The sequence below is a fragment of the Yokenella regensburgei genome, assembly GCF_003634235.1.
Classification (GTDB): domain Bacteria; phylum Pseudomonadota; class Gammaproteobacteria; order Enterobacterales; family Enterobacteriaceae; genus Yokenella; species Yokenella regensburgei.
Window position 1 is genome coordinate 745428 of record NZ_RBIZ01000003.1, and the last position, 57671, is coordinate 803098.

General features: G+C 55.2%; 53 protein-coding genes (2 of these 53 cut by a window edge). 36 read left to right on the plus strand and 17 right to left on the minus strand.

The annotated features are described in order from the left end of the window. Positions 1–2091, minus strand: partial view of an HD domain-containing phosphohydrolase gene (locus C7387_RS03780; protein WP_006820464.1) — the 5' portion only. It extends 51 nt beyond the left edge of the window; only the first 2091 of its 2142 coding nucleotides appear in the window; its start codon is at positions 2089–2091; the stop codon falls past the left edge of the window. Between the two features lie 236 nt (positions 2092–2327). On the opposite strand from C7387_RS03780, the gene C7387_RS03785 reads away from it, so the two are divergent. Both C7387_RS03785 and C7387_RS03790 read left to right on the plus strand, forming a co-directional pair. Further along, entirely contained in the window at positions 2328–2966 is a 639-nt protein-coding gene (locus C7387_RS03785; RefSeq protein WP_006820462.1) for an RpiB/LacA/LacB family sugar-phosphate isomerase, read from the plus strand. Positions 2967–3076: 110 nt separating this feature from the next. After that, positions 3077–3328, plus strand: coding sequence for a DUF2766 family protein (locus tag C7387_RS03790; RefSeq protein ID WP_038256798.1), 252 nt, complete (start codon positions 3077–3079; stop codon positions 3326–3328). A 44-nt stretch (positions 3329–3372) separates the two neighbouring features. Here the strand turns inward: C7387_RS03790 and C7387_RS03795 are convergent, their stop codons facing one another. Beyond that, entirely contained in the window at positions 3373–4716 is a 1344-nt protein-coding gene (locus C7387_RS03795; protein ID WP_006820460.1) for an anaerobic C4-dicarboxylate transporter, read from the minus strand. 170 nt (positions 4717–4886) lie between these two features. Continuing rightward, on the minus strand, positions 4887–5390 hold the full coding sequence (locus C7387_RS03800) for a non-heme ferritin-like protein (protein WP_120816113.1): 504 nt from the start codon (positions 5388–5390) through the stop codon (positions 4887–4889). A 470-nt stretch (positions 5391–5860) separates the two neighbouring features. Between C7387_RS03800 and C7387_RS03805 the strand changes: the two genes are divergently transcribed. The 5 genes from C7387_RS03805 to otsA all read left to right on the plus strand — a co-directional run bounded on the left by C7387_RS03805 (position 5861) and on the right by otsA (position 11761). Beyond that, the gene (locus C7387_RS03805) at positions 5861–6841 is read left to right on the plus strand and encodes an arabinose ABC transporter substrate-binding protein (RefSeq protein WP_006820458.1); all 981 of its coding nucleotides are present in this window, start codon (positions 5861–5863) and stop codon (positions 6839–6841) included. Positions 6842–6913: 72 nt separating this feature from the next. Next, positions 6914–8428, plus strand: a complete 1515-nt coding sequence (gene araG / locus C7387_RS03810) for an L-arabinose ABC transporter ATP-binding protein AraG (protein WP_120816114.1) — start codon at positions 6914–6916, stop codon at positions 8426–8428. A gap of 14 nt (positions 8429–8442) precedes the next feature. After that, entirely contained in the window at positions 8443–9423 is a 981-nt protein-coding gene (araH, locus tag C7387_RS03815; protein WP_038256802.1) for an L-arabinose ABC transporter permease AraH, read from the plus strand. A gap of 161 nt (positions 9424–9584) precedes the next feature. Beyond that, positions 9585–10346: a trehalose-phosphatase gene (gene otsB, locus C7387_RS03820; protein ID WP_120816115.1), complete on the plus strand. Its 762-nt coding sequence runs from the start codon at positions 9585–9587 to the stop codon at positions 10344–10346. Beyond that, positions 10343–11761, plus strand: a complete 1419-nt coding sequence (gene otsA, locus C7387_RS03825; RefSeq protein WP_006820454.1) for an alpha,alpha-trehalose-phosphate synthase — start codon at positions 10343–10345, stop codon at positions 11759–11761. Before otsB ends, otsA begins: the two co-directional genes overlap by 4 nt. A gap of 38 nt (positions 11762–11799) precedes the next feature. Here the strand turns inward: otsA and uspC are convergent, their stop codons facing one another. Next, entirely contained in the window at positions 11800–12228 is a 429-nt protein-coding gene (gene uspC, locus C7387_RS03830) for a universal stress protein UspC (protein WP_006820453.1), read from the minus strand. Between the two features lie 792 nt (positions 12229–13020). Between uspC and flhD the strand changes: the two genes are divergently transcribed. The 12 genes from flhD to cheZ all read left to right on the plus strand — a co-directional run bounded on the left by flhD (position 13021) and on the right by cheZ (position 24884). Beyond that, complete coding sequence (flhD, locus tag C7387_RS03835; RefSeq protein WP_038256816.1) at positions 13021–13371, plus strand: flagellar transcriptional regulator FlhD; 351 nt, start codon at positions 13021–13023, stop codon at positions 13369–13371. 2 nt (positions 13372–13373) lie between these two features. Beyond that, the gene (flhC, locus tag C7387_RS03840) at positions 13374–13952 is read left to right on the plus strand and encodes a flagellar transcriptional regulator FlhC (protein ID WP_006820451.1); all 579 of its coding nucleotides are present in this window, start codon (positions 13374–13376) and stop codon (positions 13950–13952) included. Positions 13953–14076: 124 nt separating this feature from the next. Then, positions 14077–14970 carry a flagellar motor stator protein MotA gene (motA, locus tag C7387_RS03845; RefSeq protein ID WP_006820450.1) on the plus strand — a complete coding sequence of 298 codons (894 nt, stop codon included), beginning with the start codon at positions 14077–14079 and terminating at the stop codon, positions 14968–14970. Then, on the plus strand, positions 14967–15896 hold the full coding sequence (gene motB, locus C7387_RS03850) for a flagellar motor protein MotB (RefSeq protein WP_006820449.1): 930 nt from the start codon (positions 14967–14969) through the stop codon (positions 15894–15896). Before motA ends, motB begins: the two co-directional genes overlap by 4 nt. A gap of 4 nt (positions 15897–15900) precedes the next feature. After that, a complete protein-coding gene (gene cheA, locus C7387_RS03855; RefSeq protein WP_120816116.1) occupies positions 15901–17934 on the plus strand; it encodes a chemotaxis protein CheA in 2034 nt (677 codons plus the stop codon). Positions 17935–17954: 20 nt separating this feature from the next. Further along, complete coding sequence (gene cheW, locus C7387_RS03860) at positions 17955–18455, plus strand: chemotaxis protein CheW (RefSeq protein WP_006820447.1); 501 nt, start codon at positions 17955–17957, stop codon at positions 18453–18455. A 134-nt stretch (positions 18456–18589) separates the two neighbouring features. Beyond that, positions 18590–20254 (plus strand): methyl-accepting chemotaxis protein II, encoded by a 1665-nt coding sequence (gene tar / locus C7387_RS03865; RefSeq protein WP_006820446.1) that lies wholly within the window; start codon positions 18590–18592, stop codon positions 20252–20254. A 36-nt stretch (positions 20255–20290) separates the two neighbouring features. Further along, positions 20291–21889 carry a methyl-accepting chemotaxis protein IV gene (gene tap / locus C7387_RS03870; RefSeq protein WP_038256823.1) on the plus strand — a complete coding sequence of 533 codons (1599 nt, stop codon included), beginning with the start codon at positions 20291–20293 and terminating at the stop codon, positions 21887–21889. A gap of 19 nt (positions 21890–21908) precedes the next feature. Then, positions 21909–22778 carry a protein-glutamate O-methyltransferase CheR gene (gene cheR / locus C7387_RS03875; RefSeq protein ID WP_038256825.1) on the plus strand — a complete coding sequence of 290 codons (870 nt, stop codon included), beginning with the start codon at positions 21909–21911 and terminating at the stop codon, positions 22776–22778. Then, complete coding sequence (locus C7387_RS03880; protein WP_006820443.1) at positions 22775–23824, plus strand: protein-glutamate methylesterase/protein-glutamine glutaminase; 1050 nt, start codon at positions 22775–22777, stop codon at positions 23822–23824. Before cheR ends, C7387_RS03880 begins: the two co-directional genes overlap by 4 nt. A gap of 15 nt (positions 23825–23839) precedes the next feature. Continuing rightward, on the plus strand, positions 23840–24229 hold the full coding sequence (gene cheY / locus C7387_RS03885; protein WP_006820442.1) for a chemotaxis response regulator CheY: 390 nt from the start codon (positions 23840–23842) through the stop codon (positions 24227–24229). Positions 24230–24239: 10 nt separating this feature from the next. Continuing rightward, positions 24240–24884, plus strand: a complete 645-nt coding sequence (gene cheZ, locus C7387_RS03890; RefSeq protein WP_006820441.1) for a protein phosphatase CheZ — start codon at positions 24240–24242, stop codon at positions 24882–24884. A 32-nt stretch (positions 24885–24916) separates the two neighbouring features. On the opposite strand, the gene C7387_RS03895 is transcribed toward cheZ, so the two are convergent. The 4 genes from C7387_RS03895 to C7387_RS03910 form a co-directional block, all read right to left on the minus strand. Next, positions 24917–26059, minus strand: a complete 1143-nt coding sequence (locus C7387_RS03895; RefSeq protein ID WP_120816117.1) for a fimbrial protein — start codon at positions 26057–26059, stop codon at positions 24917–24919. Next, positions 26049–28595: a fimbria/pilus outer membrane usher protein gene (locus C7387_RS03900; protein WP_120816118.1), complete on the minus strand. Its 2547-nt coding sequence runs from the start codon at positions 28593–28595 to the stop codon at positions 26049–26051. The genes C7387_RS03895 and C7387_RS03900 overlap by 11 nt, the downstream gene beginning before the upstream one ends. After that, positions 28595–29263, minus strand: coding sequence for a fimbrial biogenesis chaperone (locus tag C7387_RS03905; RefSeq protein ID WP_006820438.1), 669 nt, complete (start codon positions 29261–29263; stop codon positions 28595–28597). The genes C7387_RS03900 and C7387_RS03905 overlap by 1 nt, the downstream gene beginning before the upstream one ends. Before the next feature lie 127 nt (positions 29264–29390). Beyond that, positions 29391–29966 carry a fimbrial protein gene (locus tag C7387_RS03910; protein ID WP_120816119.1) on the minus strand — a complete coding sequence of 192 codons (576 nt, stop codon included), beginning with the start codon at positions 29964–29966 and terminating at the stop codon, positions 29391–29393. A 342-nt stretch (positions 29967–30308) separates the two neighbouring features. Here C7387_RS03910 and flhB point away from each other — a divergent pair, with 342 nt between their 5' ends. The 6 genes from flhB (at position 30309) to C7387_RS03940 (ending at position 38839) form a co-directional block, all read left to right on the plus strand. Continuing rightward, positions 30309–31457: a flagellar biosynthesis protein FlhB gene (gene flhB, locus C7387_RS03915; RefSeq protein WP_006820435.1), complete on the plus strand. Its 1149-nt coding sequence runs from the start codon at positions 30309–30311 to the stop codon at positions 31455–31457. Continuing rightward, entirely contained in the window at positions 31450–33528 is a 2079-nt protein-coding gene (gene flhA, locus C7387_RS03920) for a flagellar biosynthesis protein FlhA (RefSeq protein ID WP_006820434.1), read from the plus strand. The genes flhB and flhA overlap by 8 nt, the downstream gene beginning before the upstream one ends. Next, complete coding sequence (flhE, locus tag C7387_RS03925) at positions 33528–33920, plus strand: flagellar protein FlhE (RefSeq protein WP_120816120.1); 393 nt, start codon at positions 33528–33530, stop codon at positions 33918–33920. Before flhA ends, flhE begins: the two co-directional genes overlap by 1 nt. 259 nt (positions 33921–34179) lie before the next feature. Further along, the gene (locus C7387_RS03930; RefSeq protein ID WP_120816121.1) at positions 34180–35763 is read left to right on the plus strand and encodes an MFS transporter; all 1584 of its coding nucleotides are present in this window, start codon (positions 34180–34182) and stop codon (positions 35761–35763) included. Between the two features lie 4 nt (positions 35764–35767). Next, positions 35768–36907, plus strand: a complete 1140-nt coding sequence (gene bglB, locus C7387_RS03935; protein ID WP_120816122.1) for a beta-galactosidase BglB — start codon at positions 35768–35770, stop codon at positions 36905–36907. Between the two features lie 282 nt (positions 36908–37189). Continuing rightward, entirely contained in the window at positions 37190–38839 is a 1650-nt protein-coding gene (locus C7387_RS03940) for an OFA family MFS transporter (RefSeq protein WP_120816717.1), read from the plus strand. A 69-nt stretch (positions 38840–38908) separates the two neighbouring features. Here C7387_RS03940 and argS read toward each other — a convergent pair whose 3' ends face one another. Further along, positions 38909–40642 carry an arginine--tRNA ligase gene (gene argS / locus C7387_RS03945; RefSeq protein ID WP_120816123.1) on the minus strand — a complete coding sequence of 578 codons (1734 nt, stop codon included), beginning with the start codon at positions 40640–40642 and terminating at the stop codon, positions 38909–38911. Between the two features lie 243 nt (positions 40643–40885). Here argS and C7387_RS03950 point away from each other — a divergent pair, with 243 nt between their 5' ends. Next, positions 40886–41452: a VOC family protein gene (locus C7387_RS03950; protein ID WP_006820426.1), complete on the plus strand. Its 567-nt coding sequence runs from the start codon at positions 40886–40888 to the stop codon at positions 41450–41452. Positions 41453–41543: 91 nt separating this feature from the next. Beyond that, complete coding sequence (gene cutC / locus C7387_RS03955) at positions 41544–42287, plus strand: copper homeostasis protein CutC (RefSeq protein ID WP_006820425.1); 744 nt, start codon at positions 41544–41546, stop codon at positions 42285–42287. Positions 42288–42372: 85 nt separating this feature from the next. On the opposite strand, the gene cmoB is transcribed toward cutC, so the two are convergent. Genes cmoB through C7387_RS03980 form a run of 5 tightly spaced genes read right to left on the minus strand, consistent with a single transcriptional unit; the run spans position 42373 to position 45945 of the window. After that, positions 42373–43344 (minus strand): tRNA 5-methoxyuridine(34)/uridine 5-oxyacetic acid(34) synthase CmoB, encoded by a 972-nt coding sequence (gene cmoB, locus C7387_RS03960; protein ID WP_006820424.1) that lies wholly within the window; start codon positions 43342–43344, stop codon positions 42373–42375. Continuing rightward, positions 43341–44084: a carboxy-S-adenosyl-L-methionine synthase CmoA gene (gene cmoA / locus C7387_RS03965; RefSeq protein ID WP_120816124.1), complete on the minus strand. Its 744-nt coding sequence runs from the start codon at positions 44082–44084 to the stop codon at positions 43341–43343. Before cmoA ends, cmoB begins: the two co-directional genes overlap by 4 nt. A 39-nt stretch (positions 44085–44123) precedes the next feature. Next, complete coding sequence (locus C7387_RS03970) at positions 44124–44519, minus strand: MAPEG family protein (protein WP_038256855.1); 396 nt, start codon at positions 44517–44519, stop codon at positions 44124–44126. Positions 44520–44563: 44 nt separating this feature from the next. Further along, entirely contained in the window at positions 44564–45382 is an 819-nt protein-coding gene (locus C7387_RS03975) for a DUF72 domain-containing protein (protein WP_120816125.1), read from the minus strand. Next, the gene (locus C7387_RS03980) at positions 45379–45945 is read right to left on the minus strand and encodes a hydrolase (protein ID WP_006820420.1); all 567 of its coding nucleotides are present in this window, start codon (positions 45943–45945) and stop codon (positions 45379–45381) included. Before C7387_RS03980 ends, C7387_RS03975 begins: the two co-directional genes overlap by 4 nt. A gap of 245 nt (positions 45946–46190) precedes the next feature. Between C7387_RS03980 and aspS the strand changes: the two genes are divergently transcribed. The 6 genes from aspS (at position 46191) to ruvB (ending at position 51442) form a co-directional block, all read left to right on the plus strand. Then, positions 46191–47963: an aspartate--tRNA ligase gene (gene aspS, locus C7387_RS03985; RefSeq protein ID WP_006820419.1), complete on the plus strand. Its 1773-nt coding sequence runs from the start codon at positions 46191–46193 to the stop codon at positions 47961–47963. A 1-nt stretch (position 47964) separates the two neighbouring features. Then, a complete protein-coding gene (gene nudB, locus C7387_RS03990) occupies positions 47965–48408 on the plus strand; it encodes a dihydroneopterin triphosphate diphosphatase (RefSeq protein ID WP_006820418.1) in 444 nt (147 codons plus the stop codon). Between the two features lie 27 nt (positions 48409–48435). Then, positions 48436–49176: a YebC/PmpR family DNA-binding transcriptional regulator gene (locus C7387_RS03995; protein ID WP_006820417.1), complete on the plus strand. Its 741-nt coding sequence runs from the start codon at positions 48436–48438 to the stop codon at positions 49174–49176. Positions 49177–49210: 34 nt separating this feature from the next. Continuing rightward, positions 49211–49732 (plus strand): crossover junction endodeoxyribonuclease RuvC, encoded by a 522-nt coding sequence (ruvC, locus tag C7387_RS04000; protein ID WP_006820416.1) that lies wholly within the window; start codon positions 49211–49213, stop codon positions 49730–49732. A gap of 79 nt (positions 49733–49811) precedes the next feature. Continuing rightward, complete coding sequence (gene ruvA / locus C7387_RS04005; RefSeq protein ID WP_120816126.1) at positions 49812–50423, plus strand: Holliday junction branch migration protein RuvA; 612 nt, start codon at positions 49812–49814, stop codon at positions 50421–50423. A gap of 8 nt (positions 50424–50431) precedes the next feature. Next, entirely contained in the window at positions 50432–51442 is a 1011-nt protein-coding gene (ruvB, locus tag C7387_RS04010) for a Holliday junction branch migration DNA helicase RuvB (RefSeq protein WP_006820414.1), read from the plus strand. Between the two features lie 30 nt (positions 51443–51472). Here the strand turns inward: ruvB and znuB are convergent, their stop codons facing one another. Both znuB and znuC read right to left on the minus strand, forming a co-directional pair. Continuing rightward, positions 51473–52261 carry a zinc ABC transporter permease subunit ZnuB gene (znuB, locus tag C7387_RS04015; protein ID WP_112471388.1) on the minus strand — a complete coding sequence of 263 codons (789 nt, stop codon included), beginning with the start codon at positions 52259–52261 and terminating at the stop codon, positions 51473–51475. After that, the gene (znuC, locus tag C7387_RS04020; protein ID WP_038256867.1) at positions 52258–53013 is read right to left on the minus strand and encodes a zinc ABC transporter ATP-binding protein ZnuC; all 756 of its coding nucleotides are present in this window, start codon (positions 53011–53013) and stop codon (positions 52258–52260) included. Before znuC ends, znuB begins: the two co-directional genes overlap by 4 nt. Before the next feature lie 78 nt (positions 53014–53091). Here znuC and znuA point away from each other — a divergent pair, with 78 nt between their 5' ends. From znuA to lpxM, 3 genes are all read left to right on the plus strand, one after another. Continuing rightward, positions 53092–54036, plus strand: coding sequence for a zinc ABC transporter substrate-binding protein ZnuA (gene znuA, locus C7387_RS04025; protein ID WP_006820411.1), 945 nt, complete (start codon positions 53092–53094; stop codon positions 54034–54036). A gap of 15 nt (positions 54037–54051) precedes the next feature. Beyond that, positions 54052–55371: a murein DD-endopeptidase MepM gene (mepM, locus tag C7387_RS04030; protein WP_040903642.1), complete on the plus strand. Its 1320-nt coding sequence runs from the start codon at positions 54052–54054 to the stop codon at positions 55369–55371. A gap of 118 nt (positions 55372–55489) precedes the next feature. Next, positions 55490–56464, plus strand: a complete 975-nt coding sequence (gene lpxM / locus C7387_RS04035; RefSeq protein WP_006820407.1) for a lauroyl-Kdo(2)-lipid IV(A) myristoyltransferase — start codon at positions 55490–55492, stop codon at positions 56462–56464. A gap of 43 nt (positions 56465–56507) precedes the next feature. On the opposite strand, the gene pyk is transcribed toward lpxM, so the two are convergent. Further along, positions 56508–57671: the 3' portion of a pyruvate kinase gene (gene pyk / locus C7387_RS04040; RefSeq protein WP_006820406.1), read on the minus strand. It continues 279 nt past the right edge of the window; the window shows 1164 of its 1443 coding nt (coding positions 280–1443); the start codon falls outside the window, past its right edge; it ends in the stop codon at positions 56508–56510.

Consider the following 57671-nt stretch of genomic DNA (forward strand, 5'->3'; position numbering starts at 1 on the left):
GAATAGGGCAATCAGCTGCGGATCAAAATGCTTACCGCCACCGGCGAGAATGACCTCACAGGCATGTTCATGCGTGTAGCCTGGTTTATAAACGCGTTTTTGCCGCAGCGCATCATAGACGTCCGCCAGCGCCAGGATCCGCGCCTCAATGGGGATCTGGTTCCCCTTCAATCCTTCCGGGTAGCCGCTACCGTCCCATTTTTCGTGGTGGTAATGAATAATATTTTCCGCCACCGGGCCCAGGCTCAGCCCCTGGATAATGCGCCAGCCTTTCAGCGTGTGGAGTTTCATCTCTTTAAACTCCTCCTCCGTGAGCGGCCCATTCTTACGCAGGATCTGCTCGGGCACGGCAATTTTGCCGACGTCATGCAGTGAGGCGAAGTGTTCAATATCGCGGGTGACCTTGTGCGGGAGTTTCAGCGCTCTCGCCAGCAAACCACAATATTCAGAGACCCGCTGGATGTGGCTGCCCGTTTCATCGTCATGGGCGCGATTCACCTTTTCCATGGCTTCGACAATGCTGCGGTTGACCATGCGGTTCTGTTTCATCTGCCGCCGCATCAACAGCACCAGGAAGAGGCTAAAGAGGGCGGTGATGAACAGCACTACGCTAATTACCTTCAGGGTATTCTTGCTGAATTCCATCATCGAGGGCACCTCGCGGTGGCGCTCCATCTGACTGCGGAAGCTCGAAACCCGATGAATTTCGGTGAGTACGGCGTGGAGCGGATGATCCGGTGCCACCCAGGCGCCTATCTGATCGTTGGAGCGGGTGAAACCCGCCACTTTCAGCACGCCGCGAAACAGTTCGTTGCCACGTAAAGACAGCTCGAGCGTGCTCAAATCGCCGAGAATAAAATCGACGCGATGGCTGTCGATGGCGCTCAGCAGGTCATCTACCGACGAGGCCTGAACCAGAGTAATGTCGTTACCAAAACGCTCGCGTAAATACAGTGCGGCATAGGAGTTGCGTAGTACGCCAATACGCTGGAAGCGAACCTGTTCTTCATCGCGAATAAAAGGGGCATCGATACGGTTGTACCAGGCGTTATGCCACGCCAGCAGAGGGCCAATCATACCGTTAACGTGCTGGGGATTCTGGTCGTTTAACACATCCACCAGGCGAACGGGCCAGTTTTCCGTGCGCATGCGCTGGACGTAGTTGTCCACATAACGAACATCAACCTGCATATTCAGCAGCTCGCGCATGTCTTTGATCATGTTAATGGCGCTGCCGTGATAGCCGTTCTTGTCGCGCCAGATAAGCGGGGCGAAGTTTTCATTCTTTGGCAGCCAGACCACCAGCGTATTGTGCTTGATCCACTCGCGCTCCTGCGGGGTAAGCTGGATGCGGCTAACCAGATAATCGCGTTGATTTTGCTCCTGAAGTTGAAACAGGCGGCCTTCCTGCTGCCACTGGCTCAGCAGCAGGTTAATGTTATTGCGCATTCCCGCCAGGTCCGGGCTGAAGCCGATGGTGGCAGGGATACGCAGATCGGTGAAGGGACGAGAAATGGTGTAGTAATGCTGAGTGTCATCCATCTCAGCATCGTCGTTGATGTAAAAGTCCGCTTTATTATCGCGCAGCATCTGGAACGCCTCTGCACTGGATTCAGCCAGCAGAAGCTCGCGAAACTTAATCCCCGGGTAGCGCTGTTTGATTTGCTCGCGGGTGGCGTCGTTTCTGCGAAAGATGACCCGGGTCTGGTTAAAGTCTTCCGGGGCGGTGGCCGTTCGGGTGAGGCTTGCGGCGACCACTTCATTATCGAAGATACGAACCGAGAGAATGTTATGCCTGGCACGATCCTCTGTGCGGAGTACCCCGGCATACAAACCATGCTGGTTTTCCTGAAAGCGCTGGTTAATCTCAGCACCGCTGACGGGATGAAGCTCAAGCTGGTAGCCGTACTTTTCGTTAATCGCCTTTATCAGGTCCTGATAAAACCCCTGATAATGGCCGTTAGCATCGCGCCAGAACTCAAAGTTGTCAGCATCATAAAGCCATACCGGAACGGGTGCAGATGCTGCATTCAGCGGTACCGTGAATAAAAGTATGACAAGTTGAAGGGCGTAAAGTGACAACCTCGTCAATGACCGCCAGCGTTGTTTCACAAAAAAGATCCCTGCTTTTCATTGTCATAATGTTTCAGTCTAACTAACCGCCCCAGGCGCGGATAGATTTTTTTTATCCAGGCTGAAGCACCAGAATGCAAAGTGAAAGTGTGAGTTGACTTTAATTTTATAAAACACTTTTTCATTTAATTTGAAAGTTGGTTTAATGAATAGTATGGTGAGCCGCAGATTGCGTGATAACCAGGAGTGGAAACATGAAAATTGCACTGATGATGGAAAACAGCCAGGCGAGCAAAAATGCCGTCATTCTCAATGAACTGACTACGGTTGCGGATGAGAAAGGCTTCCCGGTCTTCAACGTCGGGATGAGCGACGAAAACGATCATCATCTGACCTACATCCATCTGGGCATCATGGCCAGTATTCTTCTGAACGCAAAAGCGGTCGACTTTGTGGTCACCGGCTGCGGTACCGGACAGGGCGCACTGATGTCGCTGAACATTCATCCGGGCGTGGTCTGCGGCTACTGCATCGATCCGGCAGATGCCTTCCTGTTTGCTCAAATCAATAACGGTAACGCGCTCTCACTGCCGTTTGCCAAAGGTTTTGGTTGGGGCGCCGAGCTTAACGTCCGTTTCATCTTTGAGAAAGCTTTCACCGGCCGTAACGGCGAGGGTTACCCACCGGAGCGTAAAGAGCCACAGGTGCGCAATGCGGGCATTCTGAACCAGGTGAAAGCGGCGGTGGTCAAAGAGAATTATCTTGATACGCTGCGCGCCATTGATCCGCAACTGGTGAAAACCGCCGTTTCAGGCCAGCGTTTCCAGCAGTGTTTCTTCGAGAACTGCCAGGACAAGGCTATCGAAGCGTTTGTACGTAATATTCTGCAGTAATCTGTCGTCAGCAGAAAACCGGTGCCCGTGGTGCCGGTTTTTTTATACCTGCAAAAGCGCAGCGCGGCCTTTTGCGGTACTATGGCGCATCGAAAATAATGGAGTTTATTATGTCGCAAAACCTGAACACCACCGATGAGCTGGTTTCTGATGTTGTCGCTTGTCAGCTGGTCATCAAACAGATCCTAGACGTGATCGATGTTATCGCCCCGGTTGAAGTGCGCGAGAAAATGGCCACTCAGTTGAAGACTATCGATTTCGCTACCCATCCGGCAGCGGTCGATCCGGTAACACGTCGCGCTATCCAGAAAGCTATCGCGCTTATCGAGCTCAAGTTTACTCCGCAGGGTGAAGCCCACTGATTTTTCCGGAACCCTGCGCGGTGCAGGGTTCCGTCTCGTTATCCTCAGAAGAACGTTTGCACCAGCAGATAGCTGGCCGCGCAGGCGCAGGCCACACCAATCAGGCCCGGCAGAATAAAGCTGTGGTTGATGATGAACTTCCCGATACGCGTGGTGCCGGAGCGATCGAAGCCAATACAGGCAAGGTCACTTGGGTAGGTTGGCAGCACAAAGTAGCCATAGGAAGCCGGGAAGAAGGCGACCAGCATTTTCGGCTCTACGCCGAGCATCAATCCCATTGGTGCAACCGCCGTCAGCGCCGCAGCCTGACTGTTTACCAGTTTTGATACCAGGAACAGGACAATGGCGTAGGTCCACGGGTGGCTCTTGACGACCCCCTCAAGCGCCAGTTTCAGCTCGGAGAGATGCGCCTGGAAAAACGTGTCGCTCATCCACGCCACGCCGAATACTGAGAAAATGGCGACCATTCCAGCCTTAAAGACCGCACCGTTGGAAATGGTGGACGCATTCACCTTGCAGGCGACCAGCATGACCGCACCGGCGATGAGCATCATCATCTGAATGACGAGGTTCATCGAGAGCGGAGCGAGCTTACCTTTTACCTCAAATGAAGGACGCAGCTCAGGGATGGCCCCCAGAAGCACCACCACCAGAATACCGGCGAAGAAAATCCACGTTGACCAGTAGGCCTCACGAGGAAAACGCTGGTTCATCAGCGTTTCGCTGCTGCCATAGATAAATTCACGCTGCTTCGGATCACGCAGTTTTTCCTGAAACTCTTCGTCATCCGCCAGGTCTTTGCCGCGACGCAGGCTCCACAGCGCAGCAATCGCTACGCCAAACAGAGAGGCCGGTACGGAAATGGCGAGGATTTCCAGGATCCCCCATGCCTGGCCAATGCCGTGCTGCGCGCCGAGAATAGAAACCAGCGACACGACCGCCACCGAAACCGGTGATGCGGTGATCGCCATTTGCGATGCCACAGAGGCGACGGCCATCGGGCGTTCCGGACGAATACCTTTTTTTAGTGCGATATCGGCGATGATTGGAAACATGGTGTAGACCACGTGGCCGGTACCGCACAGAAAGGTCAGCGTCCAGGTGGTGAAGGGAGCCAGCAGAGTAATATGCTGGGGATGTTTACGCAGTAGCCGCTCGGCAAACTGCATCATCACGTTCAGGCCACCTGCCGTTTGCAGCGTTGCCGCACAGCCGATGACCGCGAGGATCGTCAGCATCACGTCAACCGGCGGTTTGCCGGGCTCAAGACCAAAGATAAAGCACAGAACAAACAAACCTATGCCACTGATTAACCCCAGCCCCATTCCGCCAAACCGGGTCCCTACCAGCAAACAAACAATAATGACAACGAACTCAAGAGTAATCATGCGATACCTGCACATTTTGTAAGGGGAATTGGGCAGATAATTACATGATGTGATAATAATCAGTGAGACATAGGTCAGATTTATAAAAAAGAGGAAAAACAGATGCTTGTGTACATTATTTTAACATTTCTCCCCGCGGGCGTCAGGCACCCGGCGGGAAGTCTCGGGGATTAGTGCTGCTGGTGATTGACCACGTTCAACAGATGTTGATCGGTTTGTTCCGGGCAGAGGCCAGCTTTGCGGGCGCTACGCACCTCATCAAGGATGGTTTGTAATAAAATACCGTCCTGCTGTTGTTCCTTTTCCAGCATGTGCAGGAAACTCAGCGTGCGCGAGTCTTCGGCGGCAACGGCTTCCGCCGTTAATGCCGACAGGGTATGACAACGCTGGTGGTGATCTTCAAGTGATTTAAGGAAAAGATCTTCCAGAGTGGAGCACTCTTCACAGGGAGCGTCGACGGCTTTGATGATGGGCCATGCGCCAGATTTCTTCATAAAATCGAACATTCTCATCATCTGAGTCACGTTCGCCTGGGCCTGGGTACGGAGAAAGGTTGCGGTTCCATTCAGGTGGTGCTTGTTGCACCAGTCGCTAAAATGCAGATACAGATTAGACGCGTAAAACTCGAGATTCATCTGTGCATTGAGTTTTTGTGCAATTCCAGTGACAGCCATAAAAATATCCTTATTTAATTGCGTATCAGCAGACCTCAGAATAGCGCGCAAATGGTGCTAAGAAAACTCTCAAATTGGTGTATTTACCTTTCGTTACAACAACCCGAAATATATATCATACACCGGCTGTTTTTTTAGGATTTTATAACTACCGATAAGACAAATGTATTATTTCTAAAACAGGTTGATGTCATTATTCAGCTATCGAGATGGACAATCATGCTACGCGAGCCGCGGCCTGTCTGCCAGGTGCTGGCCTTGTTATGTCATTTTTTGCTAAATCCATGTACGAACTTACGGTAATTCTGCGGTGTGATGGCGCTCTCTTATGGATAATTAATTTCCCGCTATTAATGTTTTCACATCAGCACTGAGTTTCTCGTTCATTGCTAATGCGTTGTTTTATGTCTGAATAAAATTTAAAGCCTGAATTTTCCCTACATAAAAGAGCATTACAGCTGGAGTATACCATGCACAAATTTACTAAAGCCCTGGCGGCGATCGGTCTTGCCGCGGTTATGTCACAATCGGCTATCGCAGAGAATTTAAAACTTGGTTTTCTGGTGAAACAACCGGAAGAGCCCTGGTTCCAGACCGAGTGGCGCTTCGCCGATAAAGCCGGGAAGGATCTGGGATTCGATGTCATCAAAATTGCCGTGCCTGACGGTGAGAAAACCCTTAATGCTATCGACAGCCTGGCCGCCAGCGGCGCAAAAGGATTTGTGATTTGTACCCCCGATCCGAAACTGGGGCCTGCGATTGTGGCGAAGGCCCGCAGTTACGATATGAAGGTGATAACGGTAGATGATCAGTTCGTCAACGCCAAGGGCAAGCCGATGGAGGAGGTGCCTCTGGTGATGATGGCGGCGAGTGAGATCGGCGCCCGTCAGGGGCAGGAACTGTATAAAGAGATGCAAAAACGCGGCTGGGATGTGAAAACCACCGGCGCGATGGTGATTACCGCCAACGAACTCGATACCGCTCGCCGCCGCACCACCGGCTCCATGGATGCGCTGAAGGCTGCGGGCTTCCCGGAAAAACAGATTTATCAGGTTCCGACAAAATCTAACGATATCCCGGGTGCCTTCGACGCCGGTAACTCGCTTCTGGTCCAGCATCCGGAAGTCAAACACTGGCTGATTATCGGCATGAACGATAACACCGTGCTGGGTGGCGTGCGGGCGACGGAAGGTCAGAGCTTTAAAGCCGCGGACGTGATTGGCATTGGCATTAACGGCGTGGATGCAGTGAACGAACTGTCGAAGGCGCAGGCCACCGGTTTCTACGGTTCTCTGCTGCCGAGCCCGGACGTGCATGGCTATAAAACCAGTGAACAGCTGTACAACTGGGTAGAGAAAAACGTCGAGCCACCAAAATTCACGGCGGTCACCGATGTGGTGCTGATTACCCGCGACAACTTCAAAGAAGAGCTGGCGAAGAAAGGGTTGTAACCGACGTACGCAGTGCCCCGAGGTACCTGTGCCTCGGGGTATTACTCGTGTGAATCTACTGGCGGAGTCGTTATGCAACAGTCTACACCGTACCTCTCTTTCCATGGCATCAGCAAAACCTTCCCGGGCGTCAAAGCACTCTCTGACATCAGCTTCGACTGCTATGCCGGACAGGTGCATGCGTTGATGGGCGAAAATGGCGCCGGAAAATCCACGCTGTTGAAAATTCTCAGCGGTAACTATACGCCGACCGCAGGCCATATCAGCATCCGCGGGCAGGAGATGACGTTCCCTGATACCACAGCGGCGCTGAATGCCGGGGTAGCCATCATTTATCAGGAACTTCATCTGGTGCCGGAAATGACGGTCGCTGAGAACATTTATCTCGGGCAACTGCCGCATAAGGGCGGCATTGTGAACCGCTCGCTGCTGAACTATGAAGCCTCCCTGCAGCTGCAGCACCTTGGGCTGGATATCGACCCGCAGACACCGCTCAAGTACCTCTCTATCGGACAGTGGCAGATGGTGGAAATCGCTAAGGCGCTGGCGCGGAACGCCAAAATCATTGCCTTTGATGAGCCGACCAGTTCGCTGTCGGCGCGGGAAATAGACAACCTGTTCCGGGTTATCCGCGAGCTGCGCAACGAAGGGCGCGTCATTCTTTATGTCTCTCATCGTATGGAGGAGATCTTTGCGCTGAGCGATGCGGTGACGGTGTTTAAAGACGGGCGCTATGTCCGCACCTTTACCAATATGCAGGAAGTGAGCCACGACAGCCTGGTGCAGGCGATGGTGGGACGAAACATCGGCGATATCTACGGCTGGCAGCCGCGTGAATTCGGCGTCGAGCGCCTGCGGCTTGAACAGGTTAAAGCCCCGGGGGTACGGGTGCCGGTTGATTTAACCGTACGCAGCGGTGAGATCGTCGGGCTGTTTGGCCTGGTAGGGGCTGGCCGTAGCGAACTGATGAAGGGGCTGTTTGGTGGTACCTGCATTACCGGCGGACAGGTGTGGATCGACGGCCAGCCGGTGCAGATAAACAAACCGGCGCAGGCCATCCGCGCCGGCATGATGCTCTGCCCGGAGGATCGTAAAGCCGAAGGCATTATCCCGGTGCATTCGGTGCGCGATAACATCAATATCAGCGCCCGACGAAAACACATCACCGCCGGATTTGTTATCAATAATCGCTGGGAAGCCAGCAACGCGGCTCATCATATTGATTCCCTGAATATAAAAACCCCGGGTGCGGAACAATTGATTATGAATCTCTCCGGTGGAAATCAGCAGAAAGCGATCCTTGGTCGCTGGTTGTCGGAGGAGATGAAGGTCATTTTGCTCGACGAACCCACGCGCGGTATCGACGTGGGAGCGAAGCACGAGATTTACAACGTCATCTACGCGCTGGCGAAGTCGGGAGTTGCGGTGCTTTTTGCTTCGAGCGACCTGCCGGAAGTACTGGGCGTTGCCGATCGCATTGTCGTGATGCGTGAAGGGGAAATTGCCGGAGAACTACTGCACACAAGCGCCAATGAACAGCAGGCGCTCAGCCTTGCCATGCCTAAAGTCAGCCAGGCTATCGCCTGATTAAGGAGTTTATGATGTCTTCAGTTACTACACCTGGCACGGCTCGTCCGGCACTCAGCTTCGCCCGCGTCTGGGATCAATACGGCATGCTGGTGGTGTTTGCGGTGCTGTTTATCGGCTGTGCGATCTTTGTGCCTAACTTTGCCAGTTTCATCAACATGAAAGGGCTGGGCCTGGCTATCTCAATGTCCGGCATGGTGGCCTGCGGAATGCTGTTTTGCCTTGCCTCCGGCGATTTTGATCTCTCTGTGGCTTCGGTTATCGCCTGTGCCGGGGTGACGACGGCGGTGGTCATTAACCTCTCAGAAAGCCTGTGGCTCGGCGTATTTGCCGGTCTGCTGCTTGGGGCGTTATGCGGGTTGGTCAATGGTTTTGTGATTGCGCGCCTCAAAATCAACGCGCTGATAACGACCCTGGCAACCATGCAGATTGTCCGTGGGCTGGCGTATATCATTTCTGACGGCAAAGCCGTCGGTATTGAGGATGAGCGCTTCTTTACGCTCGGCTATGCCAACTGGTTTGGGCTACCGGCACCTATCTGGCTGACGGTCGGGTGCCTGATTATCTTCGGGCTGTTGCTCAATAAAACCACTTTTGGCCGCAACACGCTGGCGATTGGGGGTAACGAAGAGGCGGCGCGCCTGGCCGGGGTGCCGGTAGTGCGTACCAAGATTATTATCTTTGTGCTTTCTGGTCTGGTTTCCGCTGCCGCCGGGATAATCCTTGCCTCGCGGATGACCAGCGGCCAACCGATGACCTCGATTGGCTATGAGCTGATTGTCATCTCGGCCTGCGTGCTGGGTGGGGTGTCGCTGAAAGGGGGTATTGGCAAGATTTCCTACGTCGTCGCCGGGGTACTGATTCTGGGTACCGTTGAGAATGCGATGAACCTGCTGAATATCTCGCCGTTTTCGCAATATGTGGTGCGCGGCTTGATTCTGCTCGCGGCGGTTATCTTCGACAGATATAAGCAAAAATCCCGCCGTGCGGTCTGATTTTTCCCGCAACCTTTAAGTCTAATGCTTACTTTCCGCCAGTGGCTAATGCCGCTGGCGTTTTCATTTGAAAATGGCGAGGAAGGTCACACTGTCTATACTTATTGTTGATAACTTTTTATTAACAAGCGGTCCCGGGCCGCGCAAAAAGGAGGGACAGAGTGGCTGAGACACTCACCATACCACCTCATTTAACGGGTAATTTGGCTTTATTCTTTGACCTTGATGGAACGCTTGCTGAGATAAAACCCCATCCCGATCAGGTCCTGCTTCCCCCCGATGTGCTGCTGATGCTAACCCTGCTCAGCGACCGTCATCGTGGCGCAGTGGCATTGATATCAGGGCGCTCAATGGACGAGCTTGACGCGCTCGCTAACCCCTGGCGGTTTCCTCTCGCCGGTGTCCATGGGGCTGAACGCCGTGACATCAATGGTCAACGCCATGCGGTAACGCTGCAGGCATCGCTGGTCCGTGAGGTGCAGACCACGCTACAGCGGGCGATGGCATCTTTACCCGGCAGTGAGGTGGAGAACAAAGGGATGGCCTTTGCGCTGCACTACCGTCAGGCGCCGCAGCACGAAGCGGCTATCAGGAAACTGGCGCAGGGCATCGTCGAACGCTTTCCGCAGCTGGCGCTGCAGCCGGGGAAGTGTGTGATTGAGCTGAAGCCGAAAGGCATCAATAAAGGTGAGGCGATCGCCGCATTCATGCAGGAGCCACCGTTTTCCGGGCGTCGACCGCTATTTGTCGGTGACGATCTGACCGATGAAAGCGGCTTTGCAGTGGTTAACCGCCTTGGCGGGGTGTCGGTGAAAGTGGGCGAGGGCGAGACTCAGGCGCAGTATCGTGTGGCTAACGTTCGGGCAGTGCACGAGTGGCTGAAAGCACTGACCGATGACAGCGGTAAGGAGGAAGCGCGATGAGTCGTTTAGTCGTGGTATCGAATCGTGTGGCGCCTCCTGACGACAAAACCGCCAGCGCCGGTGGCCTGGCGGTGGGCGTTCTGGGGGCACTGAAGTCTACGGGCGGGCTGTGGTTCGGCTGGAGTGGAGAAACAGGGGATGAAAATGCGCCGCTACAGACGACCTCCCGGGGCAATATCAGTTGGGCGACGTTCAACCTGAGCGAAGCCGACCATGAGCTTTACTACAATCAATTCTCCAACGCCGTGTTATGGCCAGCGTTTCACTATCGGCTCGACCTGGTTAACTATCAGCGCGAAGCCTGGGAAGGCTATCAGCGCGTGAATGCTCTGATAGCGGACAAGCTCGTTCCGCTCCTGGAGGCGGATGATATTCTCTGGATCCACGATTATCACCTGTTGCCGCTGGCGGCAGAGCTCCGTCGGCGCGGTGTTAAGCACCGCATCGGTTTTTTCCTGCATATCCCGTTCCCAACCCCGGAGATTTTTACCGCACTACCTCCCCACGCTGAACTGCTGGAACAGATGGCTGACTACGATCTGCTGGGCTTTCAGACCGGGAGCGACTGCCAGGCGTTTCTTGATTGTGTTGCCGGGAAGACGCAGGTCATCACTCAGGGCGATATGCACACGGCCTGGGGTAAAATCTTCCGCACGGCGGTGTATCCGATAGGGATTGAACCGCAAGAGATTGCGCGCCAGGCTCAGGGCCCGCTGCCGCCAAAACTGGCGCAGCTGAAAGCCGAACTGAAGAACCTGAAAAACATTTTTTCGGTGGAGCGCCTGGATTATTCGAAAGGATTGCCAGAGCGTTTTCAGGCCTATGAGACGTTGCTTGAAAAGTATCCCCAGCACCACGGTAAAATTCGCTACACGCAGATTGCACCGACCTCCCGCGGGGATGTGCAGGCCTACCAGGATATTCGCCATCAGCTGGAAACGGCGGCGGGCAGGATCAACGGGCAGTACGGGCAACTGGGGTGGACGCCGCTCTTTTATCTCAATCAGCATTTTGACCGTAAACTTCTGATGAAGGTGTATCGTTATTCCGACGTCGGGCTGGTGACACCGCTGCGCGACGGCATGAATCTGGTCGCGAAAGAGTTTGTGGCAGCGCAGGATCCTGAAAACCCTGGCGTGCTGGTGCTATCTCAGTTTGCCGGGGCGGCGAATGAACTCACCGCAGCGCTGATTGTGAATCCTTACGATCGCGATGATGTCGCCGCCGCACTCGACAGGGCGCTCAGCATGCCGCTTGCAGAGCGGCTTGCCCGGCATCATGAGATGCTGGCGGTCATTAAAAATAATGATATTCACCAGTGGCAGAAACGATTTATCAGTGACCTGAGTAGTATTGTGCGGGCGGGTAATGAACGTCAGCGGCAAAAAATAGCGACCTTTCCTAAACTGGCATAACCGTTGTGCTTCGCGCCCGCAAAGGGCGCGTTGAGCCACTATTCAGCCTCAAGTGAAACCAACAACACATCCACACAGCTGGTTCCGACAACCGTTTTCGCGGAGCAGGTAGCGCGCGAGAAAAAGCTCTGATTGTGGTTACCGCAGACCACCAAATCCACCTGATTTTGTTGGCAAAAATGCTTCACGTGGCAGCCCAGTTCGCCAGAGGCGATAAGGGTTTGCGTAATGGGGTAATCGGCAAAATCGATCAGCTGTTGCAAAAACTGCTGGCGCTCCTCCTGAATCAACTCACGAAGGTTTTCCATCATTGGTGCGGCGAACTGGTTGTACATTTCAGGATCGGCAAGAAAAGTGATGATGCTGACACGCGCCTGAAGCGGACGTGCGATAGAGACGGCTTTATTGATCAGTATCCTGCTCTCGGGTGTGGGTGCTACGGCGACGAGCAAATGTGCGTAAGACATTGTACCTCCCTGGGTTAGCGAACCGGCCCTCTTTCTCTCTTTACTCTGTTTACCACGCCCACGCAAGCAGTGGATCACCCGGAAGTGTGAGCGCTCTCTTATTATTCATTAATTATTCTTATAGAAAGAATAGGGCTATGTAGCACTTCGTTAAGATAAATGATCGTCTTATCTAAAATTTACGAAATTAATAATAATTTTTTAACTGGTTGCTTAAGTAAATTAACAAAGACTAAATGGTTTCTTAAGGCAATCATCGCAAAAACCTAAAACGATAACGTTATGTTTTTACTGTAGATATCGATTAACCCTTATTCGACGCGGGGGTAAACGTTTACATCAGGATGCGTTCCGCTATCGTTTTGTACGAATGTTATACAGATGCAGTGTAACAAAATGAGTATTCATCATTAAGGAATAGATTTTGATATCAAATGATTAATTAATCATCAATTGAGAACCTCATCTGATGGATTTACGACGGATAATCACCTACATTATGTGACATGGATCACATTTTTTTCAAAAGTTTCACAAGGCCACATTGTATGTGTCAGAACTGACGAGTAGAGTTGCGTCGAATTAGGAAAAATCTTAGTTATTTGTAAGAAATGTTTAAAATTGTCAGGTTATCTTCCCTACATGAGGAAGGCTGACAAAAAGGCAAGGACGCATTGCCTAAGTCAACTATGCATTTTGGCCGTTTCTTTTTTTTACCGGGTTTTTTCCGGCGACATCACGGGGTGCGGTCACACCGCATAAAATAATGGTTGGTCATTCGGGATGGGAAAAATGCATACATCCGAGTTGCTAAAACATATTTATGACATCAATTTGTCATACTTACTTCTTGCACAGCGTCTTATCAGTCAGGATAAAGCTTCCGCCATGTTCCGTCTCGGCATCAACGAGGAGATGGCAACAACACTGGGTGAGCTTACACTCCCGCAAATGGTCAAGCTAGCAGAAACAAACCAGTTGGTTTGCCAGTTCCGCTTCGACAGTCATCAAACAATTACTCAGTTGACACAAGAGTCTCGTGTTGACGACCTGCAGCAAATTCACACCGGGATCCTGCTCTCGACCCGCCTGCTGAAAGAAGCCAGCCAGTCTGACGAATCAGCACGTAAGAAAAGGGCCTGACGATGAGTGAAAAAAGCATTGTCCAGGAAGCCCGCGATATTCAGTTGGCTATGGAACTGATTACGCTCGGCGCTCGCTTGCAGATGCTGGAAAGTGAAACTCAGCTGAGCCGTGGTCGTCTGATTCGCCTGTACAAAGAGCTTCGTGGTAGCCCGCCGCCGAAAGGTATGCTGCCGTTCTCCACCGACTGGTTCATGACCTGGGAACAAAACATACATTCATCAATGTTTTGTAATGCCTGGCAGTACCTGTTGAAAACCGGGTTGTGCAGCGGTGTTGACGCCGTTATCAAAGCCTATCGTCTCTATCTGGAACAGTGCCCGCAAGAGGAACAGGGGCCTTTACTGGCTCTGACTCGTGCCTGGACACTGGTGCGTTTTGTTGAGAGCGGCATGTTAGAACTGTCGCATTGCAACTCCTGTGGGGGGAATTTTATCACCCACGCACACCAGCCGGTCGGTAGCTTTGTCTGCAGTCTGTGCCAGCCGCCATCCCGCGCCGTAAAAAGACGTAAACTTTCTGCCAGTCTTGCCGATATTACTCCACAACTGCTGGATGAACAGATAGGTCAGGCTGTTTGACCTTGACGGCGTGGACAACACTCCAGCAGCGGTAAGCAATTACCGCTGCTTTTTTTTGCCCCTCTGTCAGGTTTTCTCTGACGCTGTTCATTCTTGCCTTAGTCAACACTGGAAGGATGATGTCGTGCTTATCTTATTAGGTTACCTGGTTGTTATCGGTACAGTTTTCGGTGGTTATGCCATGACCGGCGGGCACCTTGGGGCACTTTATCAACCAGCGGAGCTCATTATCATCGGCGGTGCGGGGATCGGGGCGTTTATCGTTGGTAACAACGGTAAAGCTATCAAGGGTACCGTGAAGGCGCTGCCGCTGCTGTTTCGCCGTTCAAAGTACACCAAGTCCATGTACATGGATCTGCTGGCGCTGCTCTATCGCCTGATGGCCAAGTCTCGCCAGCAGGGGATGTTCTCGCTGGAGCGGGATATTGAAAACCCGAAAGAGAGCGAGATTTTTGCAAGCTACCCGCGCATTCTCGCCGACAGCATTATGCTCGATTTTATCGTCGACTATCTGCGTCTCATCATCAGCGGCAACATGAACACCTTCGAAATTGAAGCGCTGATGGATGAAGAAATTGAAACCCATGAAAGCGAAGCCGAAGTGCCGGCGAACAGCCTGGCGCTGGTGGGGGACTCTCTCCCGGCGTTTGGTATCGTTGCGGCGGTCATGGGGGTGGTTCATGCGCTGGCGTCTGCCGACCGTCCGGCCGCAGAGCTGGGTTCGCTGATTGCCCATGCGATGGTGGGGACGTTCCTCGGTATTTTGCTGGCATATGGTTTTATCTCCCCGCTGGCAAGCGTTCTGCGTCAAAAAAGCGCGGAAACCACTAAGATGATGCAGTGCGTCAAAATCACGTTGCTGTCGAATCTTAACGGCTATGCGCCGCCAATTGCCGTCGAGTTTGGGCGTAAAACCCTGTACTCCAGCGAGCGTCCGTCCTTCATCGAACTGGAAGAGCACGTGCGTGCAGTACGTAACCCGACGGCGCAGCAACAGACTACGACCGAGGACGCATGAAAAATCAGGCGCATCCTATCGTCGTTGTTAAACGGCGCAAACACAAAGGGCATGCGAATCATGCCCACGGATCCTGGAAAATTGCTTATGCCGACTTTATGACGGCGATGATGGCGTTCTTCCTCGTGATGTGGCTCATCTCTATTTCAAGCCCGAAAGAGCTGATTCAGATTGCTGAGTATTTTCGTACCCCGCTGGCGACGGCGATCACCGGCGGGCCTCGGGTATCCAACAGTGAAAGCCCGATCCCTGGCGGCGGTGATGACTTCACCCAGCAGCAGGGGGAAGTGAATAAACAGCCGAATATCGATGACCTGAAAAAACGCATGGAGCAGAGCCGCCTGCAGAAAATTCGTGGCGAACTCGATCAATTGATTGAATCCGATCCGAAGCTGAAAGCGCTGCGTCCACACCTGAAGATCGATCTGGTGCAGGAAGGTCTGCGTATTCAGATTATCGATAGCCAGAACCGGCCCATGTTTAAAACCGGCAGCGCAGAAGTTGAGCCCTATATGCGCGATATTCTGCGTGCCATTGCGCCGGTTCTGAACGAAATACCAAACAAAATTAGCCTCTCGGGTCATACCGATGACTTCCCGTACGCCAACGGCGATCGGGGTTACAGCAACTGGGAACTGTCCGCAGAACGTGCCAATGCGTCACGTCGCGAGCTGGTCGCCGGGGGGCTTGATGATGGCAAAGTGCTGCGCGTAGTCGGGATGGCGAACACCATGCGTCTTAGCGATCGCGGCGGCGATGATGCTATCAACCGTCGTATTAGTTTGTTGGTGCTTAACCAGCAGGCCGAACAGGCGATTTTGCATGAAAATGCGGAAAGCCAGAACGAACCTTTAAGCGTATTACAGCAGCCAGCGGCGGTCCCGCCGGCAGCCGGTCCCACATCGCCACAAGCCATTCAGAGGTGATAGCGTGAGCATGGATATCAGCGATTTTTACCAGACGTTTTTTGATGAAGCCGACGAGCTGTTGGCGGATATGGAGCAACACCTGCTGGATCTGGTTCCAGAAGCACCTGACTCGGAGCAGATGAACGCGATTTTCCGCGCGGCACACTCCATTAAAGGAGGGGCTGGCACCTTCGGATTCACCGTCCTGCAGGAGACCACGCACCTGATGGAAAACCTGCTGGATGACGCGCGGCGCGGTGAGATGCAGCTCAACACCGACATTATCAACCTGTTTTTGGAAACGAAAGATATTATGCAGGAACAGCTCGACGCCTATAAAAGCTCCCAGGAGCCGGATGCTGCCAGCTTTGAATACATCTGCAATGCCCTGCGCCAGCTGGCGCTCGAGGCCAAAGGAGAAAGCGCTGCGCCGGCAGTCAGCGGCGCAAAACTGACCGTGGTCGACGCCGATGACGATGCAGCGGTTAATGCGGATGCCGGAGAAGGCAAACTGCGCATTATCCTGTCACGCCTGAAGCCCGGTGAGCCGGATATGCTGCAGGAAGAACTCAGTAACCTTGCACAGCTGAGCCAGGTGGAAAAAACCGACGATACGCTGGCAGCAACGCTCGACGGCAGCGTCGACCAGGACGATATCGTCGCGGTGCTGTGCTTTGTTATTGAAGCCGATCAGATTGCTTTCGAAACCGCCTCGACGGCCGTTGCCGTTGTTGACGAGCCGGTTGAAGAGAAAGCCGCCGAAACCGCGGTTGTGGTTGCGGAGCCTGCGGCTACAGCCCCGATGCTGAAGCCTGCGGCAAAAGAGCAGGCGCCAGCAGCACGTGAAAAACCGGCGGCCCGCGCCAGTGAATCCACCAGTATCCGCGTGGCGGTAGAAAAAGTGGACCAGCTGATCAACCTCGTCGGCGAACTGGTTATTACTCAGTCGATGCTGGCCCAGCGTTCAAACGAGCTGGATCCGGTACAACACGGCGACCTCATCACCAGCATGGGCCAGCTGCAACGTAACGCCCGGGATCTGCAGGAATCGGTGATGTCGATTCGTATGATGCCGATGGAATATGTCTTCAGCCGCTTCCCGCGCCTGGTGCGAGACCTGGCCAGCAAGCTGGGTAAACAGGTAGAACTCACCCAGATGGGCAGCTCGACGGAACTTGATAAGAGCCTTATCGAACGCATTATCGATCCGTTAACGCACCTGGTACGTAACAGTCTTGACCACGGCATCGAACTGCCGGAGGCGCGTATGGCTGCCGGGAAATCTGCGGTGGGCAATCTGGTGCTGTCGGCGGAACACCAGGGCGGCAACATCTGTATTGAAGTGACCGACGATGGCGCGGGCCTCAACCGCGAACGTATTCTGGCGAAAGCAATTTCTCAGGGCATGGCGGTTAACGAAAACATGACCGATGACGAGGTCGGGATGCTGATTTTCGCCCCGGGCTTCTCCACCGCCGAGCAGGTGACCGACGTTTCTGGCCGCGGCGTTGGTATGGACGTGGTGAAACGAAACATCCAGGAGATGGGCGGACACGTCGAAATTCAGTCAAGACAGGGGCAGGGGACGACGATTCGCATTCTGCTGCCGCTGACGCTGGCTATTCTCGACGGTATGTCGGTGAAGGTCAGCGGCGAAGTCTTTATTCTGCCGCTCAATGCGGTAATGGAATCTCTGCAGCCGCGTGAAGAAGATCTGCATCCGCTGGCCGGCGGCGAGCGCGTGCTGGAAGTGCGCGGTGAATATCTGCCGCTGGTGGAACTGTGGAAAGTATTCGACGTCGACGGCGCCAATACTGAACCGACGCAGGGGATTGTGGTTATCCTGCAAAGCGCCGGTCGTCGCTACGCGCTGCTGGTGGATCAGCTGATTGGTCAGCACCAGGTGGTAGTGAAAAACCTCGAAAGCAACTACCGCAAAGTGCCGGGTATCTCCGCGGCGACCATCCTGGGTGACGGTAGCGTTGCGCTTATCGTCGATGTCTCCGCGCTGCAGAGCATTAATCGTGAACAACGTGTGGCGTACACAGCCGCCTGAATGAGTTAGAAGGTAATAACATGACCGGTATGAGCACTGTAACAAAACTGGCAGGCGAGCCATCGGGCCAGGAGTTTTTGGTCTTCACGCTTGGCGATGAAGAGTACGGTATCGATATCCTGAAAGTGCAGGAAATTCGTGGCTACGATCAGGTAACGCGTATTGCCAATACCCCGAGCTTTATCAAAGGGGTCACCAACCTGCGCGGCGTTATCGTGCCAATCGTCGACCTGCGCGTGAAGTTCTGCCAGGAAGAGGTGGATTACGATGAGAACACGGTCGTTATCGTGTTGAATCTGAGCCAGCGCGTGGTGGGTATCGTGGTTGACGGCGTTTCTGACGTGCTGTCGCTCGCCGCCGACCAGATCCGTCCGGCGCCGGAGTTTGCCGTCACCCTTTCCACCGAGTACCTGACCGGCCTCGGAGCGCTCGGTGAACGTATGCTGATTCTGGTTAACATCGAGAAGCTGTTGAACAGCGATGAGATGGCCCTGATTGACGCTGCGGCCCACGTTGCCTGACCCAACGCCCCGCTTCGGCGGGGCTTTTTGTCTCTGCCTCAATGTACCAAAGTGCAATTTTCCTTGCTCCCGCCTTTAAAGTTCTTTCCCGGTATGCCGATAACACCGTTAATAAATAATAGAAAAGGTGTTGTATGTTGAACCGTATCCGAGTTGTCACATTGTTGATGTTGGTGCTGGTTGTCTTCGCACTCCTTCAACTGCTATCTGGTGGTTTTTTATTTTCTTCCCTACAACAAAACCAGCAAAGCTTTGTGCTTTCTAACGAACTGCGCACCCAGCAAACTGAATTAAGTAAAACCTGGGAGCTGATGCTGCAAACCCGAATTAACCTGAGCCGCTCGTCCGCCCGCATGATGATGGATGCTGCGAATCAGCAGAGCAGCGCTAAAACAGAACTGCTGAAAAACGCCCGACTGACGCTTGCCGAAGCCGAAAAACATTACGATGCGTTCAGCAAAGCGGCGCAGCCGGAATCGATGAATGAAGTCACCCAGGTAGTGAATTCGCGTTATCAGCAATACCACGCGGCGTTGAGCGAACTGATTGCCTTCCTCGACGGCGGCAACATGGATGCCTATTTTGCCCAACCGACGCAGGGAATGCAGAACGCACTGGGTGAAGCGATGACCCAGTTCGCAGCCCGCAGCGAAGCGCTGTATCAGCAAAACTATACTGCCAGCGGCCAGGACTACCGCTTTGCTCAATGGCAACTGGCGATTCTTGCCGTGGTGCTGGTGGTGGTGCTGATCGCCGTATGGGCCGGAGTACGGCATATCCTGCTGAATCCGCTCGCGAAAGTGATGCATCAGCTGCGCCAGATCGCCAGCGGTGATCTGACCACCTCGCTGTCGCTCCCGGGACGCAACGAAATTGCTGAACTGGCGGGCACCGTGAACCATATGCAGCATTCGCTTATCGATACCGTGACCCGGGTGCGTGAAGGTACCGACGCTATTTATACCGGGACCAGCGAAATTGCGCTCGGTAACACCGACCTCTCTTCCCGCACCGAACAGCAGGCGTCGGCGCTCGAGGAGACTGCCGCCAGCATGGAGCAGCTTACCGCCACCGTGAAGCAGAACGCCGATAACGCGCGTCAGGCGTCACAGTTGGCGAAGAGCGCCTCGGAAACCGCCGACCGCGGTGGCCGGGTGGTCGATGGCGTGGTGAAAACAATGCACGAGATTGCCGGCAGTTCACAAAAAATCGCCGACATTATCAGCGTTATCGACGGTATTGCATTCCAGACCAACATCCTGGCGCTGAACGCCGCCGTTGAAGCCGCCCGCGCCGGCGAGCAGGGGCGTGGTTTTGCGGTCGTTGCCGGGGAAGTCCGTAATCTGGCGAGCCGTAGCGCCCAGGCGGCCAAAGAGATCAAAACCCTGATTGAGGATTCAGTGTCGCGTGTCGATACCGGCTCGACGCTGGTAGAAAGCGCCGGGGAAACCATGCGCGAGATCGTGAATGCGGTAACGCGCGTGACCGATATTATGGGCGAGATTTCGTCCGCCTCTGATGAGCAGAGTCGCGGTATCGATCAGGTCGCGCTGGCGGTGTCGGAAATGGATCGCGTCACCCAGCAGAACGCCGCGCTGGTGCAGGAATCTGCCGCCGCTGCGGCAGCGCTGGAGGAGCAGGCGAGCCGTCTCACTCAGGCCGTGGCCGCTTTCCAGCTGAATCATGCGAAAAGCAAAAAAAATAGTACTTATAAGGTGCAGCAACCGGAAGCCGCGCCGATAACGTTACGTTCGCCTGGTGCTACATCGGGCAGCGACGCTAATTGGGAAACATTTTAATAATTTTGGCATTGTGCCGTGAACCGGGGAATGGGGATGTTTAATCGAATTCGAATCTCGACCACATTATTTGTGATTTTGATTATCTGCGGTCTGTTGCAGGTGGGTAGCAACGGGCTGTCGTTCTGGGCATTCCGCGATGGGTTCCATAGTCTGCAGCAGGTTGAGCACAGTAATGAACAGCGCACACAGCTGGCTCAGATGCGCTCGGTACTGCTGCAGGCAAGCGTGGCGCTGAATAAGGCGGGCACGCTGACGGCACTGAGTTACCCGGCTGATGATGTTAAGTCATTGATTGCTAATGCGCGCGCTGCGCTGCATGAATCAGAAAGTCTGCTGAAGACGTTTGTCGCGGTTCCGGCGATGAATCCGGAAGGCCAGCGCCTGATGGACGAGACGCAAAAAACCTACAGCGCCTGGCACGATGATCTGACGCACCAGCTGACCTGGCTTGAGAATAATCAGCTGTCGGACTTTATGTCGGCGCCGGTGGAGAAATCACAACAGCAGTTTGATGACAACTTCAGCGCCTGGCAGCAGCACATTAATTTGTTCGTCGATAACGCCGGACGGGAAGGGCAGAGCAACTACCATCGCTCGGCGGTCATATTTGTCACTGTACTCATCCTCGCGGCGCTTATCACCAGTGCATCGCTGTGGTGGTCACGCAAAATGATCGTCCAGCCACTGGCTATCGTCAGCAGCCACTTTGCAAGCATTGCTCAGGGGAATCTGGCGCGTCCGATAGCGGTTTTCGGACGTAATGAGATCTCTGCCATCTTTGCCGGGCTGAAGGCGATGCAGACTGCGCTGCGCGATACGGTAAGCCAGGTGCGTACCGGCAGCTATGCGATGCATACCGGGATTTCGGAGATTGTGGCCGGTAACAACGACCTTTCTTCGCGTACCGAGCAGCAGGCGTCGTCGCTTGCGGAAACGGCCGCCAGTATGGAACAGCTTACCGCAACCGTTGGACAGAACGCCGATAACGCGCGTCAGGCATCAAAACTTGCCAGCAACGCCGCCGAAACCGCCCGCCGTGGTGGCGATCAGGCGTCGCACGTGGCGGAGACGATGCAGGGGATCGCGACCAGCTCGCAGAAGATTGGCGACATTATCAGCGTGATAGACGGCATCGCTTTCCAGACCAACATTCTGGCACTGAACGCGGCGGTAGAAGCGGCGCGTGCTGGTGAACAGGGTCGCGGTTTCGCGGTTGTCGCCGGAGAAGTTCGAAACCTGGCAAGCCGCAGTGCCCAGGCGGCCAAAGAGATCAAAACCCTGATTGAAGAATCCGTGGCCCGCGTGCAGGAAGGCTCCGCCCGCGTCGACATGGCGGCGAACACCATGCAGGACATCGTGCAGTCGGTGACCCAGGTGAACGACATCATGGGCGAAATTGCCTCAGCCTCTGACGAACAGCGTCGCGGTATTGAGCAGGTGGCGCTGGCGGTAAGCCAGATGGATCAGGTAACCCAACAAAACGCCTCGCTGGTGGAAGAAGGGGCTGCGGCCACCGACCAGCTGGCAGGTCAGGCCGACAGGCTGACCGCACTGGTGTCTGTCTTCGAAATTGAAGAAAAAAATGTGACTCAGCATGACGTAACGGCTGGGCCTGTACCTGTTGTTTCCTGAGTGGAATTAAGAAGGCGCTATGACATCATCTCTGCCCACAGGGCAATCGTCGTTACTTATGCAGATGACGCAGCGCCTGGCGCTGTCCGACGCGCAGTTTCGTCGGATATGCCAACTGATTTACCAGCGCGCGGGCATCGTGCTGGCCGATCATAAGCGCGATATGGTTTACAACCGCCTGGTGCGTCGCTTGCGGACGCTGGGGCTGGAGGATTTTGGTCACTATCTGGGCATGCTGGAATCGAATCAGGACAATGCGGAGTGGCAGGCGTTTATTAACTCCCTGACCACCAACCTGACGTCCTTTTTCCGTGAAGCCCACCACTTCCCGGTGCTGGCGGAGCACGCCCGTCGTCATCGTGGCGGTGAGTTCCGGGTGTGGAGCGCGGCGGCCTCGACCGGCGAAGAACCGTATTCGATTGCCCTGACGCTTGCCGACACGCTGGGTACGGCGCCGGGACGCTGGAAGGTCTTCGCGAGCGATATCGACACCGAGGTGCTGCAGAAAGCGCAAAGTGGCATCTACCGCCAGGAAGAGCTGAAAACGCTGTCGCAGCAGCAGCTTCAGCACTATTTCATGCGTGGGACCGGCCCACACAGCGGGCTGGTGCGCGTTCGACAGGAGCTCGCCAATTACGTTGAGTTCTCTTCGTTAAACCTGCTTGACCGTCACTACAACGTGCCGGGGCCGTTTGACGCCATCTTCTGCCGTAACGTAATGATTTATTTTGATAAAACGACTCAGCAAGAGATTCTGCGCCGTTTTGTTCCTCTGCTGAAGCCGGACGGTTTGCTGTTTGCCGGCCACTCAGAGAATTTCAGCAATCTCGTGCGTGAGTTTAGCCTGCGTGGCCAGACGGTTTATGCGCTGAGTAAGGAAAGAGCATGAGTAAAATCAGGGTGTTGTCTGTTGATGACTCAGCGCTGATGCGCCAGATCATGACGGAAATTATCAATAGTCATAGTGACATGGAGATGGTTGCGACAGCGCCGGACCCTCTGGTCGCCCGGGATCTTATCAAAAAATACAATCCGGACGTGCTGACGCTGGACGTTGAAATGCCGCGAATGGACGGTCTGGACTTTCTCGAAAAATTGATGCGTTTGCGCCCGATGCCGGTAGTGATGGTTTCTTCGCTCACCGGGAAAGGCTCCGAAGTGACGCTGCGCGCGCTGGAACTGGGGGCGGTGGACTTCGTGACCAAACCGCAGTTGGGGATCCGTGAAGGCATGCTCGCCTACAGCGAAATGATCGCCGAGAAGGTACGCGCAGCCTCAAGAGCGCGGGTGAATGCGCATAAACCGGCAGTAGCGCCAACCACGCTGAAGGCGGGGCCGCTGCTGAGTTCGGAGAAGCTGATTGCGATTGGCGCCTCCACCGGAGGGACCGAAGCCATTCGCCATGTGCTGCAGCCAATGCCGCTCACCAGCCCGGCGATCCTTATTACCCAGCATATGCCACCGGGCTTCACCCGTTCTTTTGCCGAGCGTCTGAACAAGCTGTGTCAGATTACGGTGAAAGAGGCGGAAGACGGCGAGCGTGTGCTGCCGGGGCACGCCTACATTGCGCCAGGCGACAAGCATATGGAGCTGTCGCGCAGCGGGGCAAACTATCAAATCAAAATTCACGACGGGCCGCCGGTAAACCGGCATCGCCCGGCGGTTGATGTGCTGTTTCATTCGGTCGCTAAGTTTGCGGGGCGCAACGCGGTGGGGGTCATTCTCACCGGGATGGGCAACGACGGCGCGGCCGGGATGCTGGCAATGCACCAGGCGGGAGCCTGGACGATTGCGCAGAATGAAGCAAGTTGTGTGGTGTTCGGCATGCCGCGTGAGGCCATCAATATGGGTGGCGTCAGCGAAGTGGTCGATCTTAGCCAGGTAAGCCAGCAGATGCTGGCGAAAATCAGTGCCGGACAGGCAATACGTATTTAAGAGGAGTGGAGTTTTATGGCGGATAAAGAGCTTAGATTTCTGGTTGTGGATGACTTTTCCACCATGCGTCGCATCGTGCGTAACCTGCTAAAAGAGCTGGGATTTAACAACGTTGAAGAAGCAGAAGACGGCGTTGACGCGCTGAACAAACTTCAGGCGGGTGGATTTGGTTTTGTTATCTCTGACTGGAACATGCCGAACATGGACGGCCTTGAGCTGCTGAAAACCATTCGTGCCGACGGCGGAATGGCCTCTATGCCGGTACTGATGGTGACCGCAGAAGCCAAGAAGGAAAATATCATTGCTGCAGCGCAGGCCGGCGCCAGCGGCTATGTCGTTAAACCGTTTACCGCAGCAACTCTCGAAGAGAAACTGAACAAAATCTTCGAGAAACTTGGCATGTGAGGGCAGGACGATGATGCAACCCATGATTAAACCTGGAGATGAACATTCCGCTGCGGATATCATCGTCCGCATTGGTAGCCTGACCCGTATGCTGCGTGACAGTCTGCGCGAGCTGGGGCTGGATCAGGCGATTGCAGAAGCGGCAGAAGCGATCCCGGATGCCCGTGACCGCCTGGACTATGTGGTGCAGATGACCGCACAGGCCGCCGAGCGTGCGCTGAACTGCGTGGAGCTGTCGCAGCCGCACCAGAACCAGATGGAGAAGCAGGCAAAAGCGCTGTCTGGCCGTTGGGACGAGTGGTTCGAAAACCCGATTGAGCTTGCCGACGCGCGTGATCTGGTGACGGATACCCGCAGCTATCTGGCAGAAGTGCCGCAGCACACCAGCTTCACCAACGCCCAGCTGCTGGAGATCATGATGGCGCAGGATTTCCAGGACCTTACCGGTCAGGTTATCAAGCGCATGATGGACGTTATCCAGGAGATTGAACGTCAGCTGCTGATGGTGCTGCTGGAGAACATGCCGGAACAGCCAGCAAAGTCGAAGCGTGAAAATGACAGCCTGTTGAATGGCCCGCAGATGGATGCCACCAAAGCTGGCGTGGTCGCAAGCCAGGACCAGGTTGACGACCTGCTCGACAGCCTCGGATTCTGATCCTTCTTAATGGCCCTGACGGGCCATTATTTTTATCGCAGATCCATCTTAAGCGTCACATTACCTTCAAACTTACCCGGCTCGGGGCGCTTTTCCGTCGTCGCAACCGGTGCTGCCTGCAGATGCAGTGCGCCATTCCCCTGGTCATCAACGTCGATGGGTAACGAGACCTGTCCATCAAGACTGATATTACTGCTGTTGGCATCATACATTCGGACACCAACGTCATCACGGTTAAGCATTTTCGCAATATAGCCGCTACCGCTGTCGGCAACGCCCTGGTCGGCCGTTAGCGTCATTTTGATTTTATCGCTATTACCGATGGCCGGGTTGTCGCAGTGCCAGGTGATGTCGACATCCTTTAACGTATAGCCAGCTGGCGGCTGGCCCTGAGCGATAAACTGGCTGCTGACAATATTGCCAAGTTCAACCTCAATGGTGCTGCCGGCGTTGATGGTACAGCTGAGCGGGACCGTGATAGTGCCGGTGAGCCAGATATTTGAAACCAGCGTCGCATCGGCGGTGGTACAACTGCTGCTTTCCACAGAGAGGCAGCTATAGTTTTGTGCCACTATGGTCGGTGGAATGGTTTCAACGCCGAGTAACGGCTTTTTGATATAGAACGTGGCGCGAATAACGTTCCACTTGAATTGGCGTTTAGTGGCTTGTGAGCTGCCCGGGTGGGTTTCTTTACTGCATACGCTGGCGGTGCCTTCGTCCACGTTTAAGCTTACTTCTTGCACGCTAGACATTGAAGATAAAGCTGTCGGGTAATCATTTATGCTTAAGGAGAGTAGGTAATTGCCATCAGGAGCTTTGACACTGTCGCTGTAGCCCGTGATATCGATATCAAGACTGTCAGTCAATTGTCCGTAACCTGCTACTCCGGTTGCAAGCGGACTGCCCGCCCAGGTGGTTTCATAAACCGTAGAGCCGGTTGTCATGTCGGAGGGACAATTACAGTTGGCCTCGGCGAAGGAGCCGCTACCCAGCAGATGATTGTTATCACCATAGGTTTTTCCGGCCACGTCGTCGCTGGCCGTCCAGTCAGCGGCATAATTTACCGTGTAGTCCGCAGGGCCGGAAAAGCAGCCACTCAGGGCGCTGGCTTGCGTCGCGCCCGCTACTAGCAGAAGCAGGACACCCGACAGGGGTCGATAGATATTACTGATCATTGATTTTCTCCGGGAAACACACGGCGTGAAGAAGATGGATACCTGCAGGGTTAGGCGTTTCCTGTGGGTCATCCTTTAACGTCAGGGAAGCGTGACACTGTTGATTCTGATGAGTGCCCCATTTAACGCTGAGGGCGGCCTTCTCCCCAAGTCCTGCCAGGTACAGGGTACCGGTATCGTCAACAATGCCGCTCAGGCTGCTGTTGTCGATGGTGGCAAAAGCGCCAAAGGGTACAGGACTACCATTCGCAAGATGCAGGCTAATTAATGTCCGATAGCCCACGTGGGCATTGATAGTGGCGCTGACCGCAGCATCGTGAGAGGGAATGACCACGATGGCGGTTTCATCGGTATCAACGTCCAGGGGCAGCGAGGTGGTATCGATACGTACGCTGTTTTCCTGATACGCGGTCAGCGATGGGATAATAGCGTTGCCGGCATAGTCGGTACGAATGCCGCGCTGGTTCTGGAAACGGATACCTTCAGCCCCTTCCGCGTGGACAACGGCAAACTGATCACCGAGCGGTTGTGACAGTGTCACACCATGCGGGTGAGCCACGATAGCCCCGCTGGCGCCGTAGCTGTACTGCTGTGAATTGTCCGTGGCGTAGTAATAGCCTGCGTTCAGATTGGCGTACTGTGAGCGGTAGCTGCCGTAGACGCTGCTGCTATCCGCGCCACCGTGGTTGCTTCTGCTTTGCTGCAACGAATAACTGAGTCTGTCGTCATCAAGTAACGTGCCGTTTAGCGCCAGGTTCTGGTTAGTGCTGCCACCTTTGGTGTTGCTGATGTTGTAGCTTGCCCAGCTTTTCGGTAGCCAGCGGCTGAGCGGGATGCTGATGCCAACGGAAAGCATCTGATCGCTGCCGTCATCGCTGTTTTTGCTGTAGGTATACGCAAGGTGAGTGCCAATGCCATCAAAAGTGCGGCTGATCCCGGCCGACAGGCTACGTTCGGTACGTGAGGTCTGCCAGTAGTTTTGCTGGTAGCCGTTGAGGTAGATGCTGCTGCCGGCAATCACCTGGCTCAGGCTGAGCTGAATGCGGTTGCGCTTGTTGTACTGAAATTGCCATTCGTCGTCTTCGTTCTGGTGCCCGCGCAGGGTGGCGTCGGCAAAGCTGTAATACCCTTGCGTCGAATAACGGTAGCTGGCAAGCGTAAAGCTGGTATTGGTCGGTTCAATTTTCCCGGAGTAAAGCACGCGCCAGGACTGACCGCGCCTGGTATCCAGCGATTCAGGTGAACTTTGCGCCCAGGTGACGTCGGTGGAAAGCGCACCGAACTGACCCAGCATCAGACCTACGCCGGTATTCAGCGCGAGATAATGTTCAGCAACGGTACTGCCGCCGAACAGCGTCAGTGCGTTATTGAGGCCATAAATAGCGCTACCCTGAGTAAACAGCGGATCGTCAGCGCTTTGTCCGCTGTCCGGCCGATAGCGACCGGCAGTGACCTCGAAACGCAGATGCTGCGGGCGCTGCATCACGGCGACGCTTGAATAGGGCTGGATAAACTGGTGTTCGCTGCCGTCGGCTTCTTTTACGGTCACTTCCAGATCGCCGCTGTTGGTGGTGGCGTAGAGGTCGTTGATTTCAAACGCACCTGGGGCAACGTTAGCCTGATAAATGACGTAGCCGTTCTGGCGGACGGAGACTTCCGCATTGCTGCTGGCAATGCCGCGGATCACGGGGGCAAACCCGCGCTGGCTCCAGGGCAGCATTTCATCATCAGATGCGAGATTGACCCCTTTGTAGCGGATACTGTCGAAGACGTCGCCGCGGGTGCTGCTTTCCCCGGCGGTAAACTGGGCCTTGAGCGTATCGATATCGTGCTGCAGCCAGGTGTTGATGTTCTGCCATGACGAGCCGCTGTCGGTGTGATTCCAGGTGGCGTAATGGCGCAGCCGCCATCCGCCAAGATTGACGCCGTTGCGCAGGCTCAGGTACTGGTTGCTGGTGGAGTCGCCGCCACCACGCTGCTGCATCCCTGAAAGGGAGTAGTCGCTGAACAGCACCGGTACGCCGTCATCCCAGCGCGAAGGGTCTATCTCTCCCCGGTTTTGCGTACCGAGCGCGGCCTGCGGAATACTCAGGTTCAGCGCCATCTGGTTGAAGTCAAAGCTCGCCACCGCGGCGGGAATATAGTCACCAATGGCGCTTTTTAATGGACCGTTTTCTGCAAGTTCACTAAAGGCAGGGTAGCGGTCAATGCGAATATTCCAGCCGCGCAGTATGGCAGGGGTCAGCTGCGGCTGCAGTGAGCCATCAGCGCCATTGATATAGCTGAGTGTGACGTCGGTGACTTTACGATGGTTAATGAACACCGAAGTGGGGTAATTGCCAGGTAGCTGCGCATTAGGGTTCGAAAACAGCGACAGGTTAATATCCTGAGATGAGAGCTGGTCGCCTTCCAGCGCCGAAGGCGGGAAAACATAATCCCGGGCAGTAGCTGTCATCGTCGCCATGAAAAAGATGGCGCTCAGGGCGTGAACGGCAGAGCGAGCAGGGCGCAGTCGATGCTGCTTTGATTTCCCCATCAGCCACGCTCCACTGGAGCGCTATAGCGGGCGGAGGCGTTCCCATAATCGGTAATGCAGTGCCAGACCACCTGGCTGTTGCCCGCGGCCATCGGGAGCGGATGAGAGACCTGCCCCAGCGGTGGAACCATCTCAATATCATCCAGCGCGGTGCTGCCGACCTTGAGCGAATCAAAAATAATGAAATAGCGGCTGTTATTCAGCACGCTGAAGGTGCCGGCATCGCTTTTAAAGTGCAGATTTTTGCACCCTTCGCCAGGCGTTCCGTCCAGCCCCTGCGGGCGCCAGAAGAGCTTCATCCGCATTTTGTAGATAAGGTGCAACACGTTTTTATCCTCTTCATCTTTACCGACGGCGGGGATACTGCGTACGTTGAGATAGAACAGCGACTCTCGGTCTGCAGGCAGCGGTGTACCGTTCCAGGCGATGCGCAGGCTCTGCTCTTTTTGTGGATCTAACCGGAATAACGGCGGGGTGATGATGAAAGGACCGCGGGTTTTTCCATCTCCCGTATCTACCCACGACTGAATTAACCACGGGGACTGGCTGTCTTTATTCGTCAGCGGAAGTGCGACTTCCTTTTTATTTGCTTCATAAATAACACGAGTCCTACCGATCTGTATTCCTGATGAATAACAGTACTGGCTAAATAAAACAGTGACTATCATTAGTAGTATGCGGTTGCACATTTTTAAAACTCGCGCGCTGATAGATGAAAAAACAAAACCAGCGCAGGCTGGTTTTGTATAGCAGTGATGAATTAAATAAATGAACTAATTATTCATTGATGATGTATTAGCGATAAAGAATATTGACGACCAGATCACCGTCTGCGGCACCGGCGGTAACGTCTTTAGCAAAAGATTTATAACGCGCGTTAAAGTCGGCAATTATGGCATCATCAGCTTCAGGCAAGTCGATCGAGACCTGTCCCTCGCTACCGTCGAGCTTAAGTAAATTGGTGTCGTTACCGTTCGGACTGATAGCAATACCAACACCAGTAGCGGCGGTGTCTCCGGTGGTGGTGATCTGTGAGACATCCAACAAACTTGTGCTACCGGTCAGGTTTGTATCTCCGGTAAACGTGAGCTGCACAGCAGGAAGCCCGGTGCTCTTTAAAGGACAGTTGATCAGTGTAATTCTAAAAGGTTTGAGCGTTGACTCATTACCTACGTTATCAAATAAAGAGGTAGGATAAGTCCCCAGCGGGACGTTCATATCATGGGTACCGCCATCACCAGAAATTTCGCAGCTGGGTTCAATGATTTCACCAGTGAAATGAATTGTGCCTGCATTCATTTCTGCAGAATATATATTGCCGCTCATTATACCCAGTAATGCCGCGATGACGATCTTTTTTGTTCTCAGCATAACGCAGTCTCCTTGACAGATAAATCGATAAGATTTTTTTATATAATAACAATCATGGGGAGTATACACGGATAATAAGGAGTGAAAAGACTCGCTGCAGGGTAATTATTAGCAAAAAATGGCAATTCTCTTCTGTTTAATATGATAAGGCGTTTATATATCCCTAATGCAAATATTTAATCGGAGAAACATTCTGGAAATATATTAAATCGGTAAAAAGTGTTTCAGCAGTGGGATTCAGCAAAGCAGGCAATAGGCGGCCTTTTTCCTGCTTTTTCCCGCCATTGCGTGCGCCTGCCTCTGTCATCATGTGCACTACTGGAAGTACTACAGGTTAGCGCCGTGTCAGAAGAAAACGACGACAAAACAGAAGCCCCCACACCCCAACGGCTGGAAAAGGCGCGTGAAGAGGGGCAGATCCCCCGTTCCCGCGAGCTGACCTCTTTCCTGATCCTGTTGGTCGGGGTTTGCGTCATCTGGCTCGGAGGGGAATCTCTGGCGCGCCGACTGGCGGCCTTGCTCTCGGGTGGGCTGCGTTTTGACCATAGCATCGTCAATGACCCCAACCTGATCCTTGGACAGATAATTCTGCTGATCCGTGAGGCAATGCTGGCGCTGCTGCCGCTGATTGTCGGCGTTGTGGTTATCGCTATCGTCGCGCCAATGCTGCTGGGCGGGATTATTTTCAGCCCGAAGTCTATTTCCCTGAAGCTGGACAAACTTAACCCGCTGCCGGGGATTAAACGCATGTTTTCCGCCCAGACGGCGGCGGAGCTGGTGAAGGCGATTCTGAAGTCCATTCTGGTGGGCAGCATCGCGGGCTTTTTCGTCTGGCTGCACTGGCCGGAGATGATGCGTCTCATCAGCGAGTCACCGATGACCGCGATGGGCAATGCGCTCAATATGGTGGGGCTCTGCGCGCTGCTGGTGGCCATAGGCGTGATCCCGATGGTGGGGTTTGACGTCTTCTGGCAAATCCACAGCCATCTGAAAAAACTGCGGATGTCGCGCCAGGATATTCGCGATGAATTTAAACAGAACGAAGGCGATCCGCACGTAAAAGGGCGTATCCGTCAGATGCAACGCGCCGCCGCACGACGTCGCATGATGGCCGATGTGCCAAAAGCTGACGTCATCGTCACCAACCCGACGCACTACTCGGTGGCATTGCAGTATGACGAAAACAAAATGAGTGCGCCAAAAGTGCTGGCCAAAGGAGCCGGTCTTGTGGCGTTACGCATCCGTGAGCTGGCTGCGGAAAACCGCATTCCAACGCTTGAAGCGCCGCCGCTTGCCCGTGCGCTGTACCGGCATGCGGAAATTGGCCAGCAAATTCCCGGTCAACTGTACGCCGCCGTGGCGGAAGTGCTGGCCTGGGTATGGCAACTGAAACGCTGGCGTCTGGCTGGCGGTGTACCACCGAAGAAACCTGAAAATCTGCCAGTGCCTGAAGCACTGGATTTTATGAGTGAGAAGGACACTGATGGCTAATCTGGTCGCAATGCTGCGTCTACCCCCGAATATGAAGTCGACGCAATGGCAGGTTCTCGCCGGGCCAGTGCTGATTCTGCTGATCCTGTCGATGATGGTTCTGCCGTTGCCGGCATTTGTCCTCGACCTGCTGTTTACCTTTAACATCGCGCTGTCGATCATGGTATTGCTGGTGGCGATGTTCACCCAGCGTACCCTCGAATTCGCGGCGTTCCCCACCATTCTGCTGTTTACCACGCTGCTGCGATTGTCGCTCAACGTGGCCTCGACGCGTATCATCCTGATGGATGGACATACGGGCGCGGCGGCGGCAGGGCGCGTGGTAGAGGCTTTCGGTCACTTCCTGGTCGGCGGTAACTTCGCCATCGGTATTGTGGTGTTCATCATCCTCGTCATCATTAACTTCATGGTTATCACCAAGGGTGCCGGGCGTATTGCGGAAGTTGGCGCGCGCTTTGTGCTCGATGGGATGCCGGGTAAACAGATGGCGATCGACGCCGATCTCAACGCCGGCCTTATTGGTGAAGATGAAGCCAAGAAGCGTCGCTCCGATGTTACGCAGGAAGCGGACTTCTACGGCTCGATGGACGGTGCGAGTAAGTTCGTGCGCGGCGATGCCATCGCCGGGATCCTGATTATGGTGATTAACGTCGTCGGCGGTCTGCTGGTGGGCGTGCTTCAGCATGGTCTACCGCTTGGCAAGGCGGCGGAATCCTACACCCTGTTGACCATCGGTGATGGCCTGGTCGCCCAGATCCCGGCGCTGGTTATCTCGACGGCGGCGGGTGTTATCGTAACCCGCGTCAGCACCGAGCAGGATGTCGGCGAGCAGATGGTGGGGCAGCTTTTCAATAACCCACGCGTTATGCTGCTGAGCGCCGCGGTTCTCGGCCTGCTGGGCCTGGTTCCGGGGATGCCGAACTTCGTCTTCCTGCTGTTCACCGCTGCGCTGCTGGGTCTTGCCTGGTGGCTCCGTGGGCGTGAGAACACGCAACCTGCCGAGGTCGCGCCGCTGAAAGCGCCGGAAAACACCCAGGCAGTAGAAGCCTCCTGGAATGACGTTCAGTTGGAAGATTCGCTTGGGATGGAAGTAGGTTATCGCCTGATCCCGATGGTGGATTTCCAGCAGGATGGCGAGCTCTTGGGGCGTATCCGCAGTATTCGTAAAAAGTTTGCCCAGGACATGGGCTTCCTGCCGCCGGTGGTGCATATCCGTGACAACATGGATCTGCCGCCAGCACGTTACCGCATCCTGATGAAAGGGGTGGAGATTGGCACCGGGGATGCGTATCCGGGCCGCTGGCTGGCCATTAACCCGGGCACGGCCGCGGGGACTCTGCCAGGTGAGCAGACGGTGGATCCGGCGTTTGGCCTCGCCGCTATCTGGATTGAAAGCGCGCTGAAAGAGCAGGCGCAAATCCAGGGCTACACGGTGGTGGAAGCCAGTACCGTGGTGGCAACGCATCTTAACCATTTAATTAGCCTCTATTCCGCCGAGCTGTTTGGGCGCCAGGAAGCACAGCAGCTGCTCGACCGGGTTTCTCAGGAGATGCCGAAGCTCACCGAAGATCTGGTGCCGGGCGTAGTGACGTTAACCACGCTGCATAAAGTGCTGCAAAACCTGCTCGATGAGAAAGTGCCAATCCGCGATATGCGCACCATCCTCGAAGTACTGGCCGAACACGCCCCGATTCAGAGCGATCCGCAGGAACTTACCACGGTGGTCCGTGTGGCGCTTGGACGTGCAATTACTCAGCAGTGGTTCCCGGGTACGGGAGAAGTGCAGGTTATCGGGCTCGATACACCACTGGAACGCCTGCTGCTGCAGGCGCTGCAGGGCGGTGGTGGGCTCGAGCCGGGTCTGGCTGACCGACTGCTGGCACAGGCTCAGGAGGCATTGTCGCGGCAGGAGATGCTCGGCGCGCCGCCGGTACTGTTGGTGAATCATGCGCTGCGTCCGCTGCTGGCTCGCTTCCTGCGTCGTAGCCTGCCGCAGCTGGTGGTGCTGTCAAACCTCGAGCTGTCGGAGAATCGCCAGATCCGCATGACCGCAACGATTGGAGGCAAATAATGCGTAAACTATTATGGTTACTGGTTCTGCCGCTGTGCGTGCATGCTGCAGGCGAGGGCGCCTGGCAGGCGAGCGGCATGGGGGTGACTCTTAACTATCGTGGCGAAGCGGCGTCATCGTCACCGCTCTCTTCATCTCAGCCGGTTGACGGGCAGATGACGTTAATTGCCTGGCGCTATGAACTCAATGGCCCGACGCCAGCCGGACTTATTGTGCGCCTGTGCTCGCAGGTACGCTGCGTGGAGCTGGATGGCCAAAGCGGCACCACGCAGGGGTTGAACGGTGTCCCGGCCGCTGAACCGCTGCGCTTTGTCTGGGAGGTTCCCGGCGGTGGGCGTATGATCCCGGCGCTGAAAGTGCGCAGCAATGAGGTTATCGTTAACTACCGTTGATCCCCCATCTCCCCTCCGTCGGCAGGCCAAACTGCCGACGCGATCGCATTTTTGCCACCCGGTTTTGATGAAAAAGAAACGCTGTTTTATAAATAAGTGATGCGCGTAATCCCACTCTTTGTATTTTTGCCAGTAAGCGAGCATCGATGGCAAAATCAGAAAGGTATCATGTGCTGCATGCTCTTACTGTAACCCTGTAAGCATGCCCTCCGGCAACGTTACCGGAGTGGGTCCCTAATAAGAAACAGGGTTCACGGCAATGAAAACACGAAAAATTGGCTTAGCGAATTACCTCGCCTACGGATCTGGCGATTTTTTGGGGGCGGGAACCACTGCGCTGACCGCCGCCTGGCTGCTTTATTTCTACACCACGTTTTGCGGGTTATCCCCCATCGAGGCCACCTTTATTTTTGCCACCGCTAGGGTACTGGACGCGGTGGTAAGCCCGTTGATGGGTTTTCTGACCGATAACTTCGGTACGACCTGGGCGGGTAAACGTTTTGGCAGACGTAAGTTCTTTATTCTGCTCGGGATCCCCTGCGTCTTCAGCTACTCCTTTATGTGGGTCGGCGATATGGGATTCTGGTATTACCTGCTGACCTACCTGATTTTTGATGTGGTCTACACCATGATTCTGGTGCCATATGAAACGCTGGTACCGGAGATGACCGACGACTTCAAACAGAAAACCAAGTTCTCCGGCGCGCGTATCTCTATGGCACAGATGTCGGCGATTCTGGCTTCCTTCCTGCCGGGAATTTTGCTCACCCATTTTGGCAAAGACAACGCCATTTCCTTTTTCTATGCAAGCCTGGTCTTCTCTGTTCTGTGTGCGCTGATGCTGACCTTCGTCTGGTGCTTTACCTGGGAACGTCCACGTGAAGACTGGAGCGAAGCCGCGCTGCGCGCCGATGAAGAGAAGAAAAACCTGACTCTCGCACAAAGCCTGAATCGCCTGATAATCGAGCTCACTTCGACGTTTCGGGTACGAATCTTCCGCCAGCACCTTGGCATGTATCTCGGTGGCTATATTGCCCAGGATGTGTTCAACGCGGTGTTCACCTATTACGTGGTGTTCGTGCTGATGCAGGAGGCGTCAATGGCGTCGAACCTGCTGGGTACGATGGCCATCTTCCAGTTTGTGGCGGTGATCGCCATGATGCCGCTGTGTATCCGCTTTGGACCGGCTCCGTCGTACCGGATGGTGGTCGTGCTGTTTGGTCTGGCCTCTCTTTCTTATGCAGTGCTGTATTACGCCGGGATGAGCGATATCTATTCGCTGCTGCTGATGGTTTCTGCCGTTGCCGGTCTGGGGCGTGGAGGCATTAACTATGTACCGTGGAATACCTACACCTATATTGCCGATGTGGATGAAGTCATCACCGGCCAACGCCGGGAAGGCATATTTGCCGGGATCATGACCTTAACCCGTAAGGCCTCGCAGGCCGGGGCGGTGATGCTGGTGGGGATCATTATGCAGCTCTCAGGCTTTGTGAGCGGGCAAAAAGTTCAGCCAGCAGAAGTGAGCCATACCATCCTCCTGGTCCTGAGCGTTGGCACCATAGTGGTGCTGGCCTGCGGTTTCCTGGTTTCGCTGCGTTTCAAACTGAATATGCAAACCCACAGCGTACTGCGTGAAGAGACCATCAAAATGCGTGAATCTGGACGCGTGATGCCGGAAAGCATTACGCCGCAGGCCCGCGCCACGGTCGAGATGCTGGCAGGAATGCCGTATGAATCCCTGTGGGGGAATAACAACATTGGTTATCTGAATCGTCATAACGCGCCGGCGGCAACGCTGAAGACGACGACTCAACTGAATTCGACATTGCACAGAGGTTAACGATATGAAGGTTTGGCCTGTCAAACATAGCCCGCTGTTATGCCAGCCGGAGCGTTTCATCGCCCGGGATGAGCTGAAGGCACTGATCCAGAATGTCACCCATAATCTGGTGAACATTCACGATGCAACCGGTGAGTTTTTATTGCGGCTGGACGATGGGCGGGTTATCGATACCAAAGGCTGGGCGGGCTGGGAGTGGACTCACGGCGTCGGGCTGTACGGTATCTACCAGTACTACCAGCAGACCGGCGATGAAGGGATGCGCGATATCATTGACGACTGGTTTACCGCTCGGTTTGCCGAAGGGGCAACCACCAAAAACGTCAACACTATGTCGCCGTTCCTGACCCTGGCATACCGTTATGAAGAGACGCGCAACCCGCAGTGGCTGCCGTGGCTTGAAAGCTGGGCGGAGTGGGCGATGCATGAGATGCCGCGCACCGAACACGGCGGGATGCAGCATATGACCCTCGCGGAAGAAAACCATCAGCAGATGTGGGACGACACGTTGATGATGACCGTGCTGCCGCTGGCGAAAATTGGCAAGCTGTTGAACCGCCAGCAATATGTGGAGGAGGCGGTGTATCAGTTCCTGCTGCACGTGCAGAATCTGATGGACCGGGAAACCGGGCTGTGGTTCCACGGCTGGAACTACGACGGTAAACACAACTTCGCGCGCGCTCGCTGGGCGCGTGGCAACAGCTGGCTCACGATGGTTATCCCGGATTTCCTCGAGCTGGTCGATTTGCCGGAGCATAACGCGGTGCGGCGCTATCTGCTGCAGGTGCTGAATGCCCAGGTCGCCGCGCTGGCGAAGTGTCAGCATGAAAGCGGCCTCTGGCACACGCTGCTTGACGATCCTGAATCCTATCTCGAAGCCTCCGCCACCGCCGGGTTTGCTTATGGGGTACTGAAGGCCGTGCGTATGCGCTATATCCCGGCTGAATATGCCGTTGTGGCTGAGAAAGCGATTCGCGGCATCGTGCAACACGTATCGCCAGAGGGGGAGTTACTGCAAACGTCGTTTGGAACCGGTATGGGGAGCGACCTCGAGTTTTATCGCCAGATCCCGCTTACCTCTATGCCGTATGGTCAGGCGATGACTATCCTGTGCTTAACGGAGTATTTGCGGAAGTATTTTTAAGTCGCAACGGATGTACCGCTCGTGTGGCTCACGCGGGCGGTATTACACGCCAGTATCATTTTGAGCACATTATCTATCATTATTATTTTCATTTTCGCAGTGAAAACCTCGAGCATCCCTGCGTTTTAACCTGATCTCACTGTTCTGGCGACGAAACCCTACGCTTGCTCGCTTCAGTCGTCATTTCTGCATGTTTTTTAATCACCTGGTGCCTTTCTTGCTTTGTATGCCTGTCTTCAGCTGCTCCGGCGGCTGGAAAACTACAACTATAAGGACAGCAACATGGTGCAAATAAACGAGAATGCAATTGCTTTACCCGAGTCTCCTCTGGGCCGGTTTTTTGCCAAATCTGGCACGATAGCCACGCCCGGTTATAACCGCTGGCTGGTTCCCCCTGCGGCGCTGGCGGTGCATTTGTGTATTGGTATGGCCTACGGTTTCTCTGTGTTCTGGCTGCCGATGTCGCAGCTGATTGGCGGTAGCGCACCGCTGCAGTGCCCCGTTGAGATGTCGCTCTGGCAACAGTTGTTCACGCAAACCTGTGACTGGAAAATATCTCTGCTGGGCTGGACCTACACGCTATTTTTTGTGTTTCTTGGCTGTTCGGCTGCCGTATGGGGGAGCTGGCTTGAGAAAGTCGGGCCACGGCTGGTGAGCTTCGTCGCGACCCTTTGCTGGTGCGGTGGCCTGGTGCTGGCCAGTATCGCTATCTATTTCCATCAGCTGTGGCTGCTGTGGCTGGGCGCGGGGGTGATTGGCGGAATAGGGCTGGGGCTGGGGTACATATCGCCGGTCTCCACCTTGCTACGCTGGTTTCCCGATAAACGCGGGATGGCCGCCGGGATGGCGATCATGGGCTTTGGCGGCGGGGCGTTAGTGGGCGCACCGCTTGGCAACTGGCTGATGAACTTCTTCTCCGACGGGCAGGGCGGCGGTGTCTGGCAAAGCATTCTGGCACTGGCGGCTATTTATGTGGTGTTCATGCTGTGCGGTACCTTCAGCTATCGTTTGCCGCCGATGGGCTGGCATCCGTCAGGCGAGAAGGCGGAGAAGATCCTGCGCAACAACCCGACGATTCAGGTGCACGTCAGCGTGGCGTGGAGAACGCCGCAGTTCTGGCTGCTGTGGCTGGTGCTGTGGCTCAACGTGACCGCCGGGATTGGTATTCTGGGAATGGCTTCGCCGATGCTGCAGGAGATCTTCGCCGGAAAGCTGCTGGCAACAGATCTCAGCTGGCATGAGTTGAATGCGGAGCAGCTAAAGCGCATTGCGACCATGGCGGCGGGCTTCACCGGGTTACTCAGCCTGTTTAATATTCTGGGGCGCTTTTTCTGGGCATCGGTCTCGGATGTCTGCGGCAGAAAAATGACCTTCGCGCTAATTTTTGCCCTTGGCGCGGTGCTGTATGGCACGCTGCCGCTCACCAACCACAGTGGCTATGTGGCGCTGTTCGTCTGCGCATTGTGTATTGTGATTTCCATGTACGGCGGCGGCTTCGCGACCATTCCGGCTTACCTGGCGGATGTTTTTGGCTCTCAGATGGTGGGCGCCATTCACGGCCGCCTGTTGACCGCCTGGTCCGCCGCAGGGATCAGTGGGCCAATTCTTGTGAACTATCTGCGTGAATATCAGATGGCGCAGGGAGTTGCGCCGGAGCGAATCTATGACATCACGCTGCTGGTGCTGACCGGTTTGCTGATCGTTGGTTTTATCTGCAACATGCTGGTGCGCCCGGTCGCGGATAAATACGGCATGACTGCCGATCAGCAGCAGCAGGCGAAGGGACTTTATACTATCAATAAGAATGCGCAGCTGACCTGGGAGCCGACCCCGGCGCCGGTATTGCTGACGTTATGCTGGCTTGCGGTCATCATCCCGTTGCTGTGGGGAATGGGAACGACGCTGCAGCAGGCGGTGAAGTTCTTTATGTAGCGCAGATCCTCAGGGAATAAAAAAGGGGAATGTCCTGAGACATTCCCCTTCGTCGTCTATGAGTCTGACTTACATACGTTCGACGGTTTCGATACCCAGAGTATCAAGACCCAGCTTCAGCGTTTTTGCGGTGAGCAGAGCAAGCTTCAGGCGGCTGTTGCGAATTTCTTCGCTTTCCGCGCTGAGGATTGGGCAGTGCTCGTAGAAGCCTGAGAACAGACCGGCCAGGTCGTAGAGGTAAGCACACATCACGTGCGGTGTACCTTCACGGGCGACCACGTTCAGGGTCTCTTCAAACTGCAGCAGGCGTGCGGCCAGCTGAGCTTCGCGATCTTCTTTGATAACCACCGAAGCGTTGGTCAGCGCGCGCTCTTCAATACCGGCTTTACGGAACACCGACAGCACGCGGGTATAGGCGTACTGCATGTACGGCGCGGTGTTGCCTTCGAAGGCCAGCATATTGTCCCAGTCGAAGACGTAGTCGGTGGTCCGGTTTTTGGACAGATCCGCATACTTCACGGCGCCGATACCCACGGCGTTCGCCAGTTTCTCCAGCTCGTCTGCCGGCATGTCCGGATTCTTTTCTGCCACCAGGCGACGGGCGCGTTCCAGCGCTTCATCCAGCAGGTCAGCCAGCTTCACGGTACCGCCCGCACGGGTTTTGAACGGTTTGCCGTCCTTGCCGAGCATCATGCCGAACATGTGGTGCTCCAGCGGTACGGAATCCGGTACATAGCCCGCTTTACGCACGATGGTCCACGCCTGCATCAGGTGCTGGTGCTGACGGGAGTCGATGTAGTACAGCACGCGGTCGGCGTGCAGGGTTTCGTAGCGATATTTCGCACAGGCGATATCGGTGGTGGTATAGAGATAGCCGCCATCCTTTTTCTGGATGATAACGCCCATCGCTTCGCCTTCCTTGTTTTTGAATTCATCAAGGAATACGACGGTTGCGCCTTCGCTCTCCACCGCCAGCCCTTTGGCTTTCAGATCGGCAACGATACCCGGCAGCATTGGGTTGTACAGGCTTTCACCCATCACATCGTCACGGGTCAGGGTAACGTTCAGACGATCGTAGGTCAGCTGGTTTTGCGACATGGTGATGTCGACCAGTTTGCGCCACATCTGGCGGAAGTACTCATCACCGCCCTGCAGTTTTACCACGTAGCTACGGGCGCGCTCGGCGAAAGCTTCGTCTTCGTCGTAATGCTTTTTCGCTTCACGGTAGAAGCCTTCGAGATCGGCCAGTTCCATATCACCGGCGTTTTCCTGCTGCTGCTTCTCAAGGTAAGCAATCAGCATACCGAACTGGGTACCCCAGTCGCCGACGTGGTTGGCGCGAATGACTTTGTGGCCGAGGAATTCCTGGGTACGGACTGACGCATCACCAATGATGGTGGAGCGCAGGTGACCAACGTGCATCTCTTTTGCCACGTTCGGGGCAGAGTAGTCGATAACGATGGTCTGCGGTTCCGGACGGGTAACGCCCAGACGCTCGGACGCCAGTGCGGCGTTCACGTGCTCGGCGAGGAACGACGGATCAAGGAAGATATTGATAAAGCCAGGACCGGCGATTTCCACTCGGCTGGCGATACCGTCCAGATTGAGGTGGGTGATAACCTGCTCTGCCAGTTGTCGCGGCGCCATGCCCAGTTTTTTAGCAACTGCCATCACGCCATTGGCCTGATAGTCGCCGAACTGTACTTTTGCTGACTGACGAACCTGCGGTTCGCAATCGGCAGGTGCGCCTGCCGCAATCAGGGCCTGACTAACTTTTTCTGCGAGAAGAGCCTGAATATTCACCGGAATACCTTACGTTAATGGCGCAACACCCTGATTCGGTTCGCGCCGTGATGTGGATAAATTAAGGCGGGAGTATACTGCATTTGCCGGGTGCCGTCAGCACCGCACAGCCCGCTACAGGCGCGGAAATTCGTCGCACGATTAACGAATAACCATTCATTCCCCGGCATTGCGCATCGACGGTTGGTTCCAGACCCACAACAGGGTAGATTAGCGCTTTTCGGCATACAGGCAGAGACAAAAATGACCCACTGGCAAGACGTTGCAGAACTGCATGATATTTCCGCAGATTTACCCCGCTTCACCGAGGCGTTAACAGAACTTTCCACCCGGCTCGGGCTGGATATCGCACCGCTTGATGCCGATCACATTTCGCTGCGCTGCCATCAGAATGCCACCGCCGAGCGCTGGCGCGAAGGGTTTGCTCAGTGCGGAACGCTGCTTTCTGAGAATATCATCAACGGTCGGCCGATTTGTCTTTTCAAACTTCATGAGCCGGTATGCGTAGCGCACTGGCGTTTTACCGTGGTTGAACTGCCGTGGCCTGGCGAAAAGCGCTACCCGCACGAAGGCTGGGAGCACATTGAAATTGTCTTACCGGGCGAGCCAGAAACCCTCAATGCCCGTGCGTTAGCGTTGCTGGCGGACGAAGGGTTATCGCAACCCGGTATTGTGGTCAAAACCAGTTCACCCAAAGGCGAGCGTGAACGCCTGCCAAACCCGACGCTCGCCGTCACCGACGGCAAAGTGACTATCAAGTTTCACCCGTGGTCTATCGAGCAAATCGTCGCCAGCGAACAGCAGGCATAACCACAATGTGAAGTGGCACGATGTTGCACGGTCTGAAGCGTGGCATGATGTTGCGTCGTTGCAGGATGAGCATTAAACACAGGAGAAAGGAATGGCATTGCTGGAAATTTGTTGTTACAGCGTGGCGTGCGCGGTTGAAGCGCAGACTAAGGGTGCAGACCGTATCGAGCTTTGTGCTGCACCGCAGGAAGGCGGGCTGACGCCCTCGTTCGGCGTGCTGAAATCTGCGCGTCAAAAGGTGTCGATTCCGGTTCATCCTATTATTCGTCCACGCGGCGGTGATTTCTGTTATACCGACGGCGAGTTTGCCGCAATGCTGGAAGATGTGCGGCTGGTACGTGAACTTGGGTTCCCGGGACTGGTCATCGGTATCCTTAATGCAGAGGGCGATGTTGATATGCCGCGCATGCGCGAGGTGATGACGGCCGCAGGTCCTCTCGCGGTGACTTTCCATCGTGCGTTTGATATGTGCGCCTTTCCGCTGAAAGCGTTTGAAAACCTGCGGGAATTAGGTGTCGCACGCATTCTGACCTCTGGTCAACAATCGTCTGCGGAAAAAGGACTTTCATTAATTCGGGAACTAATTGCCACCGACAACGCTCCAACCATTATGGCGGGTGCCGGAGTGAGAGCCGGAAATTTACCGCTGTTCCTGGAGGCTGGGGTGAAGGAAGTGCACAGCTCTGCGGGTCAGTGGGTGCCTTCGGTTATGCAGTATCGTAACCCAGGGCTGTCAATGTCGACCGACGCTGACGCTGATGAATATTCCCGATACGCCGTGAACGGCGAGTCGGTGGCGGAGATGAAGGCGATCGTTGCCGGTTATCCCCGCTGATACCAGTTTTACCGCGCATCATGTCGCCCAATATGATGCTTGTTTGTACCAGGCCCCTGCAATTTCAACAGGGGCCTTTTTTTATTTATGGTTTTTTGGCAACGATCACCGCGCGCAGCGGGGCGGGGTAGCCTTCAATGGTTTTCGTCGGGTCTTTTGGATCGAGGAAATCGGCCAGTGATTCGGTCACCATCCACTCGGTGCGACGCTGTTCTTCTGTGCTGGTGACGCACATATCAACAATCCGCACGTCAACAAAGCCGCACTTCTCAAGCCAGTTCTTCAATGCCGGAGCAGAAGGAATGAAGTAGACGTTGCGCATCTGGGCATAGCGTTCGCCCGGCACCAGTACGGTATTCTCGTCACCTTCAACGACCAGCGTTTCCAGTACCAGTTCGCCTTCGCTGACCAGCTGATCTTTCAACTGCCAGAGGTGTTCCAGCGGGGAACGGCGGTGGTACAGCACGCCCATAGAGAACACGGTATCAAACGCTTTTAGCGCAGGAAGCTGCTCGATGCCGAGCGGCAGCAGGTGTGCGCGCTGATCGTTACCCAGCAGTTTACGCACCGCTTCAAACTGACAGAGGAACAGTTGGGTAGGATCGATACCCACCGCCAGATGCGCCCCGGCGCCAATCATTCGCCACAGGTGATAACCGCTTCCGCAGCCAACGTCGAGGATCGTTCTACCGGTGAGATCGGACAGGTGCGGCAGTACGCGCTCCCATTTCCAGTCGGAGCGCCATTCGGTGTCGATATTCACGCCGTAGAGCGAGAATGGCCCTTTGCGCCACGGCATCAGGTTACGCATCAGGGTGTCGATGCGCTTGACCTGGCCTTCGCCGAGCGGGGTTTCGCTCTCTGCGGTGACGCTGTGCAGCAGGTCCAGCTTATACGGCTGGATCTCTGGTAGGAATTCCACCGCATTCGACCACTGCTTGAACAGTCCGTGCTGAGATTCGCGCTGCCAGGCGCCAATTTGCGCAGGCAGGGTTTCCAGCCAGTGAGACAGCGGGCTTTTGGCTATCTGCTGATAAAAATTGCCAAACTCAATCATGCACTTTCCCCGGCCTTCAGCGCCACCAGTGAACCAAAGTTAAAGCACTGGAACCACAGCTCGCTGTGTTCAAAACCGGCGCTATGCAGACGGGCTTTGTGCGCTTCGACCGAATCGGTCAGCATCACGTTTTCCAGCATGCTGCGCTTCTGGCTGATTTCCAGCTCGCTGTAGCCGTTGGCGCGCTTGAAATCGTGATGCATGTTGAACAGCAGTTCGCCGACGGTGGCATCTTCAAAGCTGAATTTTTCGGACAGCACCAGCGCGCCGCCCGGGTTGAGCCCTTGATAGATTTTTTCCAGCAGCGTCAGGCGCTCGGCGGGCTCTAAAAATTGCAGGGTGAAGTTCAGCACAACCATCGACGCATTTTCGATGGTGATATCACGGATATCGCCTTCAATGACTTCAACCGGTGTTGGCGCTTTATAGGCATCAATATGGCGACGGCAGCGCTCGACCATAGCGGGAGAGTTATCCACCGCGATAATTTTGCAGCCCGGATGAGCAATGTTGCGGCGCACGGAGAGCGTGGCGGCACCCAGGGAGCAGCCAAGATCGTAGACCTGAGTGTCAGGCTGCACGAAGCGCTCGGCGAGCATGCCGATCATCGAGATAATATTGGAATAACCCGGCACAGAGCGCTGGATCATATCAGGGAAGACTTCAGCGACCCGTTCGTCGAAGGTCCAGTCGCCCAGACTGGCAATCGGCGCAGAAAAAAGCGTATCGCGGTTGGACATAAGGTGTAATCCGAGAAAACAAAAACGGCGTATTGTGCGCTAACGTAAGGAGAAAACCAACTCCCACGGCATATACCAGAGATTGGCGAGCACCATCAGCGCCAGTGAGCACCAGGTGGCGCTCATCGCGGAGCGGCGCCAGCGGATCAGGCGATGATGATAGCCATAATAATGCATCAGGCGGCCGACAATCAGCATGAGCCCACAGAGGTGAACCATCCAGGTTTCCGCCCCGTTCATCTCCATGAACAGCAGCAGAATAAGGCCGACCGGAATATATTCCACCGCATTACCATGAATGCGGATGGCGCTTTGCAGTTCGCTAAAACCGCCGTCGCCATAGGATACCCGGTACTGGAATCGCAGGCGAACAACGTCGAAAGAAAACTTAATTAACAACAACGCACCCAGCACGGCATAAAGCGCGCTTACCATACAAACTCCCTTTTAAGCTGGCAGATGGCACTGTCTATCATATATCAGAATAATGAAGATTGCTGTGGAATAGCGGGCGCAGCGCCAAGTTCCGGGAGCGCGCGTTGTAAATCCGGCCATAGCGTATCAACCAGTTCGGGTACCTGAGCGATGTCCGGGGTATGTAAAAACAGATAAGGCGTCGTACTGTTTGCCCACTGTGGCAGCGTTTTTAGCCATACTGCAAACAGTTCGCGATTTTGCTGCATGTTATCGCTGCCGATAAAGCGCACCATCGGGTTTTCGGCGGTCACGACGGCATGCACCGGCACTTTCGGCTTTTTACGCTGTGCGTCAATAATCGCTTCGCTGTGCGGCAGCGCCTGGTGTACCGGGCGGCTGTCGAGGATCACCCGGTTGATGCCGCGCTGGTGCAGACCCTGGTTGAGCGCCTTCTCCTCGGCGCCTTTGGCGAAGAACAGCGGATGGCGTACTTCAACGCCATAGCGGAATTCGCCCGGCAATCCATCGAGAAAATGCCACAGGGCGGGGAGATCCTCCGGGGAAAACCGTGCCGGCAGCTGCAGCCAGTACTGGCCGATGCGCGACTCAAGCGGTGCCATACGGGAGAAGAACTCCGCGGTCAGCTCGCCGCAGTGGCGCAGCGCCGCCTGATGAGAAATGGTCGCCGGAAACTTAAAGCAAAAGCGAAAATCATCCGTAGTCTGCTGGTGCCAGCGCTGGACGATCTCTGCTTTCGGCAGGGCGTAGAGCGTGGTGTTGCCCTCCACGCAGTTAAAGTGGCGGGCATACTCTTCGAGGCTGGTGATCCCAAGGCGCACCCATTTCGGGTGCGACCACTGCGGCAATCCGATGTAAATCATAACGCCGCGAGGATCTCCTCTGTGCTGCGGACTCGCGCAATGCGCGGGAAGATGTGGGTCATGCTGCCCAGATGCTGTTCGGCGCTGGCGGCGCTGCAGGCATCTTCCGCGACGATCAGATTGAAGCCCAGTTCCCAGGCGTTGCGGGCGGTAGACTCCACGCCGATATTGGTAGAGATACCGCAAAGAATAATAGTGTCGATACCGCGACGGCGTAGCTGCAGCTCAAGGTCGGTACCGTAAAACGCGCCCCACTGGCGTTTAGTGACTTCGATGTCGCGGTCTTGTTTACCGAGCGCCTGCGGGTAAACCCACCAGTTATCCGGCAGCGCACGGGCAGGGGCCGGGGCATCAACCGGCTGCTTCAACGCTTCGGCGTAGTCAGCCGACCAGCCGACCCGTACCATCACCACGGGGGCACCTTTCTGGCGGCATTTTTCCGCCAGTTTCGCCGCACGAGTGACAACGTCAGAGGCGGTATGTGGACCACCGGCGAAAGGTAAAATGCCTTCCTGCAAATCGATAACCACCAGCGCGGTGGTGTTGGCGTTCAGTTCTGTCATCGTCAATTCCCGTGTAATCACATTGTTAGGAGGCTAACAATACGGCCTGATGCTTCACCTAAGCGTAACAAATTTTGTTAATTTTTGTGAGAGGGCGCAATAAGCGTACAGCAAACGCGCGTCTGGTATGCATCGCTCTTATCGCGCGGCAGAATTTCCAGTATAATAGCCCCCTTTTTTCATCCAGTTGTGACATCAGCTAAAGCTGCGACAGTTGTGCCGACGGCTAAGTTAAGGGATATCTCATGCGTACAGAATATTGCGGACAGCTTCGACAGTCCCACGTTGGACAGCAGGTGACTCTGTGTGGTTGGGTCAACCGCCGTCGTGATCTCGGTAGCCTCATTTTTATCGACATGCGCGACCGCGAAGGCATCGTACAGGTGTTCTTCGATCCGGATCGTGCGGATGCGTTGAAGTTAGCCTCTGAACTGCGTAATGAGTTCTGCATTCAGGTAACCGGCACCGTACGCGCGCGTGACGAAAAGAACATCAACGCGGAAATGGCGACCGGCGAAATCGAGGTTCTGGCCTCCAGTCTGACTATCATCAACCGTTCAGAATCGCTGCCGCTCGACTCGAATCACGTTAACACCGAAGAAGCGCGTCTGAAGTACCGCTACCTCGATCTGCGTCGCCCGGAAATGGCCCAGCGCCTGAAAACCCGTGCGAAAATCACCAGCTTCGTGCGCCGCTTTATGGACGATCACGGGTTCCTCGATATCGAAACCCCGATGCTGACCAAAGCGACGCCGGAAGGCGCGCGCGACTACCTGGTACCGTCTCGCGTACATAAAGGCAAATTCTACGCGCTGCCGCAGTCACCACAGCTGTTCAAACAGCTGCTGATGATGTCCGGTTTTGACCGCTACTATCAGATTGTTAAATGCTTCCGTGACGAAGACCTGCGTGCTGACCGTCAGCCTGAGTTCACCCAGATCGATGTGGAAACCTCCTTCATGACCGCGCCGCAGGTGCGTGAAGTGATGGAAGCGCTGGTACATCAGCTGTGGCTGGAAGTGAAGGGCGTTGATCTCGGTAAGTTCCCGATCATGACCTTTGCAGAAGCCGAGCGTCGTTACGGTTCCGATAAGCCGGATCTGCGTAACCCGATGGAGCTGGTGGACGTTGCTGACCTGCTGAAAAACGTTGAGTTCGCGGTATTCGCGGGCCCGGCAAACGACGCGAAAGGCCGCGTGGCTGCACTGCGCGTACCGGGCGGAGCAAGCCTGAGCCGTAAGCAGATTGATGACTACGGCAACTTTATCAAGATCTACGGCGCGAAAGGTCTGGCTTATATTAAAGTCAACGAACGTGCAAAAGGTCTGGAAGGTATTACCAGCCCGGTAGCGAAGTTCCTGAACGCTGAAATCGTAGAAGCTATCCTTGAGCGCACTGGCGCCCAGGACGGCGACATGGTGTTCTTCGGCGCGGACAACAAGAAAGTGGTTGCCGATGCGATGGGCGCACTGCGTCTGAAGCTGGGTAAAGACCTCAGCATCACCGACGAAAGCAAGTGGGCACCGCTGTGGGTTATCGACTTCCCGATGTTTGAAGACGACGGTGAAGGCGGCCTGACCGCAATGCACCACCCGTTCACCTCCGCAAAAGACATGAGCGCGGCAGAGCTGAAAGCAGCGCCGGAAGATGCGGTGGCGAATGCCTACGATATGGTTATCAACGGCTACGAAGTGGGCGGTGGTTCCGTCCGTATTCACAGCGGCGAAATGCAGCAGACGGTGTTCGGCATTCTGGGTATCAATGAGCAAGAGCAGCGCGAGAAGTTTGGCTTCCTGCTGGATGCACTGAAATACGGTACTCCGCCGCATGCGGGCCTGGCGTTCGGTCTTGACCGTCTGACCATGCTGCTGACCGGCACCGATAACATCCGTGACGTTATCGCCTTCCCGAAAACCACCGCAGCGGCCTGTCTGATGACAGAAGCACCGAGCGTGGCGAATCCGGCGGCGCTGGCTGAGCTGGGTATCGATGTGGTCAAGAAGGCAGAGAACAACTGATATGGCATATAAGCGTCCCGTTTCTATCCTTGTCGTTATCTATGCCCAGGACACGAAACGGGTGCTGATGCTACAGCGACGCGACGATCCTGAATTCTGGCAGTCGGTAACCGGCAGCCTGGAGGAAGGGGAGTCAGCGTCGTTTGCCGCCGCGCGTGAAGTAAAGGAAGAGGTCGCCATTGACGTGGCGGCTGAACCGCTGGCCTTAATTGACTGTCAGCGTACGGTGGAGTTCGAGATTTTTCCGCATTTACGTCATCGCTATGCGCCGGGCATTGAGCGCAATACAGAATTCTGGTTCTGTCTTGCGCTTCCCCACGAGCGAGAAGTGATCCTGACTGAACATCTGGCTTACCGCTGGGTGGACGCGGCCGATGCCGCCGGGATGACCAAATCGTGGAGCAACCAGCAGGCGATTGAAGAATTTGTAATTCATACCGTCTGAGACAGACGGTTTATTGGAGATATTTTTATGGCAGGTCATAGTAAATGGGCCAACACCAAACACCGCAAGGCTGCTCAGGATGCCAAGCGCGGTAAAATTTTCACCAAAATCATTCGCGAGCTGGTAACAGCAGCGCGTCTGGGCGGCGGCGATGCGGCTTCTAACCCGCGTCTGCGTGCAGCTATCGATAAAGCGCTGTCTAACAACATGACGCGTGACACCCTGAACCGTGCTATCGCGCGCGGCGTTGGCGGTGACGAAGATGCGAACATGGAAACCATCATTTATGAAGGTTATGGTCCTGGCGGCACGGCGGTAATGGTGGAATGCCTCTCCGACAACCGTAACCGTACCGTTGCCGAAGTGCGTCATGCCTTCACCAAAACCGGTGGCAACCTGGGCACCGATGGCTCCGTTGCTTACCTGTTCAGCAAAAAAGGCGTTATCTCCTTCGAAAAAGGGGACGAAGACGTGATTATGGAAGCGGCGCTGGAAGCCGGTGCTGAAGACGTTGTGACCTTTGACGATGGCGCAATCGACGTGTACACCGCCTGGGAAGAGATGGGCGCCGTGCGTGATGCGCTGGAAGCCGCTGGCCTGAAAGCAGACAACGCTGAAGTGTCTATGATCCCGTCGACCAAAGCGGACATGGATGCGGAAACCGCGCCAAAACTGCTGCGTCTTATCGATATGCTCGAAGACTGCGACGACGTGCAGGAAGTGTACCACAATGGTGAAATCTCTGATGAGGTTGCAGCGACTCTCTGATGAGATCGTGTAAACCGTTTACGGGAGACGCGTGATGGCCATTATTCTCGGCATTGACCCGGGTTCACGCGTCACCGGTTACGGCGTGATCCGCCAGGTTGGGCGGCAGTTGACCTATCTTGGTAGCGGCTGTATTCGTACTAAGGTGGATGACCTGCCTTCGCGCCTGAAGCTGATTTACGCCGGGGTGACGGAAATCATCACCCAGTTCCAGCCAGACTACTTTGCCATTGAGCAGGTCTTCATGGCCAAAAACGCCGATTCGGCGCTGAAGCTCGGACAGGCGCGTGGCGTGGCCATTGTTGCGGCAGTGAATCAGGATCTGCCGGTATTTGAGTACGCTGCGCGGCAGGTGAAGCAGACGGTTGTCGGTATCGGTAGCGCCGAAAAAAGCCAGGTACAGCATATGGTGCGCACCTTGCTTAAATTGCCCGCTAACCCGCAGGCGGATGCCGCCGATGCGCTGGCGATTGCCATTACCCACTGTCATGTCAGCCAGAACGCGATGCAGATAAGTGAATCGCGGCTCAATCTGGCTCGCGGAAGACTTCGCTAATTAAAATCAGGCTGGATATCTATCCAGCCTTTTTCTATTATGTCCCCCAGTAACCCGACTTTTTACGCAGGAGCGTCATGTGATAGGCAGACTCAGAGGCATTATTCTTGAAAAACAACCCCCGTTAGTCCTGCTGGAAGCCGGTGGGGTGGGCTATGAAGTCCATATGCCGATGACCTGTTTCTATGAACTGCCGGAAGTCGGGCAGGAAGCCATCATCTTTACCCAATTTGTGGTGCGTGAAGATGCACAGCTGCTGTTTGGTTTTAATAACAAGCAGGAGCGCACCCTGTTCCGTGAATTGATTAAAACCAACGGCGTTGGGCCAAAACTGGCGCTGGCGATCCTCTCCGGCATGTCGGCGCAGCAGTTCGTCAACGCGGTGGAACGCGAAGAGGCCGCCGCGCTGGTGAAACTGCCGGGCATCGGCAAGAAAACGGCTGAGCGACTCATCGTTGAGATGAAAGACCGCTTCAAAGGTCTGCATGGCGATCTGTTCACCCCGGCGGCCGATCTGGTGCTGACCTCTCCGGCGGGTCCTGGCGCAGACGACGCCGAGCAGGAAGCCGTGGCAGCGCTGGTAGCGCTGGGCTACAAGCCGCAGGAAGCCAGCCGCATGGTCAACAAGATTGCGAAACCCGATGCCAGCAGTGAAACCCTGATCCGTGAAGCGCTCCGCGCCGCGTTGTGAGGTAAAGAATGATTGAAGCAGACAGGCTGATTTCGGCGGGCAGCAGTAATGTAGAAGAAGTGGCTGACCGCGCCATTCGCCCGAAATTACTGGAAGAGTACATCGGCCAGCCGCAGGTTCGCTCGCAGATGGAGATTTTCATCCAGGCCGCCAAACTGCGCGGCGATGCGCTCGATCATCTGCTGATTTTCGGCCCTCCGGGATTGGGTAAAACCACGCTTGCCAATATTGTGGCTAACGAGATGGGCGTTAACCTGCGCACGACCTCCGGCCCGGTACTGGAAAAAGCGGGCGACCTGGCTGCGATGCTGACCAACCTTGAACCTCATGATGTACTGTTCATCGATGAAATCCACCGTCTTTCCCCGGTGGTGGAAGAGGTGCTGTATCCGGCGATGGAAGACTATCAGCTGGATATCATGATTGGTGAAGGTCCAGCGGCGCGCTCGATAAAAATCGATCTGCCGCCATTTACCCTCATCGGCGCCACGACTCGCGCAGGCTCTCTGACCTCACCGCTGCGCGATCGCTTTGGTATCGTGCAGCGTCTTGAGTTTTATCAGGTGCCCGATCTCCAGCACATCGTGGGGCGCAGCGCGCGCTATATGGGGCTTGAAATGAGCGAAGAAGGGGCGCTGGAAGTGGCGCGTCGATCACGTGGTACCCCGCGTATCGCCAACCGCCTGCTGAGGCGCGTGCGTGATTTTTCTGAAGTGCGCCATGATGGCACCATTTCCGCCGATATCGCCGCGCAGGCGCTGGATATGCTCAACGTCGATGCCGAAGGGTTTGATTACATGGACCGCAAGCTGCTGCTGGCGGTGATCGACAAATTCTTCGGTGGCCCGGTGGGGCTCGATAACCTGGCGGCAGCTATCGGGGAGGAGCGCGAAACGATTGAAGACGTGCTTGAGCCGTATCTGATCCAGCAGGGTTTTCTGATGCGTACTCCACGAGGCCGCATGGCGACGGTGCGCGCCTGGGATCACTTCGGGATTAAGCCACCGGAAGCCCCATAAAAAAACACCGGCCAATGCCGGTGTTCGTTTTTATGCGTTGGGCTGTTTCTTCATCATACTGAGAATAAACAGCACCGCTGCGCTGAGGACCACCGAGGGGCCCGCCGGCGTATCGTAGAACGCAGAGAAGGTTAATCCTCCTGTTACCGCAATCATACCTGTGACCACCGCAATAGCCGCCATCTGTTCAGGGGTGCGGGCAAAGCGACGAGCGGTTGCCGCCGGGATAATGAGCAGAGAAGTGATTATCAGCGCCCCGACAAACTTCATCGCCACGCCGATGGTCAGGGCCGTCACCAGCATCAGCAGTAACTTTGTGCGCTGCAGCTTCACGCCATCGACGAAGGCCAGGTCGGCGTTGATGGTCATCGCGAGCAGGTTGCGCCACTGCCAGAGCAGAATACCGACCACCACCACCACGCCCAGGGCGATGGAGATAAGATCCTGCGGCGTCACCGCTAGCAGATCGCCGAACAGATACGCCATCAGGTCAACCCTGACGCCAGACATCAGGCTCACTACCACGAGGCCCAGTGACAGGGCACTGTGTGCCATAATCCCAAGCAGCGTATCTATCGCCAGATGCGGGCGACGCTCCAGCCACACCAGCCCGGCGGCCAGCAGCAGCGTCACCGCAATAACGGCATAAAACGGATTCACATCCAGCAGCAGGCCAAAGGCGACGCCAAGCAGCGATGCGTGGGCGAGGGTATCGCCAAAATAGGACATTCGACGCCAGACCACAAAGGAGCCCAGCGGGCCCGCGGCGCAGGCGAGCATAATCCCGGCCAGCCAGCCGGGTAACAGCAGTTCAATCATGAGTGACCATTTCCCCGGCGCAGAACAATACGGCCCTGTAAATCGTGGCGGTGGTTGTGATGATGGCGGTAGATCCCCAGTTGCTCAGCACCGCGAGAGCCAAACATCGAAATAAACTCCGGATGCATAGAGACCACTTCCGGGGTGCCGGAACAACAGATGTGCTGATTAAGACACAGCACTTCATCGGTTTTCGCCATCACCAGATGTAAATCGTGAGAGACCATCAGCACCGCGCAGTCGAGCTCGCGGCGCAGCTGGTCAATCAGGTCATACAGTGCCACCTGGCCGTTGACGTCGACACCCTGTGTCGGTTCATCGAGCACCAGCAGCTGGGGGCTGTTAAGCAGCGCCCGTGCGAGCAGCACTCGCTGGGTTTCGCCACCGGAGAGCTTTTGCATGGGGGCATCAACCAGATGACCCGCCTGCACGCGTTTCAGGGCGGGCAGAATGTCTGATTTCCTGGTTCCCGGGCGCAGACGCATAAAGCGGCTGACGGTGAGGGGCAGGGTGGCATCCAGATGCAGCTTCTGCGGAACATAGCCAATGCGTAGATGATTTTCGCGCGTGAGTGTACCGGCCGTGGGGGCGATAAGCCCCAGCACGATACGCACCAGCGTCGACTTACCGGCGCCGTTTGGCCCCAGTAGCGTAAGAATTTTGCCCGGCGCCAGGGCCAGGGAGATATTGGAGAGCACGCGTCGTTGACCAAAATCAACCGACACACTATCCAGTGTTACCAGATTCGTCATTTTAATAAAGGGGTTGCACTCAGTGATGGATGTTATAATATCACATTCCCATCCATCAATACGATTAATTGACGCATTATGTTACATAAAAATACGCTTCTTTGCGCTGGCATTTCTGCTGCTCTTTTGACCAGTGTGGCTATGCCTGTCAATGCCGCCGTGGTTGCCTCACTTAAACCTCTCGGCTTTATCGCTTCAGCCATCGCGGATGGGGTCACCGATACCCAGGTATTACTGCCAGACGGGGCTTCAGAGCATGATTATTCACTACGCCCATCTGATGTAAAACGCTTACAAAACGCAGACTTAGTGGTGTGGATTGGTCCTGAAATGGAAGCCTTCATGGACAAGTCAACGCAGAGCATTGCGCCTGAAAAAAAGGTAACGATTGCGCAGCTTGACGCGGTGAAACCGTTGCTCATGAAAGGGGCCGATGACGACCACGATGAGCACGGTCACGATCACGACAATTCTGAAAAAAGTGACGCACATCACCATCACGGCGACTACAACATGCATTTGTGGCTTTCGCCAGAGATAGCGCGGCTCTCAGCGGTTGCAATCCATGACAAATTAGTGGAACTTATGCCGCAGCGTCGTGCCAAACTGGACGACAACCTGAAAGCGTTTGAGGAAAGTCTGAATCAAACCGATAAGCAGGTCAGCAACGAGCTGGCACCGCTGAAAGGAAAAGGGTATTTCGTTTTTCATGATGCCTATGGCTACTACGAAAAACACTACGGTCTGACCCCACTTGGGCACTTTACCGTAAACCCGGAAATCCAGCCTGGTGCGCAGCGTTTACATGAAATAAGAACACAGTTGGTTGAGCAAAAAGCGACATGCGTTTTTGCTGAGCCACAATTCAGGCCAGCCGTCGTTGAAGCTGTTGCCAGGGGGACTTCCGTGCGCATGGGAACCTTAGATCCTCTTGGAACAAGCATACAGTTGGGTAAAACGAGCTATACGCAGTTTTTGACCCAGCTGGCAAACCAGTACGCGAGCTGCCTGAAGGGAGATTAATGAGGAAGTGAATACGTGCAACAGATAGCCCGCTCTGTCGCCCTGGCATTTAATAATTTGCCGCGACCTCACCGCGTCATGCTGGGGTCGCTGACTGTTCTAACTTTGGCGGTCGCCGTGTGGCGACCGTACGTTTACCACCCTGAATCTGCACCTATCGTCAGAACGATCGAACTGGAAAAGAGCGAAGTCCGTTCACTCTTACCAGAGGCCAGTGAACCTATCGATCAGGCCCCTCAGGAAGAAGAGGCCATTCCTCAGGATGAGCTGGATGACAAGTCCGCCAGCGACGATGGTGTTCACGAGTATGTTGTTTCTACCGGTGATACCCTCAGCAGTATTCTGAACCAGTACGGCATTGATATGGGCGATATCACCCAGCTTGCCGCCGCCGATAAAGAATTGCGTAATCTTAAAATTGGTCAACAGCTCTCCTGGACCCTGACCGCCGATGGCGATCTGCAGAGTCTGACCTGGGAAATGTCGCGCCGTGAAACCCGTACCTACGAACGCGTTGCCAACGGTTTCAAGATGGACAGCGAGACGCAGGAAGGGGACTGGGTTAACACCACCATGAAAGGCACCGTGGGGGCAAGCTTCGTTGGTAGCGCCCGTGATGCCGGATTAACCAGTAACGAGATTAGCGCTGTCATCAAAGCCATGCAGTGGCAGATGGACTTCCGTAAGCTGAAAAAAGGCGACGAATTCTCGGTACTGATGTCGCGTGAAATGCTCGACGGCAAACGTGAACAAAGCCAGCTGCTCGGCGTGCGTCTGCGTTCTGACGGTAAAGATTACTACGCTATCCGCGCGGAAGACGGGAAGTTCTACGATCGTAACGCCACCGGTCTGGCGAAAGGCTTTTTGCGTTTCCCAACCGCGCGTCAGTTCCGCGTCTCGTCAAACTTTAACCCACGTCGCCTGAACCCGGTAACGGGTCGCGTTGCGCCGCACCGTGGCGTCGATTTCGCGATGCCTCAGGGGACGCCAGTGCTGGCGGTCGGTGATGGTGAAGTGGTGGTCGCAAAACGTAGCGGCGCTGCCGGGTACTATGTCGCGCTGCGTCATGGTCGTACCTACACCACGCGCTACATGCATCTGCGTAAGCTGCTGGTGAAACCGGGTCAGAAGGTGAAACGTGGCGATCGCATTGCGCTCTCTGGCAATACCGGCCGTTCTACCGGCCCGCATCTGCACTATGAAGTATGGCTCAACCAGCAGGCGGTCAACCCGTTAACGGCGAAACTGCCAATGACCGAAGGGCTGACCGGCGCCGATCGTCGTGATTATCTGGCGCAGGTGAAAGAGGTTGTACCGCAGCTGCGTTTTGATTAATCAGCATTAAGTCTCAGGCCGGTGCCATCAGCACCGGCTTTTTCTTTTGTGCGATAGCGCGCACCTCGCTAAACTATCTCATTATCTTTATTTTTTGCGTCACCTTTGTGGGCCAGGCATGGAACCGAAAAAAAATAACATTGAGTTTATCCCTAAGTTTGAAAAGTCCTTTTTACATCCACGCTACTGGGGATCCTGGTTGGGCGTAGTGGCGTTCGCCGGTATTGCGCTGACGCCGCCGTCGGTGCGTGACCCGATTCTCGGCAAGCTCGGCAGGCTGGTTGGCCGCCTGGCGCGCAGCTCTCGCCGTCGCGCACAGATTAACCTGCTGTACTGTTTCCCGGAGAAGAGCGAGCAGGAGCGGGAGGCAATGATTGATGCGATGTATGCCACCGCGCCACAGGCGATGGTGATGATGGCCGAGCTTGGCCTGCGCGATCCGAAGAAAGTAATGCAGCGCGTTGACTGGCAGGGCAAAGAGATCATCGAAGAGATGCAGCGCAACAACGAGAAAGTCATCTTCCTCGTGCCGCATGGCTGGGGAGTGGACATTCCAGCGATGCTGATGGCCTCTGAAGGGCAGATGATGGCGGCGATGTTCCACAACCAGGGGAATCCGGTCTTCGACTACGTCTGGAACACCGTGCGTCGCCGTTTTGGTGGGCGTATGCATGCGCGCAACGACGGTATTAAACCGTTTATCCAGTCCGTGCGTCAGGGCTACTGGGGCTACTATCTGCCGGATCAGGATCACGGCGAGGAGCACAGCGAATTTGTTGACTTCTTCGGTACCTATAAAGCCACGCTTCCGGCAATTGGTCGTCTGATGAAGGTGTGCCGCGCGCGCGTGGTGCCGCTGTTCCCGGTCTATGACGGTAAAACGCATCGCCTGACGGTCGAGATCCGCCCGCCGATGGACGATCTGCTGACCGCCGATGATACGACCATCGCCCGCCGGATGAACGAAGAGGTGGAGATTTTTGTCACTCCGCATCCGGAGCAGTACACCTGGATCTTAAAACTGCTGAAAACGCGTAAGCCCGGCGAGGTGGAGCCCTACCAGCGAAAAGAGCTGTTCCCGAAGAAGAAATAAAAAAAGCGCCCTCAGGGCGCTTTTTGTTATAGCCGATTCAGTCTTACTCGACGGTCATCACGCGGGTGGTGTTGGTGGAGCCGATGGTGCTCATCACATCACCCTGGGTCACAATCACGATGTCGCCAGACATCAGGTAACCTTTGTCGCGCAGCAGGTTCACCGCGTCGTTCGCGGCGGCTACGCCGTCGTTGGGGCTGTTGAACAGCACCGGCGTTACGCCACGATACAGCGCGGTCAGGTTCAGCGTACGCTCGTGACGAGACATGGCGAAGATAGGCAGACCGGAGCTGATACGTGACGTCATCAGCGCGGTACGTCCGGACTCGGTCATCGTGATAATGGCGGTGACGCCTTTCAGATGGTTCGCCGCGTACATGGCCGACATGGAAATCGCTTCTTCCACGTTGTCGAACTGCACATCAAGACGGTGTTTAGAGACGTTGATGCTGGGGATCTTCTCTGCACCCAGACACACGCGCGCCATGGCGGCGACGGTTTCTGCCGGATACTGGCCCGCAGCGGTTTCTGCCGACAGCATCACGGCATCGGTACCATCAAGCACGGCGTTCGCTACGTCCATAACTTCCGCACGCGTCGGCATCGGGTTGGTGATCATCGACTCCATCATCTGGGTGGCGGTGATAACGGTACGGTTCAGCTGGCGGGCACGGCGAATAAGGGCTTTCTGAATACCAACCAGCTCAGGGTCGCCAATCTCAACACCGAGGTCACCGCGCGCCACCATCACCACGTCAGAGGCGAGGATGATGTCATCCATGGCGTCCTGGTCGCAAACGGCTTCCGCACGCTCAACTTTAGCCACGATTTTGGCATCGCAGCCGGCTTCATGTGCCAGACGACGGGCATAGTTGAGGTCTTCGCCGCAGCGCGGGAAGGACACGGCCAGATAGTCCACGCCAATCTGTGCGGCAGTTTTGATATCGGCTTTGTCTTTTTCGGTCAGGGCTTCGGCAGAGAGACCACCGCCCAGCTTGTTGATACCTTTATTGTTGGAGAGCGGGCCGCCCACGGTCACTTCCGTGAACACTTTCAGACCCTGAACTTCCAGTACTTTCAGCTGTACGCGACCGTCGTCGAGCAGCAGGATATCGCCGGGTACGACGTCGGCAGGCAGACCTTTGTAGTCGATGCCCACTTTCTCTTTATCGCCTTCGCCTTTACCGAGGCTTGCATCGAGCAGGAA

Excerpts from the sequence above, each read along its gene's own strand:
- C7387_RS03785 (WP_006820462.1), top strand. The coding sequence starts at position 2,328 with ATGAAAATTGCACTGATGATGGAAAACAGCCAGGCGAGCAAAAATGCC.
- C7387_RS03790 (WP_038256798.1), top strand. The coding sequence starts at position 3,077 with ATGTCGCAAAACCTGAACACCACCGATGAGCTGGTTTCTGATGTTGTC.
- C7387_RS03795 (WP_006820460.1), bottom strand. The coding sequence starts at position 4,716 with ATGATTACTCTTGAGTTCGTTGTCATTATTGTTTGTTTGCTGGTAGGG.
- C7387_RS03800 (WP_120816113.1), bottom strand. The coding sequence starts at position 5,390 with ATGGCTGTCACTGGAATTGCACAAAAACTCAATGCACAGATGAATCTC.
- C7387_RS03805 (WP_006820458.1), top strand. The coding sequence starts at position 5,861 with ATGCACAAATTTACTAAAGCCCTGGCGGCGATCGGTCTTGCCGCGGTT.
- araG (WP_120816114.1), top strand. The coding sequence starts at position 6,914 with ATGCAACAGTCTACACCGTACCTCTCTTTCCATGGCATCAGCAAAACC.
- araH (WP_038256802.1), top strand. The coding sequence starts at position 8,443 with ATGTCTTCAGTTACTACACCTGGCACGGCTCGTCCGGCACTCAGCTTC.
- otsA (WP_006820454.1), top strand. The coding sequence starts at position 10,343 with ATGAGTCGTTTAGTCGTGGTATCGAATCGTGTGGCGCCTCCTGACGAC.
- uspC (WP_006820453.1), bottom strand. The coding sequence starts at position 12,228 with ATGTCTTACGCACATTTGCTCGTCGCCGTAGCACCCACACCCGAGAGC.
- flhD (WP_038256816.1), top strand. The coding sequence starts at position 13,021 with ATGCATACATCCGAGTTGCTAAAACATATTTATGACATCAATTTGTCA.
- flhC (WP_006820451.1), top strand. The coding sequence starts at position 13,374 with ATGAGTGAAAAAAGCATTGTCCAGGAAGCCCGCGATATTCAGTTGGCT.
- motB (WP_006820449.1), top strand. The coding sequence starts at position 14,967 with ATGAAAAATCAGGCGCATCCTATCGTCGTTGTTAAACGGCGCAAACAC.
- cheW (WP_006820447.1), top strand. The coding sequence starts at position 17,955 with ATGACCGGTATGAGCACTGTAACAAAACTGGCAGGCGAGCCATCGGGC.
- tar (WP_006820446.1), top strand. The coding sequence starts at position 18,590 with ATGTTGAACCGTATCCGAGTTGTCACATTGTTGATGTTGGTGCTGGTT.
- tap (WP_038256823.1), top strand. The coding sequence starts at position 20,291 with ATGTTTAATCGAATTCGAATCTCGACCACATTATTTGTGATTTTGATT.
- cheR (WP_038256825.1), top strand. The coding sequence starts at position 21,909 with ATGACATCATCTCTGCCCACAGGGCAATCGTCGTTACTTATGCAGATG.
- C7387_RS03880 (WP_006820443.1), top strand. The coding sequence starts at position 22,775 with ATGAGTAAAATCAGGGTGTTGTCTGTTGATGACTCAGCGCTGATGCGC.
- cheY (WP_006820442.1), top strand. The coding sequence starts at position 23,840 with ATGGCGGATAAAGAGCTTAGATTTCTGGTTGTGGATGACTTTTCCACC.
- cheZ (WP_006820441.1), top strand. The coding sequence starts at position 24,240 with ATGATGCAACCCATGATTAAACCTGGAGATGAACATTCCGCTGCGGAT.
- C7387_RS03895 (WP_120816117.1), bottom strand. The coding sequence starts at position 26,059 with ATGATCAGTAATATCTATCGACCCCTGTCGGGTGTCCTGCTTCTGCTA.
- C7387_RS03900 (WP_120816118.1), bottom strand. The coding sequence starts at position 28,595 with ATGGGGAAATCAAAGCAGCATCGACTGCGCCCTGCTCGCTCTGCCGTT.
- C7387_RS03905 (WP_006820438.1), bottom strand. The coding sequence starts at position 29,263 with ATGATAGTCACTGTTTTATTTAGCCAGTACTGTTATTCATCAGGAATA.
- C7387_RS03910 (WP_120816119.1), bottom strand. The coding sequence starts at position 29,966 with ATGCTGAGAACAAAAAAGATCGTCATCGCGGCATTACTGGGTATAATG.
- flhA (WP_006820434.1), top strand. The coding sequence starts at position 31,450 with ATGGCTAATCTGGTCGCAATGCTGCGTCTACCCCCGAATATGAAGTCG.
- flhE (WP_120816120.1), top strand. The coding sequence starts at position 33,528 with ATGCGTAAACTATTATGGTTACTGGTTCTGCCGCTGTGCGTGCATGCT.
- C7387_RS03930 (WP_120816121.1), top strand. The coding sequence starts at position 34,180 with ATGAAAACACGAAAAATTGGCTTAGCGAATTACCTCGCCTACGGATCT.
- bglB (WP_120816122.1), top strand. The coding sequence starts at position 35,768 with ATGAAGGTTTGGCCTGTCAAACATAGCCCGCTGTTATGCCAGCCGGAG.
- C7387_RS03940 (WP_120816717.1), top strand. The coding sequence starts at position 37,190 with ATGGTGCAAATAAACGAGAATGCAATTGCTTTACCCGAGTCTCCTCTG.
- C7387_RS03950 (WP_006820426.1), top strand. The coding sequence starts at position 40,886 with ATGACCCACTGGCAAGACGTTGCAGAACTGCATGATATTTCCGCAGAT.
- cutC (WP_006820425.1), top strand. The coding sequence starts at position 41,544 with ATGGCATTGCTGGAAATTTGTTGTTACAGCGTGGCGTGCGCGGTTGAA.
- cmoB (WP_006820424.1), bottom strand. The coding sequence starts at position 43,344 with ATGATTGAGTTTGGCAATTTTTATCAGCAGATAGCCAAAAGCCCGCTG.
- cmoA (WP_120816124.1), bottom strand. The coding sequence starts at position 44,084 with ATGTCCAACCGCGATACGCTTTTTTCTGCGCCGATTGCCAGTCTGGGC.
- C7387_RS03970 (WP_038256855.1), bottom strand. The coding sequence starts at position 44,519 with ATGGTAAGCGCGCTTTATGCCGTGCTGGGTGCGTTGTTGTTAATTAAG.
- C7387_RS03975 (WP_120816125.1), bottom strand. The coding sequence starts at position 45,382 with ATGATTTACATCGGATTGCCGCAGTGGTCGCACCCGAAATGGGTGCGC.
- C7387_RS03980 (WP_006820420.1), bottom strand. The coding sequence starts at position 45,945 with ATGACAGAACTGAACGCCAACACCACCGCGCTGGTGGTTATCGATTTG.
- aspS (WP_006820419.1), top strand. The coding sequence starts at position 46,191 with ATGCGTACAGAATATTGCGGACAGCTTCGACAGTCCCACGTTGGACAG.
- nudB (WP_006820418.1), top strand. The coding sequence starts at position 47,965 with ATGGCATATAAGCGTCCCGTTTCTATCCTTGTCGTTATCTATGCCCAG.
- C7387_RS03995 (WP_006820417.1), top strand. The coding sequence starts at position 48,436 with ATGGCAGGTCATAGTAAATGGGCCAACACCAAACACCGCAAGGCTGCT.
- ruvC (WP_006820416.1), top strand. The coding sequence starts at position 49,211 with ATGGCCATTATTCTCGGCATTGACCCGGGTTCACGCGTCACCGGTTAC.
- ruvB (WP_006820414.1), top strand. The coding sequence starts at position 50,432 with ATGATTGAAGCAGACAGGCTGATTTCGGCGGGCAGCAGTAATGTAGAA.
- znuB (WP_112471388.1), bottom strand. The coding sequence starts at position 52,261 with ATGATTGAACTGCTGTTACCCGGCTGGCTGGCCGGGATTATGCTCGCC.
- znuC (WP_038256867.1), bottom strand. The coding sequence starts at position 53,013 with ATGACGAATCTGGTAACACTGGATAGTGTGTCGGTTGATTTTGGTCAA.
- znuA (WP_006820411.1), top strand. The coding sequence starts at position 53,092 with ATGTTACATAAAAATACGCTTCTTTGCGCTGGCATTTCTGCTGCTCTT.
- lpxM (WP_006820407.1), top strand. The coding sequence starts at position 55,490 with ATGGAACCGAAAAAAAATAACATTGAGTTTATCCCTAAGTTTGAAAAG.